Consider the following 57671-nt stretch of genomic DNA (forward strand, 5'->3'; position numbering starts at 1 on the left):
ATGATTTTAAAGAGGTATTGTTTGATTGAGAATTTTCAAATCCCCCCCCCCGTAGAATAATAAGACATTAAAACTCCTTAGAATTTTTTATGATAAAAATAAATCGGAATTGTATTGAAATTTACTTTATAGAAAGTTTAAATAATAAATGAAAATAAATTTTTAATTAATAATTTCACTTAAAAGCTATGAAAGTTTCAAAATTAACCCATTTAAATACACTTTCTACTTTAGAAAATCCAGCTTTTTTAAGCATGGTTATGTTTTCATTTTGAGTATAAGGTATGAGGATATTTTCTAAAGCTTCTCTTTTACTTGCAATTTCTAGCTTGCTATAACCTTGTTCTAACTTATACTGTTCATAAATTTGTATCATTTTTTTAGCTATTTTCACATCTTCATATAGAATTTTTTCACTAAATACAAACATACCATTTTCATTTAGGTTTTGATAGATTTTATCAACCAACTCTTGCCTTTTAGGTGGGCGGATAAACTGCAAAGTATAAGTAGCTATAAAAACATCATTTTTAAAAAACTCAAAATCATCTAAATTTTTTTGATAAAATTCCACCCTAGCTCCAAAGGCTTGACATTTGTTTTTGGCGATCTCTAACATAGCATTAGCTTCATCAACCCCGCTTAAAAGAAAATCTTTTCTTTTTTCATAAAGTGCAAGTAATAAACTAGCCGTAGAACAACCTAGATCACAAATTTTCGCATTTTGTGGCGCAAAATGATCGATAAGTTCAACTATGAGTTTTAAATTTTGCGTATAAAAAGGCACGGATCTTGACACCATATCATCAAAAACGCTTGCTACGCTTTTATCAAATTCAAATTGTTTTTCTAAAGGTTTTTTAAAAATTTCATCTTTCATTTAATTTTCCTAAAATTTCTTTTGCTTTGTTAATATCTTTGCTAATTTGTGCTTTTAATAGAACCAAATCATTAAATTTCTCATTAGCTCTTATATACTCAATGAAACTTAACTCCACTAACTTTGCATTTGTGTTTGTAAAATTTTCATCTAAAATATGTGTCTCTAAAGCAAAATTTTTATCAGTAGATCTTATACCTATAAAACTTACACTATGATAACTTTTATTTTCAATCTTTACTAAAGTCGCATATACGCCATCTTTAGGTAAAAAGAAATCTTTTGTGTATAAATTTAAAGTCGCAAAAAGCTCTTTAGCACCTATACCTTGTCCTTTGATAATATTTGCTTGTATAGTATAAAACCTACCTAGAAAATTTTTAGCTTCTTTAACTTTAGCTTCTTTAAGTAAGGTTTTAATCATACTTGTATGCACACTTTTATTTTGAATTTTAAACTCATCCACAATGATGGTGTTTATACCACAAAGGCTTTGTATATCTTTGGCACTGCATTTTCTTTCTTTACCAAATTTAAAATCATAACCTACGATAATCTTTTCTAGCTTGGGAAATTCTTGCTTTAAAAGCTTTAAAAAATCCTCGCCTTTGTAATTTTTGATTTTTTCAAAATCACAAAAAATCATAGGAAAATCAACTAAATTTACTCTAAAATCCTTAGGCGTTAGGGCTTCTTTTTCTTCTTTTGTGATGATAAGTAAAGCTCCGTTTTCATCTAAATGCTTAAAAAGCTCAAAATGCCCCAAATGCATACCATCAAAACGTCCTATGGCTAAATTTGTGATTTTAGTTTTTTCTATAGGCGTAGAAAAACTCAACATTACCTTCTTTTCCTTTTAAGTGCGACTCTTGACTTACTTGTAAGATCCAGCCAAGCTTTGCGCAAGCTTTTTCAAAGCTTTCTTTAGCAGCTTTAATAGCTTTAGTATCTTTTACTACTCCATTTTTATCGCGCTTAACGTTTTTACCTACTTCAAATTGAGGTTTAAAAAGCAAGATGATAAGATCTTTAGCAAGTTTATCTATATGAAAAATCAAATGCGTTAAAGAGATAAAACTCACATCACAAGTAATAACATCATATAAAATTTCACTTTTAAACTCACGCAAATCGGTATTTTCGCAAATTTGGATATTTTCTAATTTTCTTAAGCTTTCATGAAGTTGATTAGAGCCTACATCTAAAGCTGTAATATGCTTTGCATTATTTTGATGTAAAATTTGCACAAAACCTCCAGTCGATGAGCCTATATCTAAACAAATTTTATCTTTTATAGTAAATGCATGCTCTTGTAAAAAATGCTTGAGCTTAAAAGCAGCCCTGCTTACAAAAAGCTCTTCTAAAAGTATGAGTTTTAAACTCTCATCTTCTAAAGGATTTTGGCAAGTGATTTTAAAAGAGGTTTTTCTAAACTCGCCATTGAGTAAAATTTGCTTATTTTCTATAAGCTCACAAGCTTTATTGCGAGAAATGTTTAACTTTGTACTTACAAAAACATCAAACCTCATCATCACCGCCTAAAAGAGCATTAAACTCGGTTTCATTGATACACTTAACCCCCAAGCTTTGAGCCTTTTCAAGCTTTGAGCCTGCTTCACTTCCATATAATACAAAATCAGTTTTCTTAGACACACTAGAGCTTACTTTTGCTCCAAAGCTTTCGATTAGCTCTTTAAAATAATCACGTGATTTGCTTAAAGTTCCTGTGATAACAAAGGTTTTATTAGAAATATTTTCATTTATAATAAGCTCTTTTTTCTCATCTTCTAAATGCAAAATTTCATAAAAATGTTTAATACGATTTGCATTGACATGGGTAAATTCTTCTAAGCTTTTAGCCATTTGCTCACCAAAGCCTTCTAAATTTGCATAAGCTTCATAGCTTTGCATAAACCATTCAAAGCCAAAAGATTGCGCTAGCTTTTTAGCTGCCACTTCTCCGATATGCTCTATACCCAAAGCAGTAATAAACCTTGATAAAGGGCATTTTTTTGCATTTTCAATGGCGCTTAGAAGATTATTGATTTTTTTCTCTTTAAAGCCTTCCAAGCCTTCAAAATCACTGTATTTTAAGAAAAATATACTTTCTATATTAGTGATTTTTCCTTCTTTAAATAAAAGCTCGACGATATTTTCTCCAAGGCCGTCTATATTTAAACACTTTTTAGATACAAAATGTATAATGGAATTTACAAGTCTTGCTTTGCAGTCTAAGTTTTGGCATTTTAAAAAAGCACCCTCATCTAAAAGCTCACTAAAACACTCAGGACAAAGAGTTGGTTTAGTAATCTTACTTTCTAAACCATCACGTCTTTGGGTGAAAACTTTGGTGATTTTTGGTATCACATCGCCACTTCTTATCACACTTACACTATCGCCTATCATCACTCCAAGTCTAGCTATCTCATCAAAATTATGCAAGGTTGCAGACTTTACTACAACCCCATCTAAATTTACAGGTTCTAGTACTGCCACAGGGGTAATCACTCCGCTTCTTCCAACTTGTAAATTAACCCCAAGCAAGGTTGTAGTTTTTTCCAAAGCAGGAAATTTAAATGCGGCCATAAATTTTGGAAATTTCACGGTATAACCCAAAAGCTTACAATGAGCTAAATCATCAACTCTTACAACCATACCATCCATCATCATAGGTTTTTGATCTCTTTTTTCTAAAAGCTCATGATATTTTTCTAAAACCTCATCTAAAGTTTTCACACAAAAAACAAAATCATCTTTTAAAAAACCAAGACTTCTTATAAATTCCATCACTTCAGAGTGCTTGCTAAATTTTAAAGAATTCTCCCCCACTCCCCAAGGATAAAATTTTAAATTTCTTTCTTTTGTAATGCTTGTATCAAGCTGTCTTAAAGAGCCGCTTGCTGCGTTGCGTGGATTTGCAAATAAACTTAAGCCATCTTTAGCTCTTTTTTCATTGATTTTTTCAAAATCTTCTTTTAAAATCACTACTTCACCACGAATTTCTATCTTGTCTTTATAAGGAATTTTTTGAGGTATGTTAGATATTTCTTTTACATTTAAAGTAATATCCTCACCTACTTCTCCATCGCCCCTTGTAGCACCGCTGATTAAAATACCATTTTCATAAGTAAGATTTAAACTTGCTCCATCAAATTTAGGTTCTATGAAAAAATTAAACTCACATTTAGCTCTTTTTGCCCAAGCTCTAAGTTCAGCTTCATCGAAAACATCTTCCATAGACCACATTTTTGCACTATGTGCAAGTTTATGAAACTCACTTTGTATAGTCGGGGCAATATTTTGCGTAGGAGAATCTTTAGAAATCTTTTCTTGATGAAGCGTTTCAAATGCTTTTAACTCTCTTATAAGTTTATCGTATTCTTCATCACTCGCTAAAGGCTCATCATCTTCATAATAAGCCCTCATCCATTCTTTTGCTAATTTTACCTTTTCTAAATACTCTTGATAAGTCATCACTACTCCAAAGAAAGTTCATCCATAGCTTTTGCAAGTTCAAACATTTGTTTATGCTCATACACATCATGCACTCTTATAATGCTTGCACCATTTTTGAAAGCCTCCAAATGCAAATAAAGCGTACCAGCTAGTCTTTGCTCAACACTTGAGTTAAAATAAGCATTAATCACACTTTTTCTACTAGCTCCGATTAAAAGCTCTTTTTCAAAGCGTAAAAAATGCTCTAAGTGTTTGATTAACATCATATTATGCCAAGGACTTTTACCAAAACCAATGCCAACATCTAAAATCACATCTTCTAAACCAAGCTCACTTAATCTTTCTAGTTTTTGAGCAAAAAAATCATCAAGCTCAGCGAGTACATCTTCATAATGTGGGTTATCTTGCATATTTTGTGGGGTATCTTGTATATGCATGAGTGTGTAAGTAGCTTTGTATTTTAAAGCTAGTTTGGCTAAATTTTCATTTTTAAACCCAGTAATATCATTAATAAGCTTAAAGCCTTTATTTAAAGCATATTCTAAACAATACTCATCAAAGCTATCTAAACTAAAAATACATTTTTCATAAAGTTTTTCTCTATAAATTAGATCTAGGGTATTTTTTAAACGCTTAAACTCTTCTTCTTTTCCACAATACACACTACCAGGTCTTGAAGAAACCGCACCTATATCTATATAATCAGCCCCTTGAGAAATTATAAGTTCTATTTTTTCTAAAACTTCATTTTCTTTAACCCTACTTTGAGCATTAAAACTATCATCATTGATATTAATCACACCCATAATTTTTGCATATTTTGGTTTAGTGAAGTTAGATTTTAAAAATAGTGCTAAATTTTTAAGCTTAAAATCTTGTAATTTTTCTTTTTCTATAAGCTTTTTAGCTTGATCTTGCGTTACCATAAGCAAGGCATTAGTATGCTCTTTACCTAGTATAACTTCTTTATGTGTTACAAGCTCAGCTCCAACTCTTAGTGCATCTTGCTTGAGTATATTTGCAGCAGGCGCTCTTAACTCTTTAATAAGAAAAAAATGAATTTGAGTTTTTTCACTCATAATTTTCTCACCTGCTTTGTGTGGTTTTATATATTTAGAAATTTGTTCAAAGTCTGTGTTAGGATTGATTTTAATAATTTTCATTTTTTCTCTCGTGTAAAATTAAAGCTATGGTGCTTAGTAAAATAGTTGGCTTTGTATTTAATTTAGCTAGCTCATAAGCTTTGTAAAAAAATTCAATTTCTTCATCGTTTAATTTTATATCTTGTTTAAAACACTCATGGCTTAAAGCACTAATTAACTCTAAACACTCATGTTTGTCTATATTTTCATATTGTTTTAACAATGAAGCAATTTGAGCTAGATCTATTTTTTTAAGATCTAAATTTAAAGACATTTTTTCTTTTTGAATTTTATGCTTTTCTACGATAAATCTTGAAAGTATAGTAGGCAAAAAAACATTTTTTGAAGGAGCTACGATGATAAAATATACATTTTTTGGTGGCTCTTCAAAAAGCTTTAGTAAAAAATTTTGTGCTTCTTCACGAAAAGATCTAGCTAGTATAACAATGATTTTAGCTTGTGCTTCAGCTACATAGCTTTCTTTCATAATAGCTTTTGCGGTTGCTTGAGCGTTTTTATCATAAGTTAAATCATTTAGTCTTAATTCTAAGTCAGGATTTTTAGGTATGAAAAATTTAAGATTTTTTGCTCCATATTCTTCTGTGAGTTTTTCTTGCATTAGCTCAAAATCATTATGAATAATGATTTTATTTCTTAGATTCAAATTTCTACCTTAGAAAAAAGTACAGCCTCTAAGCTTTGTTCAAATACTTTATATAAAGAAATAAGTTTATAGTCTAATTCCTTATCACGTGAAGAAAGATAAAAGCTATTTTGCAACTGCTCATCAAAAAGCCAAAGCATACTTTCTTCTTTAGAATTAGCAATTTTAAATTTAAAACCTGTGTTAGTTCCTATATAAAAAAAAGCATAACCGTTAGGAAAAGAAATACTCAAAAGATCATTAAGCAAATCTATATCTTCTTGGGTATTACAAGCTTTATTATAAATTCCTTTTAAAGACACAAAAGGCACTAAAGGTCTTGTGGAACTGGCATTAATTTGGCTTAAAAAATACTCTTCAAACCACGTTCTTTGATCATCAGTAATCACAATAAAAGTATAACCTTGCAAAAGCAAAGCTAACTTAGAAGCAATCAAAGGCGACCATTCAAGACGCCTTTCTTCTAACCAACTTGTATAAGTACCATTTTCTCGAATTTGTTCTAGGGTAAATTTTAAAAAACTATTGCTCATTTATACATCTAATTTATAAACTTCATGCAATACTCTTACAGCCAATTCGCCGTATTTTTCATGCACGATAACTGAAATTTTAATTTCACTTGTAGAAATCATTTGTATGTTGATATTTTCATTTGCCAATGCTTTAAAAGCTGCTGAAGCTACTCCAGAATGTGATTTCATACCCACACCCACAACTGAAACTTTTACCACAGCATTATCTGTTTCTATATTAGCATTAGCACCTAAAACTTTTTTCATAGCATTAGTTGCTAAATCAAGCTCGTTTTCAGGCACAGTAAAGCCTAAATTTGTAGCTCCATCTACTCCGACATTTTGGATAATCATATCCACATTGATATTTTCATTTGCTAAAGTTCCAAAAATTTCAGCAGCAATACCTGGTTTATCATCAATATTTCTTAAAGTAACCCTTGCCTGGTTTTTATCTAGTGCTATACCACTAACCAAAGCCTGTTCCATATTTTCCTCCTTAGTAATAATCGTCCCTTCATTTTCATTAAAGCTACTTCTAGTAACTAATTTCACATTTAATTTTTTAGCAAGCTCTACAGAGCGATTTTGCAAAACTTTAGCTCCTAAACTTGCAAGCTCTAGCATTTCTTCATAAGAAATTTTATCTAGCTTTTTAGCCTTTGGTTCAATTCTAGGATCTGTAGTATATACTCCATCTACATCAGTATAAATTTCACATAAATCAGCATTTAAAGCTCCTGCTAACGCAACTGCACTTAAGTCACTTCCACCACGACCCAAAGTAGTAACATTACCCATTTTGTCAATACCTTGAAAGCCAGCAACCACTACGATATATCCTTCATCTAAAGCTTTGTTAATATTTGTAGTATCAATGTGTTCAATTCTTGCTTTAGTATAAACATCATCTGTAATAATCCCTGCATTGCGTCCGGAAAATGCAGTGGCTTTTAAACCCATTTCATTTAATGCAATAGCAAGCAAAGATGAAGTTACACGCTCACCACTACTTAAAAGCATATCCATCTCACGGCCTGAAGGGTTTTTACTGAAATGGTGTGCAAAATCGATAAGCTCGTTAGTCACTCCACTCATCGCAGAAACTACTACAACTAACTTATCGCAAGTTTTTTTACTTTTTGCTACTCTTTTAGCAACTTCATCAATACGCTCAAGCGTTCCTACGCTTGTTCCTCCATATTTTTGTACGATCAGCATTAAATATACCCCCTTTCTTTAAAATATTTTAAAACCTTAATATATATAGGTTTTTTAAAATGGTTAATCATATCATAAACATCTTCTAATGAAGCAAACTTATATGCATCAAATTCAGGATTTTTAGTATTTAAATTTACAACAGCTTTATTTTTCAATCTAACTAAAAAATATTTTTGATTTTGACCATCATAAGGATACATTTTTTTAGCAACTTTGGCTGGAAAATCATAACTAATCCACTCAGGATGTTCGGCTAAAATTTCAACCTCATCTGTACCTATTTCTTCTTTTAATTCTCTAAACAATGCACTTTTAGCATCTTCCCCCTCATCTATACCACCTTGAGGAAATTGCCATATATCTTCCATATCATTACGTTTAGCAAGTAAAATTTTACATTCAAAAGGATAAGCTGATGATAATATTATAGCAGCTACATTTGGCCTATATTTTTTTTCTTTTTCCATGATTTTCTTATCCTTGACTTTTAAATAATATAATTCTAACAAAAAAATACGAATTTATAATCACATTTTAAAGAAGTTTTATGCATTTATATATACATATACCATTTTGCGAAAGTAAGTGTTTTTATTGCTCTTTTACCTCGCTTAAAAAAAAGGATTTTGAGAAAGATTATTTAAATGCCTTAATGCAAGATATAAAATATCAACTAGATTTTTTCAAGCTTGATAAAAATTCCATAAAGACTGTTTTTGTAGGTGGTGGTACGCCTAGTTTAATGGAGGCTAATTTTTATGAAAAAATATTTATCTTTTTGCAAAGCTATTTACAAAAAGATAGTGAACTAAGTATAGAAGCTAACCCCAACTCAAGTAATTTTACATGGCTTAAAGAAATAAAAAATTTAGGTTTTAATCGTATTTCTTTTGGAGTGCAAAGTTTTCATGAAAAAAAATTACAATTTCTTGGGCGTATACATGATCAAAAAGCTATTTTCACTAGTATAGAAAACGCAAAAAAAGCAGGATTTGACAATATCAACTTAGACTTAATTTATGATACAAAACTTGATGATAAAAAAATGCTTGATTATGAAATTTCCAAACTTACTTTGCTCGATATTAGCCATGTAAGTGCTTATAATCTAACCATAGAAGAAAAGACAAGATTTGCTAAAAAATTTCATTTTAAAAAAAATGCACCACGCCTTGCAAAGTATTTTATAAAAGCGATTGAAAATCTTGGTTATAAGCAATATGAAATCAGCAATTTTGGACAAATTTGTAAACACAACCTTGCTTACTGGCAAGGAAAAGACTATATAGGCTGTGGTTTAAGTGCAGTAGGATTTTTAAAAAATCAAAGATTTTATACTAAAAAAAGTTTAAAAGATTATATAGCAAATCCTTGTTTTAGAGAGCTTGAAAATTTAAATTCAAAAGATTTGCGTTTAGAACATATTTTTCTAGGACTTAGAAGTATTATAGGAATAGATGAAAAAAAATTAGAGCCTTTAGAGAAAGACAAAACTATTTTTCTTAGCAAAAAAGGGAAATTGATTTATAAAAATGGGTTTTTTTACAATACTAACTACCTTTTAAGTGACGAACTAGCTTTGTATATTAGTACTTAGATTTTTATCTTAATGATGAGAATATTTTTATTTTATTAAAAATATAAAATTATCATATATTATTTTGATATTAAATTAAAAAGAGGTAATATAATGAATTTCAACACTATTATAGAACATATGAATTTACATCATCAGTCCAATCTTATAGATTTGTGTAAAAAATTTTCAAACTCCAAAATCATTGAAAAAGCTTTACTTAAAAGTGTTGATTTTGAAGGATTAGATATTATCTATAACAATAATCAAACATTACGTGTTAATTTTCCAACAAAAGCTGATGAAAATTCTATTAAAGATGTAATCATAGAACTTTGTTTAGGCACAAAAAGCGATAACACAGAAAATATCCATCAAGAAATTAATGAATTTATTGCTCAATATAACTCTATCATTTTAGCAACACTAACAGAAAATGGAGAGACTACTTGCTCTTATGCTCCATTTTTTAGATTTCAATCTGAAAATTATATTTACATTAGTCAAATCAGCGAGCACTTTAACAATATCAAAGCAAATCCAAAAAATATTGAAGTGATGTTTTTAGAAGATGAATGCAAAGCAAGCTCAGTAACATTAAGAAAAAGATTGCGCTATAAAGCAAGTGCAACCATACTAGAAAGAAACAATGATTTTGATAAAAAATATGACGAATTTGAAAAACAAGTAAAAGATGATAAAGCAGTAAAGATGATCAGAACAATGCTTGATTTTCATTTGATTAAACTTGACTTTCATAATGGACGCTTTGTGAAAGGATTTGGGCAAGCTTATGATATACAAGATGGTAAAATTATTCATATTAAAGGTAAGCATCCCCATAAATTTTCTCATAAAAAATAACACCACTAATTTTTAGTAGTGTTATCAATATTTAAACTTCAAAGCCCATTTAACAAGTAAAATCAAAACAGGCACTTCAATCAATGGACCTATAATAGCAGCAAATGATTGTAATGAGTTTATACCAAAAGACGCAATGGATATGGCTATGGCAAGTTCAAAATTATTACCACTAGCGCTAAAACTAATAGCTGTGTTTTTTTCATAGTTTAAACCTAGTTTTTTACTTATAAACCAAGAACTATAAAACATTATCACAAAATATAAAAACAAAGGAATGCAAATTTTAAATACATCCAAAGGTAAACTAAAAATATCACTTGATCTATAAGAACACATAATAATGATAGTAAAAAGCAAAGTAATAAGTGTAATAGGACTAATTTTAGGTAAGAATTTTTGCTCAAACCATTCTTTACCTTTTAAACCAATAAAAATAACCCTACTTAAAATTCCTAGTAAAAAAGGCAAACCAAGGTAAATTGCCACATTTTTCAAAATTTCATCCATTCTTATTTCTAGGTTATTTTGAAAACTCAAGCCCAAAAGAGAAGGAAAAAACTCTAAAAACAAGTACACATAAAAAGCAAAACACAAAATTTGAAAAATAGTGTTAATACCCACTAAGGCAGCAGTGTACTCTTTATCAGCCCTAGCTAAATCACTCCAAACTACCACCATAGCTACACAACGAGCTAAACCTATGATGATAATACCTTGCATATAATCAAGATCATTTTTTAAAAACACCCAAGCTAATATAAACATCAAAATAGGACCAAAAATCCAATTTAAAAATAAAGAAAGTATTAAAGCTTTAAAAGAATGAAAAATTTTAAATATCTTTTTATACTCAACCTTAGCCAAAGGTGGATACATCATTAAAACCAAACATACCATAAGTAAAACATTATTTTGATTATAATTAAAACTCTCCCAAAAATTTGTAATATTAGGAAATATAAATCCTAAAAATAATCCAAAAGCCATGGCTATAAAAATCCATAGGGTTAAAAATCTATCTATAAAACCAAGCATTAAAGCTCTCCTTGTATGATTTTTTCTAAAAGCTCTTTAAGTTTTAATTCTAAACTTTCTACCACCTTAACAAATTCCTCATCTTCAAAATCACTAGGATCTTCCAAACCAAAATCAAAATGAAACTTTGCCACAATATTTGGACAAGCTACTCCACAACCCATTCCTACAACAATATCTAAATCCTTAGGTAAACTATCAAAACTCTTTACCTTATAAGAACTTATATCAAGGGCGTATTTTTGCTTTAAAATCTTTATAGCCTTAGGATTAATTCCTTTAGAAATATCACTTCCTGCCGAATAAACATCTAAATCCAATCCAACCTCTTTACATATTTTCTTACACAAAGCTTCAGCCATTTGAGATCTGCAACTATTATGAATGCAAATAAAAGCTATTTTCATTATTATTCCTTAGGGCATTCGCAAGAAAATCTTTTAAGCTCGGGAAGCTTTATAGAAAGCTCATTGATGTTTTTTAACACATCATTGCAAAAATTATTTAAATTTTCTTTTACTCCATAATAGGCCCAAACGCCTTGTCTATCTACTTCTAAAAAATTAACTTCTTTTAAAATTTTTAAGTGCCTTGAAAGCCTTGATTGACTCATATTTAACGAGCTTTGTAGATCGCACACACAAAGCTTTCCATGTTTTTGTAAAAAAGCTAGAATTAAAATTCTGCTTTCATCATTAATCGCACTTGTTATTTTTAAAAACTCTTGCATAAAAATCCTTATATAAAAAATATTAAAAGCCCAAAGCTAATTGCTATAAAAACAATCATACTTGCAAATAAAATTAAAAAGCTTGTTTTAAAAATTCTTTTAAGTAAAATAAGCTCAGGCAAAGAACACCCTGCTCCTGCTATTAGAAAACTCATCATTATACCAAGAGGAATTCCGCTAGTAGTTAAAGCTAGTGCTACAGGTATCATAGCAGTACAATTCATATAAAGTAAAACCCCTATAAAAGCAGCTATAAAGACACCCAGCACTCCATAATCTTTCATATAATTTTGAAAAAAATCTTGTGGGAAAAAGCCGTGTATAAAAGCTCCAATACCCATACCTATAATAATATAAGGTAATATTTTTTTATATTCTTTAAAGCTTTGTATAAATAACATTTTGATTTTATAGTCTTTTATCTTAGCCTTAAATTTCAAAACTTTACCGCTAATTTTAGAATTTTTAACAAAAATAGAACTGGGTTTTTGACAACATGAGCTTTGAAAAGTATTATTAGAACAACATGACTTTTGCTCTAAATCATTTTTTAAAAAGTCTTCATTAAAAAATTTTCGAGTGTTTATTTTAGAAACACAAAAAGCAAGAAATAAAATCACGCAAAATAAAAATCCCACGTATAATAAGGATATTTTTAAACCAAAACTTACTGCAAACATCACTACTATAATAGGATTTATTAAAGGCGAGGTGCTAAGATAAGCTATACATACACCTAAAGGAACGCCTGCTCTTAAAAAAGCATTTAAAAGTGGTATACTTGAACACGAACAAAAAGGTGTTAAAGCACCTAAAAATATAGCTTTGATATAGCTTCCAAATCCATCACTTTTTAGGTGAGTCTCAAAAAATTTAGAATACTTTTCATTCACAAAAGCAACAAGCATACTTACCAAAATAAACAAAATTGAAATTTCGCTAAAAAGAAACAGAAATTCTTGTAAAATAGTTAAAATTTTATCCAACATATTTATCCTTTCGGTATTTTTTTTGTGATTATAACTGAAATAAATTAATATATCAATATATCTTTATATATTAATATAATAAAAGTAATAATATTTTTAAGTATTTTTATGTAAAATGTAAACCATATATTCAAGCGAAAGAAGATAAAATAATGAGTTTTGGTGAAATTTTAGTTATTTTAGTTGTAGCTATTTTAGTGCTTGGGCCTGAAAAATTACCTTCAACTATAGTTGAAATTGCAAAAATTTTAAAAGCCATTAAAAGCAATATTGATGAGGCAAAAGCAAGTATTAATAAAGAACTAAAAATAGCAGAATTAAAAGATGAAGCACAAAAATACAAAGATGAATTTTCACAAACTAATGAAAATATCAGAAAAAAACTAAGTTTTGAAGAATTTGATCAACTCAAAGAAGATATTTTAAATAACACCAAAGAATTAAAAAGTGAAATTAATGATTTAGAAAAAGATATACAAGAACTTTCTAATCTCGAAGAAAAAATTCAAAAAGATGAAAAAAATACTCAGAAAATGGAAAGCTAAGAATGTTTGAAGAATTAAAACCGCATTTAGTAGAACTTAGAAAAAGATTATTTATAAGTGTTGCTTGTGTTGTTGTGATGTTTTTTGTATGTTTTAGTTTTAATAACTATATCATAGACATACTAAAAGCACCTGTTGAAGCAGCCTTACCTGAAATTTCAAGACAAATGACCTTCGTTGAATTGCAAGAACCTTTATTTACCGCGATGAAGGTTTCGTTTTTTACGGCTTTTTTGATTTCTTTACCGATTATTTTTTGGCAGTTTTGGAAGTTTGTAGCACCTGGACTTTATGATAATGAAAAAAGACTAGTAGTGCCTTTTGTAAGCTTTGCTAGTATTATGTTTACACTTGGTGCTTTGTTTTGTTATTATATAGTTATACCTTTGGCTTTTAAATTTTTGATTGATTTTGGGGTGCAAACCCAAGATTTTAAACCTTTAATTAGCATAGGTTTGTATGTAGGTTTTTTCACTAAATTAATAATTGCTTTTGGTTTGGCTTTTGAAATGCCTGTAATAACCTTTTTCTTTGCCAAACTTGGACTTGTTGATGATGCATTTTTAAAAAAACACTTTAGAGTTTCAGTTTTAGTGATTTTTGTTTTTTCAGCTATGATGACACCGCCTGATGTTATATCGCAATTTTTAATGGCTGTGCCTTTGTGTGGACTTTATGGGATTTCTATTTATATAGCTAAAAAAGTTAATCCTAGTCAAAAAGAAGATGATGAAAATGATTGATAAAGATCTTTTGCTTTCTAGTTATGATTATAACTTACCAAATGAACTTATAGCAAATTTTCCTATTTTACCCAAAGAAAATGCCAAGCTTTTGGTATATGAAAGATGTAAAGATCAAATTTCACATTTACATTTTAAAGACTTAGCTAGAATTTTACCACCTTGCGAAATCATCTTTAATGACACCAAAGTCATCAAAGCAAGAATTTATGGAAACAAAGAAAGTGGTAGCAAAATAGAACTTTTTATCAACCATTCTTTAAAAAATAATGATTTTTTAGTGCAAATTCGAGGTAAGATTAAAGAAGGACAAATTTTATATTTTGAAAATTCTTTAAAAGCTAAAATCAAAAAATTACATGATGATGGCACAAGAGAAGTAGAGTTTTTTAATGATGAAAAAGAGCTTAATCATCATGAAGTTTTTGAAATTTTAGAAAAAATAGGCCATGTGCCTTTACCACCTTATATTAAAAGAGCAGATGAAGCACAAGATAGCATTAACTATCAAAGTATTTTTGCCAAAAATCAAGGCGCAGTTGCTGCACCTACTGCAAGCTTGCACTTTGATGAAGCAATGATCAATGAGCTTAAAAAAAATCATAATATCCATACTATTACACTACACGTTGGTGCAGGAACTTTTAAAGGTGTAGAATGCGAAGATATACGCAAACATAAAATGCATTCAGAATTTTTTCATATTGATGATGAAACTTGTGCTTTGATTGATTCTTCTAAGAAAATACTAGGCGTTGGTACCACTGTTACTCGTTGTATAGAATATTATCATAGAAAAAAAATAAAAGAAGGTTTTTGTGATTTGTTTTTACACCCACAAAATATCCCGCAAAGACTTGATTATTTACTTACTAATTTTCACTTGCCAAAATCAACTTTAATTATGCTTGTAGCAGCATTTATAGGTAGAGAAAAAACCTTAGAACTTTACCATGAAGCCATAGAAAATAACTATCGTTTTTACTCATATGGCGATGGAATGCTAATTATTTAGTCTTTTTCTTGATATATTTTTTATCAATATAACCCAAATCTATAAGTTTTTGATAAATTTTAGCCAGTATAGGCCCCCCTGTACTACTACCACTTTTCCCATGTTCGATTAAAACTACCACTACATATTGTGGTTTTTCATAAGGCGCATAAGAAGTAATCCAAGCATGAGATCTTAAAAAATACTCCAAATCCTCTTCTTTAATACGTTTTTTTTCGCTTTGAGAAATTCCAACTACTTGTGCTGTTCCTGTCTTGGCTGCTATAGTAATAGGCGAATTTCTTAAAAATCTTGCTGTAGTCCCACCATCAACATTGGCAACTTCATACATGGCACGCCTTAAAAGTGGAAGTTTTGATAGTTCAAAAGTCGTAAAAACACTCTCATTATTGTCAAAATTTATCTTAGTAATATTATCATCAACGCTATGTAAAAAATGTGGTGTGATATTTTTCGCTGTAGCAATCATAGCTGTAAATTTAGCCACTTGCATAGGAGTAGCAAGAAAATCTCCTTGCCCTATGCTTGTATTTAAAGTTTCACCTTGATACCATGGTTGGTTGTATTTTTCTTTTTTCCATATTCTATTAGGAACTGTTCCTATGAATTCATTAGGTAAATCAACTCCTGTTTTTGTACCAAAACCTATCCTTTCAAAAACAGAACTAATAGTATCAATACCAACTTCTAAAGCACCTTTATAAAAATATACATCACAGCTTTCTCTAATAGCATCATTCATATCTACATAACCATGACCTATAGCCTTCCAACATCTAAATTTTCTACCACCAAGTTCAAAGTTAGAATCACACAAATATTTGTGATTTTCACTTACTTTTCCACTATCTAAAAAAGCCAAAGCTGTACCCATTTTTACAACTGAACCTGGAGGATAAAGTCCATTAATAAGTTTATTAGTAAAAGGATGGTTTAAATCATTAGACAAACGATCCCATTCCTCTTGGGTGATGCCTGTTACAAAAGGATTGAGATTGTACTCAGGAAAACTTCCCGCTGCTAAAATAGCCCCACTTTTTACATCCATTATTATAGCTGCACCTGCTAAATTTTCAAAAATACTAGCTAAGTATTCTTGCAAATCAAGATCAATGCTTAGAGTAATATTACTTGATATAGGTTTTTTGTAAGAAAGTTCTTCTATTTCTTTATTTAATGCATTTACCTTGCTAACCTTTTCACCCTTTTGGCCTTGTAAAATTTCATTATAAGAACGCTCTATACCACTACGCCCTACATAACTAGTCAATCTTGCAATTTCATTTTCATTCATATCATTTAGATTTGCTTTTCCAACATAACCTATAACATGACTAGCTAAAGCATCGTAAGGATAAAATCTTTGAGTGGTAGATTTAACTTGCATATTTTCACGCAAATTTAGCTTAGTAAAATGCTTAACCATCGCATCATATTCTATAAATGGAACCACTTCTATATAATCTTGATTATAATAAGAATCGGCTTTCATATAAACTCTTTTGAGTTTAGTGACATTTAAATCAGGAAAAGCTCCTACTATAGCTTGTAATTCTTGCTCTAAAAGATTTCTATTTTTCTTTTTTATATACAAATATGGTTTTATAGAGATCGAAAAACCTAATTTATTTACTGCTAAAGGTCTACCCTTTATATCTAAAATTTGTCCTCTTACGGGTGCTAAAAACTGCGTTTTAATAGCATTTTGTTTGGCTATTTCTTCATAATAAACATTAGATTTTATACTTATATAATATACTCTAGCTAGTAAAAGCATAAAAAAGCAAGCTATAAAGCCCATTACTAAACGCATACGCATAATTAGATTTTTCCTTTAAAAATAATAAAAGAAATCAAAGCTTCAACAGCAAAAAACCATAAATACTCAATACCAAATTTTAAAATTTCATTATTATCTAAATATGCTAAAAACACATCAAAAAGATAGATGAAAATATAAACACATAAAGTGAATATAACGAGCAAATAATGCCCTAGTTTTAATTTACTTTTAAACCAATCCACAAAAAAATGATAAAAAATAAAAAAAGCTATCCATGAGCTAAAAAGATAAAATCCATGAATAACATCAATCAACAAAAGATAAAACAAAGAAAAATACCATCTAAAGTCAAGTTTATTAAGGGTTCTTTCTTTTTCTTTTAAAAGCACTATCATATAACAAAAAAATACCCCAAACAAAGGAGGCATCCAGTAATACACAGAGCTTAATACTTGATAAAAAATCAAAGATAGATAAAAAAATAAATAAGAAAAATCGAATCTATTTTTTACTAAATTTCTACTCCTCATTAAAACCCAAGCTCTCTAAAATGATTTTTTGTTCTAACTTATCAACACCACTTTTTTTCAAATTTGACACTAAAATGGCATTTTTATTTGCATTTAAAATTTTTGCTTTTTGACTTTGATTGAGCTTATCTACCTTTGTAAAAACTGTTATTTTTTTTTGATCTGCTCTAATAAAAGAATCTAAATACAAATCTAAATTTGTATCAATATCTAAATTATCATGTCTTGAATCTATCAGATGGATAAAAAGCTTGATAGAACTGCGCTCTTTTAAAAACTCATCTAAATTTTTATTCCAAATAGCCTTAGTTTTTTTGCTCACTTTAGCATAACCAAAACCAGGCAAATCAATAAATACTAGTTTAAATTTATCTTCATCTTTTTTACAATCAACTTCAAAAAAATTAATGAGTTGTGTTTTGCCTGGAGTTGAAGAGCTTTTTGCTAAATTTTTATTCTTACAAAGAGTATTAATCAAAGAACTTTTACCCACATTAGAGCGTCCTAAAAAAGCGATTTCAGTGTATATAGGTTGCGGGGCTTCATCTATTTTAGAAGCAGAGATTAAAAATTTAGCATTTAGTATCATTCTTTTACTTCAAATATAAATTTAGCGGGTTTTTTATCTTTACTCACTACTCTATAAGTCATATTTTTTCTATCTACTATGATTTTATCCCCTATGAGTTCTTTTTTTGTTTGCATTTCTGTAATTTTTGCATTGCCATTAATCTCATATGTATCCTTAGCTACATTATAAATAAACTCATCACCGCTTCCATGATAAGTTTTATCTTTCATCATGATTTTAAATTTAGCATCTTTAGTGGCTATATATTTAACAGGCTGTTTATTCTTCATATAAATAACCAATTTTTGTGAATTTAAAACATCTTTGCCTTTTTTAACTTCCACATCACCTGTTAATACACTTGTTTCATTTTTTTCATCTAAGTAAAAATCTTTAGCATAAACTTCTATTTTTTGCGCACTAAATGCAAATAAATTTAACAAACACAAAAAAATTATTGCTCTAAAAACCATGCTTTTATTCCTTGAATTTTTAATTCTTTTTGATTTACATCATATAAAAAATTATCCCCAAAAACTTCATTTAAACCTATATATGCTTTAAAATTATCATTAGAAAATAAAATTTTATTTTTCATATCATAAGTTGCTTTTTGAGTAAAAATAGAAGTTTGATTATGATCAAAATAGCTTACATTGCCTTCTAAAATGGATTTTTCTTCATTTCTTACTAATAAATTTGAACTTAAGTTATAATCAAGCGCTTGTACTTTAAAATCATCAAAAATATCTTTATCTTGGTATTTTACCCATCGACTTGCCTGATATGTAGCCTTAATTACACTAGTATTTAACTCATAATCAAGCACATCAAAAGCTTGCATATTTGCCACATCTACCTTTTGTGGTTTTATAGCGAATAAATAAGGATCTTGAGTACTTAAAATCACCATAATAAAGGCAAATAAACTCATTAATATAGCAAAAATTTTTATCGCCAAAGTTTATCCCATTGAGCCTGCATATTATTATGTTCAATCAAAATTTCAATCATCTCACTCACCGCTCCATTACCACCTTTTCTATTTAAAACTTTATCAGTTTTCAAAGCCTTGTGTGCATCTTTTGGTTTGAAGCTATATCCAACTGCTTCAAGCAAACTCATATCATTATAATAATCCCCAATAGCAGCGCATTGAGAAAAATCTAAATTTAATTTTTCTAAAATTTCTTTAGCACAAGCTAGTTTATCACTAATACCTTGATAGACTAAATCAATTTTTAAATCCCTAGCTCTAAAATATACACACTCGCTAGTCCTACCTGTAATGATAGCAACTTTTTTACCAAGCTTTTGCCAAGCTTCAATCGCCGCGCCATCTTTTACATTAAATTCTTTAATCTCACCATAATTTTGTGTGTAGATGATTTTACCATCTGTTAAACAACCATCTACATCTAAAAAAATAAGTTCTATCATGATTTTACTCTCTTACTATAAACGCACCTGGGAAAGATCCACTATCAACAAAATCTCTTGCTTCTTGCTCACTTCTAAAACCTTTTAAAAATACTCTATGTAAGCCATCTTTAGCACTTGTTTGTATTGTTGAAGTATAAGAATTATAGTTTTTATACCTACTTGCTATTAGCTCTGCGCCACTTTTATTTCTAAATGCTCCAATTTGCACCATAAAAGATCCACCTTGGAAAATATGACCACTATCAGCAATCTCTCCACTGCTGCCTAAATTAGAATTAGTATGCACCGAACCCGAACTTGCACTTGTTCCAAAGCCAATCACTTCAAGTCTTACAGGAGCTATCCCTGCTTGAATCATATCTATATCTCTTGCAGCCATATTAGATAAATCAATAATCCTACCTGCTACAAAAGGTCCTCTATCGTTAATCCTAACAGTAGTTTGACGATGATTTTTTAAATTAGTTACTTTTACTATGGTATTCATAGGTAAAGTTTTATGAGCTGCGGTATATGCGTGTTGATCATAAGTTTCGCCATTGGAAGTTTTTTTACCATGAAAACCTGGTCCATACCAACTAGCTATACCATCAGCAGTCTCACCTACTTCTACTACTGTTGGATAATAAGTTTTACCATTAATAGTATAAGGTTTCATAGTGCCTTTTAAGCTTGTATTATTATGCTTTATACTTTTAAAATCTCTTTCTGGGTAATACACGGTAGGCGTGCTAATAGGTACCATACTACAAGCACTAAACAAAACCCCTACACAACTAACGACTAACGACTTTTGTATGAGAGTTTTTTGATATTTTTTGAGTTGTTTTAATTTTTGCATTATTATTCTCCTTAATTTTTAACACAAGTTTTTGATTAATATTGATTAAATTCCCTTTGATTTTATTATATTCTTTAATGCTTTCAACGCTAATTTTGTGTTTTCTTGCAATAGTATAAAGGCTATCACCCTCTTTTACTATATAAATTTTTGTATGCGGAATGGTTGTATCCACCTTAGCTAATTTTACATTCTCTAATGCCTTTTCTACCGCCACGCTTTTACTTAAAGGAATATACATGTAATAATCTTTTTTATCAGGTGGAGTAAAGTCATAATTAAAATGTGGATTATAACGTTTAAATTCATTATAAGACATTTTAGCTACTTTAGCAAGCTCTCTTAAAGAAACACTTGGGGGAACTGAGATTTTTTTAACTTCACTTGATAGAGCATAATTAAGCAAGGCACTATCTTGAGAAATTAAAAAATCATTATTATTAGCCAAAAAAGCCATAGTAAGAATTTTTCTAATAAAAATCCTAGTTTCTAATGGTAAGTATTTTTTATCAGGATCAAGTAAAACCCTTAAATCATCACTTTTTGCTTTTTTTATAGCTTGACGTAATTTACCATCACCACAATTATAAGCCAAAATAGCCAAATACCATTTTCCAAACTGCTCTTTTAATTGTTTTAAATAAGCAATAGCCGCATAAGTTGATTTTACCAAATCTTTTCTCTCATCTACATAAGGATCTATCCTTAAACCCAAAGTTTGTGCCGTTGGTTTCATAAATTGCCAAACACCTACTGCTTTAGTTCTTGAAATACTATGAATTTTTAAACCAGATTCTACAATCGCTAAATATAAAAATTCTTGAGGAATATTTTCTTTTTCTAATATTTTACGGATAATCGGGGTGATTTTATAAAATTCCCTCATCGTATCTACTAAAGTTTTAGAATGCATATCCATAGAAGATTCTTTAAATTCTAAAAAAATCATATCACTAAGATAACTTGCCTCTATATCTAAATTTCTTAAAATTTGTGCCTGCTGCGTGTAATGTTCTGGAGTAAATTGCAAGGCCTTAACATTTAAACATAATAATACTAAAATAAAAAACAAAAAGCTTTTTTTCATTATAAACCTTGGAAAAACAAACGATTAGCGTTAAAATTAGTAAGTTTTATTATTTCATTTTTTGATAAATTTAAAAGTTCGGCCATTTTTTGTGCCACAAAATGTGTCAAAATAGGATCATTTACCTTGCCACGATATGGCTCTGGAGTTAAATAAGGTCCATCTGTTTCCAAAACAAGTTTATCTTTTGGAATTTTAGGCAAAACTTCTACTAGTTTTTTTGCATTTTTAAAAGTTAAAACCCCACCTATACCAAAATAAAAACCATTATCTGCTAACTGAAGTAAAAGCTCACTAGCATTAAAACAATGCAAAACACCACCTTGTAAATCCTTTGCATATGTTTTTAAAATATTAAAACTATCTTCATTAGCTTCACGCACATGCACAATCAAAGGCTTTTTATATTCAACAGCTAGTTGAATTTGAGCTATAAAAGCTTCTTTTTGTTTTACTTTTATTTCATCTTCATCAGCATTTAAACGATAATAATCAAGCCCGCACTCACCCACTGCAACGCATTTTTTATCATTTATAAATTCTTTTAAAATATCCAAATCAAAATCATCTATATCATAAGGATGTACCCCACAAGAAAAATACACATTTTTATAATTATGCGCAATCTCTCTTGCTCTTGGCAAATCTTTTATATCTGCACCAGGTATGATGATTTTATCTACTCCATTAGCAAAGGCATGATTTAACATCTCATCCAAATATCCAAAATAAGCTTGACTATCTAGGTGACAATGCGTATCTATGATTTTTTCATTAAAATCATAATCTAAAAACATACCTCTACCCTATTTTTACCATTAGCCTTAGCTAAATCTAGTGCCTTTTGAGCATTATTAAGCAAATCTTGCATTTGACTTGTTTTAATTCCAAAAGCAACCCCCACAGAAACACTATAATCTACTTCATCTAGAGCTATTAAAACACTTTCTTTAGCAATATTTACTCTTATATTTGAAAAAGCTTTCAATGCTTCTTTATTATCTGTATTTTTTAAAAGTACGTAAAATTTACCATCTTCAATTCTAGTTGCTAAATCCATACCACGAATTTGATCTTTGATTTTTTTAGCTGTGTGTTTTATCACTCCATCACCGCAATCATAGCTTAACTCATAATTGATTGTTGCAAGATTATCAATATCAATTAATGCCAAAGCCATTTCTTCATTTTCTTGCATATCTTCTAAATAATCTAAAAATCTTTTTTCAAAATTTGCATAATCATCAAGACCTGTTAGCAAATCTTTACCCAAACTATATTCATCAAGTAAAACACATTTTTGCATATAATCTAAACAATTATTCACTCTACAATTAAGTGATTCTTTTTGGAAAGGTCTAATCACATAATCATTCACGCCTTTCCTAAAAGCTCTTGCCTCTAACGCATCATCTTTATCTCCAACCATAATCACACCAAGTTCTATTTTAGAGTATTTTGAGCGAATTTCTACAAGCAAATCTTCCCCATTAATTACAGGCATAGTTGCATCGCAAATTACTAATTTTGTATCAGGATTATCACTTAGATAATTTAGCGCCTCTTCTCCATGTGCTGCTGCTAAAACATTAAAAAGCTGATTATTAAGATTTTTTTTCATTTCCGCACGTAAAGTTACATTAGCAATTGCTAAAATAATTTTAGTTTTATTATTTTTTTGAAGCATTCTAATGGAGCTTAGCATTTCATCAATACAACTTTCGCTATCTTTTTGAATGTAACCTATAATATCTTTTTCCATAAATTTTTTACGTGTTTGACCATCACTGCTTCCAGTAAGCACTATAGCAGGAATATTTTTTTCTAAAACCACATCCACCACTTCTCCATTAGGAGCATCTGGTAAACAAAGATCCACAAAAGCCATAAAATAATCATTTTTTACTAATTCTTTAGCACTATTCATGTCAAAAGCAACATCCACTTTTAGACCTAAAGTATTCTCTACTTTTTTTGCTAAAAGCTTTGTAAGCATTTTATTATCATCAATAATTAAAATTTTTTCTTCCATAACCAACTCTCTTTGTAATTTAAAACTATTATTATATCATATAGAAAATTTACTTTTTGTTTTTAAAGTAAAGTTCTAGTAAATTCTAAAGCCTCTTGTGTGATATTTTCCCCGCTTACCATTCTAGCGAGCTCTCTCACTCTTTCTTCTTTTTCTATTTTTCTTACCCTACTTTCATTTTCTATTTTTTCTACTAAAAAATGGTTACTTGCTTTTGATGAAAGTTGCGGTAGATGCGAAATTGCAAAAATTTGATAAAACTTAGCAAGCTCTTTTAAAACTTCGGCTATACTCATTGCTTCTTTGCCGCTCAAATTTGCATCGATTTCATCTAAAAATATTATCCCACTAGCTTTATTGGTAACATTACATTCAGTTGCAATAAAAGAAAGTCTTAAACGATTTATCTCGCCTGAGCTTAAATTTTTCAAACTAGCTTCATTGATATTTAAACTCACTTCATCTTTACCTAAAATACTTAAAGCGCAATCTTTAAGTTCTAATTTAACTTCTTTCATATAAAGTTTTTCAAGATAAAAATTAAGTAATTTTTCAAGCTCTTTTAATCTTTTTTTACGCAAAGTACTTAATTTTTGGCTTTTCTCATCTAAAAGCATTTTAGCATTTTGCACTTTTTTTTCTAACTCCTTTTTTTCAAAACTTAAATTTTCATAATGAGCTAATTCTGCTTTTTTCTTCTCTAAAGCTTCTAAAGCTTCCTCTATGCTTCCATATTTTGAAATCAAAGAAGAAAGTTTTTCTATCCTATTAAGCACTTCTTCTATATCAAAATCAAAATCATCAAAACTTTGATTTTCCCACACTGCTCTTAATTCATTTAAACACTCTGAAAAAAATGAACTGTCAACATCACTAATTTGCAAAGCTTCAACCACTGCCGATTCTAACTCAAAAATTCTACTTGCCCTATTCCAAGCTGCGTCGATTTTGTCTTTTTTAGAAAGTCTTTTTTTAAAACTCATTAATTCATCAAATTCACCAATTTTTGGATTAATGCTTTGGATTTTTTGTATTTCAAAGCTCGCAAATTCTTTTAATTCTTCTACCTTTTTTTCTTCTTCTTGAATTTTTTCTAATTTAGCTTTATTTTCCATATATTCTTTATAAATATTTTTATATTCATTTAAAAAATCTTGAAATTTCTTATCTTCTTTTGATTGCATAAAATCAAGTAAGTTTAAAAATCTTTCATTTGAGAACTCATTATTTTCCTTAGCTGAAAGATATTTTACAAATTTCTTAGAAAGCAAGGCTAAATTCTTTTTTGAAATAAGTTGATTATTGATAAAATAACGCGAGCTTTTATCTTTTAAAAGTTTAAATACATTTAATTCTTCATTTTCAATACCAAACTCATCTAATTCAAGCTCATCGTTTAATAAAACTTCCACCATCTTTGCTTCACTCTCACTTAGAGCAAATGCTGCTAAAATAGCCTTAAAAAGTACAGACTTTCCAGCACCACTTAAGCCAGTAAAGACAGTAAGTCCAGCTTCTAAGTCTAATTTTGCTTGTTTAAAACCTAAATTTTCTTTAATCAAAATACTTTCTATCATCACTTACCCCAATTTAACTTTTCTTTTAAAACTTGGAAATAATCTCTATCTTTTTTATGTATAAAACTAAGTTCTTTTTTACTAAGCCCTATAAGAATTTTATCATATTCTTTAGGATCAATCACTTCTTGTCCATCTAAATACAGTAAACAATGCTCAACTTTTAATTCAAGCTCAAATCCATAAGGCAAAACTATAGGTCTTTGGGTTAAAGAATGAGAACAAACTGGCGTTAAAACAAAAATTTCACTCCAAGGATGCACTATAGGCCCACCTGCGCTAATATTATAAGCAGTTGAACCACTTGAACTAGCTATAATCAAACCATCTCCATAATAAGCATTAAAAAGTTTATTTTCAAAGAAAACTTCCACATTTGCCATCAAAGCATTATCACGCGAAAAAACCGCGTCATTAAAAGCAAATTTTTTAATGATTTTATTTTTTTTACAAAGCGTTATTTGAAGCATTTTGGCTTTTTCTATTTTAAAATCACTTTTAAAAAAATCTTTAAAAAAACTTTCTACCTCATTAAAAGAAAGAGCTGTTAAAAAACCTAAGTTTCCTGCATTTATACCCAAAATAGGCTTTTTAGCTTGATAAACTTGTCTGCATAAAGATAAAAGCGTACCATCTCCACCTAGAGAAATCAAAAAATCCAATTCTTGTAAAGCTTTTATATTAATTTTTTCTTGCTCTAGCAACACAAGCTCTATATTTTTTTGCAAAAAAATTGCTCTTAAAAAATCAATTTGCTCATTTAAATTTGTGTTTAACCTACAAAACAAACCTATTTTTTGAATTTTTTCTATATTTATACATTTTTTCATAAAAAAATTATAACAAAACTTAGCTAAGCAAAAGAATAAAATACTATAATAACAAAATTGAACAAAATTAAGCTAAGGAAAAATTTTGAGAACTCATTATAATACAGAGCTTAACATACAAAATGTTGGCGCGGAAGTAACATTATGTGGTTGGGTAAATTCTTACCGCGATCATGGAGGTGTAATTTTTATCGATCTTAGAGATCGTAGCGGACTTATACAATTAGTATGCGATCCTGCAGATAATCAAGAAGCACATAATATAGCTTCATCAGTAAGAAACGAATACGTTTTAATAGCACAAGGAAAAATTCGCCCGCGCGGTGAAGGACTTGTAAATCCTAAATTAAAAACCGGAGAAATAGAAGTAGTTATAAACAAACTTACTATTGAAAATGAAAGCGCTGTAGTACCTTTTGCTATAGGCGATGAAAGCGTAAATGAAGAATTAAGATTAAAATATAGATTTTTAGATTTAAGGAGTAAAAAACTTTATGATAATTTTGCTCTAAGATCAACTGCTTGTATAGCAGCAAGAAATTCTTTATCAAGCATGGGATTTTTAGAAGTTGAAACCCCTATTTTAACTAAAGCCACTCCAGAAGGTGCAAGAGATTATTTGGTACCATCACGCGTACATCAAGGTGAATTTTATGCCCTACCTCAAAGTCCTCAACTTTTCAAACAACTTTTAATGTGTTCAGGATTTGATAGATATTTTCAAATTGCAAAATGTTTTAGAGATGAGGATTTAAGAGCAGATCGCCAACCTGAATTTACTCAAATAGACATAGAGATGAGTTTTTGTGAACAAAAAGATATCATAGCTATGGCAGAAAATTTACTCAAAGATATTTTCAAAGCTTGCGGAAAAGAAATTAGCATACCTTTTAGACAAATGAGTTATAAAGAAGCTATGGAAAATTATGGCTCTGATAAGCCTGATTTAAGATTTGATATGAATTTTATTGATGTGATTGATATTTTTGCAAAATCAAATAACGAAATTTTTGCAAATATTGCAAAAGATACAAAGAAAAATCGCATTAAAGCTTTAAGAGTTCCAAAAGGAGATACGATTTTTTCTAAACGCCAAATGCAAAGATTTGAAGAATTTGTGCGTAAATTCGGTGCAGCAGGACTTGCATTTATACAAATGAAAGAAGATGGTCCTAAGGGTCCACTTTGCAAATTCTTTAGTGAAGAAGATTTAAATGCTTTAATCCAAAGATGCGAATTAGAAGTTGGAGATGTAGTATTTTTTGGTGCAGGAGCTAAGAAAACTGTGCTTGATTATATGGGTAGATTTAGATTATTCCTTGCTGAAGAAATGAAAATCATTGATGAGGATAAGTTAGAATTCTTATGGGTTATTGATTTTCCTATGTTTGAGCAAAATGATGATGGAAGCTATTCTGCAATGCACCATCCATTTACTATGCCAAAAAATATTGATGAGCAAGACTTAGAAGAGATTAATTCTATTGCACATGATGTGGTGTTAAATGGTGTAGAACTAGGCGGTGGTAGTATAAGAATTCATAAAAGCCCTATCCAACAAAAAGTCTTTAAACTTTTAAATATTGATGAAGAAGAACAAAGAAAGAAATTTGGCTTCTTGCTTGATGCATTAAGCTTTGGAGCACCACCACATGGTGGTATAGCAATAGGTCTTGATAGACTTATCATGCTTTTAACAAAATCTTCAAGCATTAGAGAAGTTATAGCATTTCCTAAAACACAAAGAGCGCAATGTCTTATGACTCAAGCTCCAAGCGAAGTAAGCAATGAACAAATGAGAGAATTAGGTATAAGATTAAGGGAGAATACTAAATGAAACAATTATTTTTAATCATAGGTGCACCAGGTAGTGGTAAAACAACCGATGCAAGTATCATAGCTAAAGATGATACAAGCATTACTCATTATTCTACAGGTGATTTACTAAGAGCAGAGGTTGCTAGTGGTAGTGAGCTTGGAAAGACTATTGATAGTTTTATTTCTAAGGGAAATTTAGTTCCTTTAGAAGTAGTAGTTAATACTATCATCACTGCTTTAAAAAATGCACCAACCAACACGATACTTATCGATGGCTATCCAAGAAGTGTTGAGCAAATGCTTGAGTTTGATAAGGTATTAAAAAATCAAAGCGAAGTAAATTTAAAAGGTGTTATAGAAGTTAAAGTTAGCGAAGAAGTTGCTAGAGAAAGAGTTTTAGGGCGTGCTAGAGGTGCTGATGATAACGAAGAAGTTTTCAATAATAGAATGAAAGTTTATTTGGAACCTTTAGAAGAAATAATAAATTTTTATACCAAAGAAAATATCCACCATGTAATCAATGGTGAAAGAAGTATTGAAGCTATCGTAGCTGATATGAAAAATTTAATTAATGATTTATTAAAATAAAGGATAAAAAATGGATATTAGCAAAATCAAAGTTGGAGAAGTACCAAACAAACTTAATGCGGTTATTGAAATTCCTTATGGTTCAAACATTAAATACGAACTTGACAAAGAAAGCGGAGCTATCATGGTTGATCGTGTAATGTATTCAGCTATGTTTTATCCAGCAAACTATGGTTTTATACCAAACACCCTTGCAGATGATGGCGATCCTATTGATGTTTTAGTTTTAAATGAATACCCTATTCAAGCAGGAGCTGTGATTCCTTGTCGTTTAATAGGAGTGTTATTAATGGAAGATGAAAGCGGTATGGATGAAAAATTACTAGCTGTTCCTGTAAGTAAAATTGACCCAAGATATGATAGTATTAAAAGTTTAGATGATTTACCAAAAGCAAGCTTAGATAAAATCAAAAATTTCTTTGAGACATATAAAATGCTTGAGCCAAACAAATGGGTAAAAGTAAAAGAATTTGCAGGTATTGAAAAAGCAAGTGAAATTTTAGAAAATTCTATTAAAAATTATAAATAATCAAAAGTCCTTTTAAGGACTTCACAAAGGATAAAAAATGAAAAGTATTATTGCTTTTAGTATAGCTTTTGTGGTGCTAATAGGCGCTAGTATTGGTTTTTATATGTGGTATTTTGAAGATGATTCAAATACTTATGTATATGATTATAAAAAAAGTAGTTCTTATCAAAGCTACACTCCACCAAGCACTCAATACAATCAAGAAAGAAATAATATAAGTGATAATACTTATCAATCACAACAAACAGTTCAAGAGTCTTTAAAAGAAGAAAATCCAGTACAAAATAATCCTATCATAGATGAAAATACAAGCACTCAAGAAGTCGTGCCAACAACCCAAACAAATATAGCTGAAGTTTCTAAAAATGAAACTATCGCACCTAAAGTAGCCCAAGAAGAAAAAAAAGTTCCAGTTGAAAATAACAAACAAACAAACGTAAAAAAAGAAAAAACAACAAAATATAAAAATACTATGCAAGAATACATTGCAAAAGGCAAAACTAGCAGATACGAGCCAAGATTGAGTGATGATTTTGTTAAAGTTTATGTATTAGATGGAAAAAGTTTAAGTGATTATAGAGTTGATATGTTAAAAGAAATGATTAATCCTGTTAAAGCTAATTCTCAAGATTATAATTTAACGATTTTTATCGATATGCTTTCAAATGACAATATGAAATTAAGTATATATAATAAAGATATTGTTTTTGCTAAAAATAAGAAAAAATACAATTATGTAGATGTTAAAATTTCTGATTTGAAATTTTTATTTGAAAGAAATGGATATAGCGAATACAGCAATGAAAATTTACTTGAAAAAATCAATCAAAACCTAGCAAGAGAAGATATAATCAAAAGAATCAAAATTCAAGGTTATGCAGACGATAGAGGTAGTACTTTTGCCAACTATATGATAGGACTAAATAGAGCAATGAATGTGGCTAAACATTTCTTTAGCTTTACCGAAGTTATAGAAATAGAATCTTTAGGAAAAGATACCTACCCTACTAAAGATAAATCTGATTCTCAAAGACAAAATAACCGTAAAGTAGAAATTAGTTTTTTATAACTAATTTCTAAATTTCAAAACTTCTTTAACAATTTTAAGCTAACATAACAATTTATTTTCATTCTCAAGGTAGCAATTATGTATGATAAATCACTAGAAAAAGAATATTATAAAATTTGCGAAGAACGCGGATATTTTGAAATCAATGGCAATGAAAAAATTCAAGAAAAAGGCAAAAACTTTTGTATTATGATGCCACCACCCAATGTAACAGGTGTTTTACATATAGGCCATGCACTAACTTGTACTTTACAAGATATCACAACGCGTTATAAAAGAATGGATGGCTATAAAACCCTTTATCAACCGGGGCTTGATCATGCAGGCATTGCAACACAAAATGTTGTAGAAAAACAACTTTTAGCTCAAGGTGTTAAAAAAGAAGATTTAGGCAGAGAAGAATTTATAAAAAAAGTATGGGAATGGAAAGAACAAAGCGGTGGCACTATAGTTAAGCAAATGCGAATTTTAGGTATCACTCCTGCTTGGAGTCGTTTACGTTTTACCATGGATGAGGGTTTGGTAAATGCAGTAAAAAAAGCCTTTGTAGATCTTTATGATAAAAAACTTATTGTGCGTGGAAATTACATGGTAAATTGGTGTACTCATGATGGAGCATTAAGTGATATAGAAGTTGAACATAAAGAAAATAAAGGAAAATTATATTATTTAAAATATTTTTTAGAAAATTCTCAAGAATACATCATAGTAGCCACCACAAGACCAGAAACTTATTTTGGCGATAGTGCTGTGATGGTTAATCCAAACGATGAAAGATTTAAACACTTAATAGGTAAAAATGTCATTTTACCTTTAATAGATAGAAAAATTCCTATTATTGCTGATGAGCATGTGGATATGGAATTTGGTACAGGCTTTGTGAAAGTAACCCCAGCACATGATCATAATGACTATGAAGTAGGCTTAAGACATAAACTTGAATTTATCACCATCTTTGATGAAAAAGGTATTTTAAATGAACATTGCTTGCATTTTAAAGGCTTAGAAAGATTAGAAGCAAGAGATGTTATTATAAAAGAATTGCAAGAAAAAGGTTTTGTTGAAAAAATAGAAGATTATACTAATCAAGTAGGATATTGCTATCGTTGTAAAAATGTGGTTGAGCCATATATTTCTAAACAATGGTTTGTAAAAAATGAAATCGCAAAAGAAAGCATAGAAAAAGTTAATCTTGGTGGAAGTAAATTTTACCCTGCACATTGGATTAATAGTTTTAATGCTTGGATGAGAGATTTAAAAGATTGGTGTATTTCAAGACAACTTTGGTGGGGTCATCAAATTCCTGTATATTATTGCGAATGCTCCCATGAATGGGCAAGCGAAGAAACTCCAAGTAAATGCCCAAAGTGCCAAAACACTAATTTCAAACAAGACCCTGATGTTTTAGATACTTGGTTTTCTTCAGGTCTTTGGGCTATGAGTACTTTAGGTTGGGGCAATAAAGACTGGGGTAAAAACACACTTTGGCATGAAGATGATTTAAAAGATTTTTATCCAAATTCTTTATTAGTCACTGGCTTTGATATTTTATTTTTCTGGGTTGCTAGAATGATGTTTCAAAGCACTAATGCCTTAGGTGAGCTTCCTTTTAAAGATATATATTTACATGCTTTGGTTAAAGATGAGCAAGGTAGAAAAATGAGTAAGTCTTTAGGCAATGTCATTGATCCTGTGCAAAGTGTGGATGAATACAGTGCTGATATCTTGCGTTTTACTCTTGCTCTTTTAGCTATCCAAGGTAGAGATATAAAATTAAGTAATGACAAACTCATACAAGTTAGAAATTTTACTAACAAACTTTATAATGCAAGCAAATTTTTACTTTTAAATGAAGAAAAATTTGAAGATTTAGATAAAAGTAAAATTCAAACCAACTTGGCAAAATACATGCTGTCTCGTTTTGAAGTATGCGTAAAAGAAACAAGAGAAAATTTAGACAATTACCGCTTTAATGATGCGGCAAACACTTTGTATAGATTTTTTTGGGATGAATTTTGTGACTGGGGGATCGAGCTTAGCAAGGCTGAAAAATCAAGTATAAAAGAACTTGGAAGTATTTTTAAAGAAGCATTAAAGCTTTTAAATCCTTTTATGCCATTTATTAGTGAGCATTTATACCATGAGTTAAGTAAAACTTCTATCCAAACTCATGAATCTATAATGATTTCAAAATATCCTAAATTTAATTCTAGAGATGAAAAAATCGAAAAATTATTTAATATCATTATAGAAAGCATAGTAAGTTTACGCCGTGCAAAAACCTTAGTAGAACTTGCAAATGCAAAAATTCAAAAAGCTTGTATAAAATTAAACGATGGGAGTTTAACGGCTGAGTTAAAAAATTACACTAATTTCATCTCAACACTTGCAAAATGTGAAAATATCGAGCTTATTAGTACAAATTTAGAAAAATCCATCAGAGATGTAAGTAAGAATTTAGAAGTATTTATACCAACTCAAGATCTTGATTTAAGTGGTATTTTAAATAGGCTTAATAGTCAAAAAACAAAACTCGAAAAAGAATTTAACAAGTTAGATGCTATGATGAAAAATGAAAAATTTATCTCTAATGCACCGGCTGCAGTCGTTGAGCAAAATAAAACTCAACTTGAAAGTATTAAAGCTCAACTTGAAAAAATCAATGATGAAATTTCTAATTTAGAAGGCTAATAAGTGATAAAAATACAAAATCTTAAAAAATATTATGGCAAAGAATTAGTTATAAATGATGTTTCTTTAGAAGTTAAAGAAGGAGAAATTTATGCTCTTGTTGGACACAGCGGGGCAGGAAAATCAACTTTGCTAAGATGTATTAATGGTCTGGAAAATTATCAAAGTGGTAGCGTAGAGGTTTTTGGTAAAGAAATAGCTACCTTAAAAGAAAAAGAGTTAAGAATATTTAGAAAAGATATAGGAATGATTTTTCAGCATTTTGCACTTATGAGTAGAAAAAATGTATTTGAAAATGTAGCTATGCCTTTAGAAATTCATAATTTTGACAAAAGCACAATTCAAAAAAGAGTTAATGAACTTTTAGATCTTGTGGGGCTTTTAGCTAAAAGCAAGGCTTATCCAAATGAACTAAGTGGTGGGCAAAAACAAAGGGTAGCCATAGCTAGAGCCCTTGCTTTAAATCCTAAAATCTTACTAAGCGATGAAGCTACTTCTGCACTTGATCCAAATACTACAAACAATATTTTAGAGCTTATTGCCAAAATCAATCAAGAATTTAATATCAGTGTAGTATTAGTAACCCATGAAATGGAAGCAGTAAAACAAATAGCACAAAAGGCTGTATTATTAGAGCATGGGCAAATCATAGGTCAAGGAAAAATTGAAGATTTATTCTTAAAGCCAAGTGAAAAAATGCGTGAATTCTTAGGAGAGAGTGATTTTTTACCACAAAATGGAGTTAATATACGCTTATATTTTTGCAAAGAAAAAGCAAATCAAAGCATAATCACTCATATGGCTAGAAGTTTAAATATTGATTTTAATATAGTTTGGGGTAAGATAGAAAAACTAAACAACAATGCTTTAGGAAATTTGGTAATCAACATAGAAGCTAAAGATCAAGAAAAAGTTTTAAAATATTTACAAGAAAATGGCGTTATTTGGGAGCTTGTGTAATGAATTTAGAAGCAATTTTAAGAAATTTTGAAAATATACTTTATCCGGCATTATTAGAAACTCTTTATATGAGTTTTACAGCCACTTTTTTAGCTTTTTTAATCGCACTTATCCCTGCAATTGTGCTTACTGTTACTGATAAAGGTGGCTTGTGGGAAAATAAAAGTATTTATGGCGTGCTTGATTTTATCATTAATATTTTAAGATCCTTTCCATTTTTAGTACTCATTGTAGTTTTAAGTCCTTTTACAAAATATCTCATTGGTATTAGTATAGGAACAACTGCCACCATAGTACCACTTACCATAGGAATTGCGCCTTATTTAGCTAAAATGATTGAAAGTGCTTTTAAAGAAATTGATCCTGCTATCATTGAAGCGGCAAGATCTTATGGAGCTAGCAAAGCACAAATTATCTTTAAAGTTATGTTTAGTGAGGCTTTACCAAGCATTATTAATGGTATTACTTTGATTTTAATCATCGTAATAGGATTTTCTGCTATGGCAGGAACTGTTGGTGGTGGTGGTTTAGGTGATGTGGCTATTCGCTATGGTTATGAGCGTTTTAGAACTGATATTATGATTCAAACCGTTGTGATTTTAATTGTTTTGGTTCAAATCATACAATTTATAGGAAATATTCTTTATAAAATCACCAAAAGATAAACAATGAAACATAAACTTGGTATTTTGCTAGCAGCGACTAAAAATTCAAGCTTTACCATAGGAACCTTACTTATTAACATCATGGATGTTATGGGTGAGAAGGTAAATGTATTTTATATTTTACATGATGGTTTTAGCTTAAATGATCAAAATATCATGCAAAAAATTGTTAAAAATAAAACAATTAAATTTATTCCTTTTAGTCAAGAAGATTTTTTAGCTACTCTTGGTAAAAATCAAAACGATATTAATAATTTATTTTTCTTAAAAAGATGGACACATATGGCTTTTGCAAGATTTGAAGCTTTTAAGTTTTTAGATGAATGTGAAAGTATTATTTATCTTGATTTTGATGTTTTACTTTTAAAAAGCATAGATGAACTTATCAAATTAAGAGCTAGAAAATATCATTTTGGTGCAAGATTGGGTAAAACTTTGCTTCAAACAGCTCTGCCTTTGGAAAAAAATCACAGCAATAAACGAGTATATCAAACAGGGATTTTAGTATTTAACGATCTTATACCAAATCCTTTACAGTGTTATCAATTTATCTATAATTATCTTTCACAAAATACTAAAAACTGGCAGGATCAAGGAGTTTTTTCCTTGATGATTTATGAAAATCACTTTAAAGTCAAAGATTTAAAAGACAAATACACAGGAAGTACTCATTATCTTACAAATCTTACGCAAAATGCTTCTATAGTTCATGCTTGTGGAACTAATAGTCGTTTTTGGAATAGTAAATTTTGCAATCAAACATGGCCTAAATGGCAAGAATATTATGAAAAATGGCTAGAGCTTGGAGGAAGTAAATATACAGGATCTTTTTATAAAGATAATAAACAATCTATTCAACGTACAAGATATCATTTATCATATAAGCTAGGTTATGCTTTTATAGAATGCACTAAAAATAAGAAAAAAATTCCTTTTTTACCTTTTACTTTGTTAAAGATTTACTATAAACACACAAAACTTGCCAAGCAATATCAAAAAGATTTAAAAACAAAACCTTATCTTAAGCTTCCCCCTTTATCAAGTTATGATGATTATAAAAGCGAGGGTATTAAAAATCAAAATACTTATTCTTACAAAATCGGACAAGCTCTCATTAAGGCTCAAAAAAATTGGCACAAAGGTGGTTATATAAAATTTATAAAAGAACTTAAACATTTTGCCAAAGAATACAAAAACAAACAAAAATAAAATTTATCTTATCTTATTAATATTTTTACAATATAATCAAGCATTTAAAAACTATAAAAAGGAGTTGAAATGAAATTGTTAAAATTGCTCACTGTAAGCACAATTTTAGGTGCAAGTTTATTTGCTAATGAAGTTATTACTGTAGGTGCAACACCTATTCCCCATGCTGAAATTTTAGAACAAACTAAAGATTTGCTAAAAAAAGAAGGTTACACATTAGAAATTAAAGAATTTAACGACTATGTTTTACCAAATCTTAGTACAGATAGTAAAGAACTTGATGCGAATTTCTTCCAACATCAGCCTTATTTAGATGAGTTTAATGCTAATAAAGGCACAAAATTAATTAGCGTTGCAAAAATTCACATCGAACCAATGGCTATTTATTCTAAAAAATATAAAAATATCCAAGATCTTCCACAAAATGCTACTATAGCTGTGCCAAACGATCCGACAAATGAAAGCAGAGCTTTAGATATTATCGCTAGTACTAAACTAGTTAGTTTTGAAAATAGCGCATTAAAAACTCCACTTGATATTAAAGATAATCCAAAAAATATCAAATTTAAAGAGTTAAAAGCGGCACAACTTCCAAGAGCTTTAGATGATGTTGATTTTGCAGTGATTAATTCAAACTATGCTTTATCAGCAAATTTAAATCCTGTAAAAGATTCTATTTTAATAGAAAGCAAAGAAAGTCCTTATGCAAATATCTTAGTAACCACTCAAGATAATAAAGATAACCCTAAAATCAAAGCTTTAGCAAAGGCTTTGCAAAGTCAAAAAGTAAAAGATTTTATCAATGAAAAATATCAAGGTGCAGTAGTTCCTGCATTTTAAAACAAACCTTGAGTTTTAAAACTCAAGGTTATTTATTTTTAATAAGCTCTGTGGTAATTTTAGCTATTTCTAATTCTTCTTCTGTTGGAACAATTAAAATTTTAATTTTAGAGTCTTTTTTACTAATCTTACCATTTCTAAGTTGTGCATTCTTATCTAAATCTATATCAAATCCCAAATGTGCTAGTTTTTGACAAACTTTTGCTCTAACAATATTGTCATTTTCACCTATACCAGCAGTAAAAATCAACGCATCGACTCTAGGTAAAATCGCAAAATATGAGCCAATATATTTACTCAAACGATAACAAAACATATCAAGAGCAAGTCTTGCTTTTTCGTTATTTTCTTCAATTTGCGCTTCAATATCTCTAAAGTCATTAAACCCACAAATTCCATAAACACCACTTTTTTTATTCATTATAGTATCTAAATCGGATGGATTTAAATTTAATTCTTTTGCTAAAAATGGTAATACAGCAGGATCAATATCACCACATCTAGTTCCCATAATCAAACCTTCTAGCGGTGTAAAGCCCATAGAAGTATCTACACATTTTCCATTTTCTATAGCACAAACACTCGCACCATTTCCAAGATGAGCGCTAATTGCATTAAATTCATTAATATTTTTACCAAGTATATGTGCAGCTTGCTTGCTTACATAAGAATGTGATGTACCGTGAAAGCCGTATTTTCTAACTTGATGTTTTTCATAAAACTCATAAGGCAAAGCATACATATAAGCATAATCAGGCATGCTTTGATGAAAAGCTGTGTCAAAAACTGTCACATTAGGAACTTTTGGAGCGGCTTTTATCATAGTTTTAATGCCTATTAAATGCGCAGGATTGTGTAAAGGTGCTATGTGAGCAACTCTATCAATTTCTTTTAAAATTTCATCATCTACTAAACAATGTTTGGTTAAATTTGGACCTCCATGAACTATCCTATGTCCACACCCATCAAGCTCATTTAAATCATGTAAAATTCCACTTTGAGCAAATAATTCATTTACTAATTCAATACCTTGTTCATGATCTTTAATCGCTAATTCTTTTTGATATTTTTGACCATTTTTTAGATCTTTTAATTCTATTTTAGAGCTTTGCTCGCCTATTTTTTCCACTAAACCAGATGCTAGGGCTTCATCTTTTTCAAAAAGCTTAAATTTAATTGAAGATGAACCTGAATTTAAAACTAATATTTTCATTTTTCTCCTTATTCTTGTGCTTGAATAGCACTTAAAATCACAGTATTAACAATATCTTCTACCAAACAACCTCTACTTAAATCATTAATTGGTTTTTTAAGACCTTGTAAAATCGGGCCAATAGCTAAAGAATTTGCTGTTCTTTGCACTGCTTTATAGCAAATATTTGCCGCATTTAAATCAGGAAACACATATACATTTGCCTTTCCTGCTACTTTAGAATTTGGCATTTTACTTTTTGCTGTTAGCATATCATATGCTGCATCAAATTGTATAGGACCTTCTAGCTCAAGTTGAGGATATTTTTCTTTAGCTATTTTAGTAGCTTCTTTAATTGCATCTACACTAGCCCCACTTCCGCTATCTCCACTAGAATATGAAAGCAAAGCCGCTTTAGGATCAAGTCCAAAAGCTTTAGCACTATTTGCACTCACATAAGCAATTTCAGCAAGTTGTTCAGGGGTTGGATTTGGCATAACAGCACAATCAGCAAAAACCAAAACCTTATCTTCTAAAGACATAAAAAACATACCAGAAACTAAGCTCACATCAGGTTTTGTTTTGATAATTTGCAAAGCAGGACGAATAGTTTCAGCAGTAGTTGTGCTTGCTCCACTTACCATAGCATGCGCTTTTTGAGTATGTACAAGCAAGGTCGCAAAATATGTTTTATCTTGTACTAACTTTTTAGCTTCTTCTTTACTCATACCTTTACTTTTTCTAGCTTCATACAAAAGCTCTTCAAATTCTTCATTATATTGAGAATTTTTAGGATTTATAATGCGCACACCATCGATATTAATATTTAAACTATTAGCTTTGGCACAAATTTCATTGCTATCGCCTAGTAAAATCAAATCAACAATCTCATTTTGCATTAAAAACTCACTAGCTTTTAATACTCTTTCATCAAAACTTTCAGGTAAAACCACTATTTTTTTATCTGCTTTTGCTTTTTCAAAAAGCTCATAAGAAAATCTTGCCTGAGTTTTATAAGTATATTCTTGTAATAAATCTTGAGTAAAATCTTCATTTTCTTTTAACAAAACAAAGTCGCTAAGCTTTTGGCTTAGTAAGAAATTTAACATAGTATGATTTTCATCTTGACTTTTTGCATATAAAGGAGTGTTTAACTCTTTAGCTAAGGCTATATTTAAATTCAAATCACCCATCAAGCCAAAATCATCTACTCCAACCACTACAACAAAATCATTTTCTTTTTTTAATTTTTCATAATCTTGAATTATTTTTTTAAAAAAATCATTTGAATTTTGAGTAAATTTGCCTTGATAATTATTTTTTTCAAAACTACTAAAAAAATCTAACTTGAAATTGGTTTTTGAGCATATTAAAGCAATTTTTTCTTTATTTTTCTCACAAAAAATAGGAAAATAAAAAACTATTTTACCTTGAACTTTTTCTAAAGACTGTGTTAAAAATTTCTCATCAACACAATTTAATAAAAACATGGATTTCATTTTTTCCTCTTTTTTAACAAAATAATTGTTTTTTTGTAATATAATAATTTTAAAATTCATCACAATAATATAAGGTTATAAAGCTATGAAATTTAAAAATGTTAATTTTTACTTGTTACCTTTTGTAATGTTTGGTTGTAGTGCTACAGTCGATCCACATATTAATATGAAACCTCCAACATATGTAGAAGAATTAGCTCCAAAACAAAATCATAACACCCAAAGTAATCCTGGATCGCTGTTTGGCAAAGGAGATAATCCTTTGTTTTCTGATAAAAAAGCAATGAATGTAAATGATTTAGTTACTGTAGTCATTAGAGAAAATGCTACACAAAACTCGCAAGGCTCTAAAGCTACAAGTAAAAACAATAATGTTAATTTAGGTGGAGGACAAATAACCACCGGTGCCGGACTTAGCAAAGCTAGAGATTTTATCAATGATTATACAAATATAGGCTATACCACAGCAAGTACTTCACAATATCAAGGTACAGGAAGCCAAACTAGAAGTGAAAATTTCCAAACTACTATTTCTGCTAGAGTGATTAAAGTTTTATCTAATGGAAATTATTTTATAGAGGGAAGCCGTGAGCTTTTAATTAACGGCGAAAAACAAATCATTCAGCTAAGCGGGGTTATAAGGCCTTACGATATTTCTCAAGATAATATGATAGATAGTAAATATATAGCAGATGCAAAAATTCTTTATAAAACTGAAGGTGATATAGATAAATCAACGCGTAAGCCTTGGGGTACAAAATTTATGGAAACCATTTGGCCTTTTTAAGCTAAATGGTTTTACATAAAACTTGGTGCATCATTAGAAAATAAAATCAAATCTCCATTTTGAGTTAATTTTGATAAAGCTTGCACAAGTTGAGATTTTTCTTTTAATACATAAAAATCTAATGTAATATGTTTTTGTAAAATCACACTATTAGCTTCTGAAGTAATAATTACAAAATCAAAACATTCATTGATTATCTTACATAATTTTATATTTTCTTCTTCATTAACTTCAACTATACCAGGAGTTACTAAAACTTTTCTTCCTTGATAACTTTTGCAAAGCTCATAGCTTTGACTCATACCTTTAAAATTTCCATTAAAACCATCATCTATGATAAATTTAGGTTCTTTAGAAATCACTTGCAAGCGATGCTCTACTGCTTTTAAATTTGATACACTTTTTATAATATTTTCTATTTTTATTCCTAAATAATGAGCAAGCAAAATACATACACTAATATTATAAGCATTAAAAGCACCTAATAAATTTGCATGAAAATCATAAATATCATCATCTAATCTTATTTTAAAATCTAAACCTTCTAAACTTGCCCTAACATCACTTAAATAATCATCATAAAATTCATTTTCATATAAGGTACTTGAGTGTAAAAAGTATTTTTCTAAACGCTTTGATTTTAAAGCTTGTAACTTAGCACTGCGGATATTATCTTGAGTTTTAAAATACTCCAAATGCGCTAAACCAATCTCACCAACTATGCAAATTTGAGGATTTAAAAACTCTGTAATTTCTAAAATATCATTTTGTTCTCTTGCACCAGCTTCTACGATATAAATTTCAGTATTATTTTCTAAATTTTCATTGATATCTTTTACTATACCCATAAAAGTATTAACGCTTCTTGGAGTTTTATAACACTTAAACTCATCTTTTAAAAGTTCGTATAAAAAATTTTTTATACTTGTTTTTCCAAAACTTGCAGTTATTAGAATGATTTTTAAATTTGGATTATCACAAATCTTTTTATTTGCCTTTTTTATAAATGTATTTTGGCTTATTTTTTCTACCAAAAAGCTTAATAAAAATGCGACTACTAAAGCTTCTAAACCTATCCAAAAAAATGACATAAATACTAAAGTAAAAAGCGACAAAAATAAAAAATAACGCTTAATTCTAGTAGTAAAAACTAGCTTTTTATCTAAATTTTTATATAAATACCCACCATATAACAAAGACAAAGCAAAAACTATAAAATATAAATAAAAATTTCCACTATATAAAGAAAACACAAAAGCAAAATAAGGAATTACTAAAAAATATAAATGCCATAAAGGTTTAGCAAAATGTAAAATTATGCGTGAAAATTTATAAGAATACCATTGCAAGGCTAAAATCAGGTAAAATCCGAGTAAAAAATTCAAACTTAAAAAAGCTATCATACTAATCATTTTTTAAAAATTCCTCATGTATTTTTTCATTTATAAAATCAGCATGTTTTAAAAAGAAAAAATGATCTCCATCTAATGCAAAAAAATTTCCTTTTTGTGCCAAAGAGTGGATAATCGCTCCACTTTTTAAAGGCGTAGCCTTATCTTCATTACCCCAAAAAATTAAAATAGGGTTTTTAAGCTTTTGAAATTCATTTTCTAAATTTTCATTAACAACCTTCTTAAAGGTTTCATACATCACTTCGCTCATACCTTGAGCGTCTTTGCTAATAAAAAATTTCCTCCAAAAATCCCCATAAGGAAGATTTTTTAAAATTTTAAACAAGGCTATTTTAAACCTCACTTTAAAGCTTTTTGGCAAAACCACACCTGCACTAGAAAGTAAAATCAAACCTTGAAAATTAGCATTATGACACATAATAGTCGCAACTTTTCCGCCAAAAGAATGCCCCATTAAATAATCTGCCTTTTGCTCAATTGTAGTTAAAAAGTCTTCTACGACCTTGGCATAAACATAAGAATCCATAGGTGCATCTATGCTTGAATTTCCAAAACCAGGTAAATCTAAATAAATTTGTTTAAAATCATTCAAAGGTTTTTCAAAAGCTTGTTTCATAAGCTCTTTATTAGCACCCCAACCGTGTAAAATAAGAATTGTTTTTTTACATTTTGGATTGATGACTTCATAGCTTAAATTATAAAAATACCCATTAGAATATACTCTAGTTTTTGCCATTTCTAGCCTTTTTTATCTTTATAAATTTTTTCTAAAAGCATTACAGCTTCATTTAAACGCTCATATTCTTCAAAACTTAAAAGCACGGCTTCAAATTTATTATTTTTTACTATCACCACCCTGCTATTTTCACTTTTTTTTGTTTTTTCAAGCATAGTGCTGAAATTTCTTACTACTTCAGTTGCAGTGTAAATTTCATCTTTGCTAAAAGTAGCCATGATTACAATTTACCTTTTTGTCCATTAATGCTGTGAATAAAAGCATAATCGATCTTGATTTGCTTTTCTAACTCTATATTTTTTGCTAAATTATTAATTATATTAGTAAAATCTTCAAATAAATAATTTGCCAATGATCCTGGATTTGGATTAATCTCATTTAAATAAACCTCATCATCTATCACAAAAAAATCACAGCGAATCAAAGCTCCTTTAAACAAAGGATCATAAATTCTCGTAAAATTATCCTTTAGTTTTTGTTTTAATTCTTCGCTAATATTTGCTTCACTCACTTTAGAACTTTCTGAAAAACCTAAATATTTTTGTTCAAAATCTAAAATTTCATTTTTTCTAGGCTCTTCAATGATAGAAAATTCCATTTTTTCACCTATCATACAACCTGCTAAGTTGTATTCTTTAATATTGCTTACAAATTGTTCTACTACAACATCCTCATCAAATTCAAAAGCAACATCTTTAGCATATTTAAGCTCGCTTTCATCTTTAACTATACTTATACCTATACTACTACCTAATCTTGCAGGCTTTAAAATACAAGGAAAATCTAAAGAAACATTTTGCTCTTTATGTAAATTTAAAACCCTATAATCAAGTGTTTTTACCCCTACACTTTGCGCATAAAGTTTAGTTAAAACCTTATTAAAAGATAAAACACTAGCTTCTATGCGCGGTCCTATGTATTTTATACCATAAAAATCAAGCAAAGCAGCTATTTTGCCATCTTCACCATCTTTTCCATGTACAATATTTATCGCTATATCAATGTCAAGTTTTTTCTCACCTAACATAGTTTTTATAAAAAAACCACCCTGCTTTAATACTAAGGCTTTTTCTTTTTTATAAGCGCCACTACTAAAAGTTTTTGCATTCATTTTTTCTTCATCTATAAGAAAAAATTCCTTATTTTTATCACAAAATATAAATTTTTTTTGCGCTTTGAGTACTTTTTTTAACACTACAGCACTCACAATGCTAATTTCATGCTCATAAGAATTTGCACCAAAAATTACACCATATATCATTATATTTTTCCTTTTATTATGCTAATTTTTTCAAAGCCTCTTTAATAAGCTCACTAGTATTTTTACCCTCACAAGTTCTTAAAACCTTTAAAATATTTTCTTGTTTAAAACCAAGTGAAAGTAAGGCTGCTAAAGCTTGTGCTTGATCTTGATTAGAATTTTCTATATTGATTTTTGCATCACTTAACTCAGCTATAATTCTTTTTGCACTCTTTGGACCAATACCAGGAACCTTTTTAAAAACACTCTCATCGCCATTTTGCAAAGCTGCATAAAAAGTATTAGTATCTAAACTTGAGCAAAGAGCCATAGCAGTAGTTGCTCCTATACCACTAATTTTAATTAATAATTCAAACATCCTTTGCTCGTTAATATCTAAAAATCCATATAATTTATGAGAGTCTTCTTTGATAATTTGTGTGATTAAAAACTCAACCTTTTGATCTTTTTCAAAATTACTTGAACAAAAAAGCGACACATAAACACCATAACTTACCCCACTTGAAGTTTTCAAAATTACAAAAGTAGGATCTTTTTTACTCACTATTCCTTCAATCGCCACTATCATTTAGCTTCTTCCTTATAATTACCAATAGAATGAATTTCATAAACACTTACTCCATCTTCAGCATCTATTTTTTCAAGCTCAAAACACTCAATCATCTCATCATTACGCGGATGATAGCTTAACTCTTTTCTAGGATTTAATAAAACAAATTTAACCTCGTTTAAGTCCATCCATTTTCCACTTTTATTAATAATTTTTGATTTTAAAAGTTCATCTTGAATTTTTTTAAGCTTTTCTATATTTGTTTTTTCTTCCTCTTTTAGAGTTTCTATCTTATTAGCTAAAATATTTAATTTTTCAATCTTTTGATTAAAATCTTTAATAGTAATCTTATAAGCTTGCGGTATAGCTCTTTTTGCATTCATTAATTCTTTTGCCTTTTGCTGTAAAATTCTCACAGAATCTTTACTCACATGGATAGTATGCTTGGTCTCTTCAATTTCTTTGACTAAATTTTCTTGCTCTTTTTTTAACTCTTCAATATGCAAGAGTATTTCTTCTCCACTTTTTTCTCTATCAAAAGCTTTGAAATCTTGAATTATAAGTTTATTACCACTTCCTTGAATTTTTTCAACGCGGATTAAACTTTTAGCACTGCATAAACAATTACCACCAAGCTCTTGTATGTAAATTTCATCTGCGATAATCTCCCCACCCACAGCTTTTTTAATATTTACTTTTTTAGCCTTAATAGAGCCATTTTCTAAAGTTTCAGCAAAAATTTCCTCAGCCTCACAATATCCTCTTAAGATATTAACCTCAACCTTTTGCCCTATAATAGTACTTTTATGGTGCATATTGCCTTTAAGAATTACTTTTTTACCTCTTAAAACAGAATCTTGAGCCATATTGCCCACAACCTCTAACTCTTGTGCTTCAACGGTAATTCTAGGGCCTATTGCATCCTCTAAACTATTTGTATTTTTAATCACGATAATAACTTGCTTATCAAAACCCGCCCAAATAGAACCCGTGCTTTTAAAATCAACCTTGTTAAATTCTAAATAATTTTCTATCTCATAAATAGATTTTTTTTGGATAATAAATCCATCTTTTTTGGCAATATATTTTATACTTTCATCATCTTCTTTAACTTCAAAATTATCAGAACAAATAACTTTTTCTTTGTTTGTTTTTGGCGGGAGGGCTTTTAAAATTTTAAATCTTAAATCTTTACCATCACTACCCTCTTTTGGTTTAATCCTCTCAATAGCCACCTCATCTTTTCCTATAGGTGCTACATAGTTTCTATTCATCACATCATTGTGTTTTTTTAAATTTTCTAGATAATGATATTGAATTTCTTCATTTGTAGGCTCTTGTGGATTAACTCCCTTACATACTTCAAATTCAACTTCAAAATCAAATTTTTGCTTTTCTTTAACTTTAGTATTAAAATCAATAATTTGCTTTTTAAAGTCAAAAATTCTAAATCCAAGCAAATATTTTTCTTTTATCATCGCTTTATAAATAGCTTCTAAGAGCTCCAGTGCTAATTTATCATGAAAAGCAATAGCTTCACTAGCTCTAACACTAGCTTTTAATAAAGTGCAAAGTTCATTAACATGTAAACTAATCTCAAAAGCTGGAGAGCGTGTAAATTTTTTAAAATAAATTTCTATTTTATATTCTTGTTCTATATTTAAATCATGAATTAAAAATTTTTCATCTTCTTCAAAAATTTTTAATTCTTTTTCATTAACTTTTATCCATTCTTGATTATCATAAGTATAAGAAGTGCTAAAACTTAACAATCCAAAATCAAGTTCATCGACTTCACATTTATTTTCAGAAGCAAATATCAAAAGCTCTTTATAAGGGTCTTTAGTATATAAAATTTTCTTTTCTTCCATAGCTTAAGCTTCCTTATTGTGTATAAAATTTTGATTTTAGCAAAAATAAAATCAAAATTTAGTTAAAATTATTGCTACTAAAAAATTTTATAATACTCAAACTAATGTTTAAAGAATGAAAATTAATGAAAAAAAATATTGTTTTTAAAAATTTCATCATCAATGCCTTAGGAATTTTATTTTCTAGAATTATGGGTGTTTTAAGAGATATTGTTTTAGCCTTGTACTTAGGGGCCGGAATTTATAGCGATATTTTCTTTGTAGCTTTAAAGATGCCTGCTTTTTTTAGAAGAATTTTCGCTGAAGGAGCCTTTGGACAAGCTTTTTTACCAAGTTTTTTAAAAGCAAGTAAAAAAGGTGCTTTTTGCATAAATGTCTTATTGCAATTTAGTATTATAGTGTTTTTAACCTGTGTTTTAGTAAGTTTTTTTGCTGAATTTTTTACAAAGATTTTTGCCTTTGGTTTTAATAAAGAAACGATTATTCTAGCCGCACCTTTAGTTTCTATTAATTTTTGGTATTTGTTTTTTATTTTTTTAGTAACTTTTTTAGGCTCTTTGTTAAATTATAAACAAAATTTTTTCATTACTTCTTTTTCTGCTTCATTTTTTAATCTTTTTGTTGTGATTGCTGGATTTTTTGTCACTCAAGATAAACCTTTAGAAGCTTTGTATTATTTTTCATATGCGACTGTTTTAAGTGGTCTAGCTCAACTTATATGGCATATTTTTGCTTTAAAAAACACTAGAATTTTAAAAAGTATGTATTTAAGTATAAAACTTAAAAAAACAAAGACTAGTTTAGATAAATTCCACTCTACTTTTACCCATGGACTTTTAGGTTCTTCGGCAAATCAAATTAGTTCATTATTAGATACTACTATAGCTAGTTTTTTAATGGCTGGAAGCATTTCGTATTTGTATTATTCTAATAGGGTTTTTCAGCTTCCTTTAGCTCTTTTTGCAATCGCTCTAAGTCAAGTAAGTTTTCCAAAAATACTAAGGCATTTAAAAGCAAATGAAGAACAAAAAGCCTTAGCTTTTATGCAAAAAGCTTTTGAGTATTTAAGCGTGCTTTTGATTTTAGCTAGTATAGTGGGGATTATCTTAGCTAAAGAAATTGTGGAGTTTTTATTTCAAAGAGGAAATTTTAATCAAGAAGATACAAAAATCACTGCATTTTTATTACAAGCTTATCTTTTGGGGCTTTTGCCTTTTGGTTTACAAAAACTTTTTTCTTTATGGCTTTATGCTAAATTTAAACAAAAAATAGCCGCTATAATAGCCTTTAAAACACTTTTTATATCAGCATTTTTTAGCGTAGTGATTATTTTACTTATCAAAGAAGAAGCTTATAAGAGCTTAGGCATTGCACTAGCCTCATCTATTAGTGCTTTTTATTTATTGTATGCTAATATTAAAGAATTTGGTTTTAAAAATCTTTGGGGTATTTTTAGGGTTAAATTTTGGCTTATTAGCATAGTATTTTTAAGTTTATTTGCTTTAGGCTTATTTGAAATTAAAGATATTTTAATACAATTTTTAATTGAAATTTATCATTTTTTTAAAGGTTTATTTTAATGGTTTTTTTTGATAGTGTTTTAAAGAAAAAATGCGAATTTATCCCACATGAGGCAAAAAAAGCAAATATTTATTTATGCGGGCCTACTGTATATGATGATGCACATTTAGGACATGCAAGAAGTAGTGTATGTTTTGATTTTTTAAGAAGAGTTTTACTAGCAAATGATTATGAAGTAGTTTTTGCTAGAAATTACACTGATATTGATGATAAAATCTTAAAAAAAATGCAAGAGAGTGGCAAAAGTTTAGAAGAAATTACAAATTTTTATATTAAAAGATACGAAGAAGATATGCAAGCACTTAATATCCTAGAGCCTAATTTTAAACCAAAGGCTGCAGCTTATATTGAGCAAATGATTATATATATAGAAAAACTTTTAGAATTAAACCTAGCTTATAAACTTGAAGATGGAATTTATTTTGATACTAGCAAAGATGATAAATACTTTTATATCTCTAAAAGAAATTTAGAAGATAATCAATCACGCCTAGAAGAAAGCGTGGCTAAAAAAAATGATAGTGATTTTGTTTTATGGAAATTTGATGAAAAATTTTATCCTGCAAATTTTGGCAAAGGAAGACCAGGTTGGCACACAGAATGCGTTGTAATGATAGAAAGTATTTTTAAAGATAAACTTGATATTCATGCAGGGGGTATAGATTTGCTTTTTCCTCATCATGAAAACGAAGCTTGTCAGTGTCGTTGTAAAAATAATCATGAGTTGGCTAATTTTTGGTTGCATAATGGCTTTGTACAAATTAATGGTGAAAAAATGAGTAAAAGCTTGGGAAATAGCTTTTTTCTAAAAGATTCTTTAAAACTTTTTAGTGGAGAGGTTTTGAGATTTTATCTTTTAAGTGTGCATTATAGAGCGCATTTTAACTATACTTTAGAAGACTTACAAGCTGCTAAAAAAAGGCTTGATAAATTTTATCGCTTAAAAAAACGCTTAAACATAAATGCTTTTATAGATGAAAAAACTACCATAGAAAGTGAAGTAGCTAAAAATATCTTAGAAGTTTTAAATGATGATCTAAATGCCTCTAAAGCCTTAGCTTTGCTTGATGAGTTTATCAATGAAAGTAATATTTACTTAGATCAAAACCCAAAAGATAAAGCTTATAAAATACAAGTAAAAAAAACCTTAAAAGAACTTGCTTTTATTTTTGGTATAGGTTTTATGGATACTATAAAATATTTTCAATTTGGCATTAGTGAAGAAAAATGTCAAGAAATAGAAGAAAAAATCGCTCTACGCAACAAGGCAAAGCAAGAAAAAAACTATACCCTAGCAGATCAAATTCGTGATGATTTAGCTAAAGAGAATATTCTTTTAATGGATACACCAAATGGTGTAGTATGGGAGAAAAATGGATAAAAATTACAAAGAAATGAAGCTTAAAGAAGTATTTACTCGCTTTAAGCCTTATTATAAAGATTATTGGTTTTATTTTGTTTTAGCTATTATAGGTATGCTTTTAACTAGTGGTGGCACAGCTGCTAGTGCATACATCATAGAGCCTATTTTAAATAAAATTTTTATAGAAAAAAATGTTGATTTGCTTTACTACATGCCTTTACTTGTTGTTTTAATTTATGCTTTAAAAAATCTTGGTGCTTATATGCAAGTTTATTATATATCTTATGTTGGGGCAGATATTTTAAGAAGATTAAGAGAATTAGTTCTTGGCAATCTTTTACGCTTAGATATGAGCTTTTTTCATAAATACAGAAGTGGAGAATTAATCAGCAGGTGCACTTCTGATATTGGAGCCTTACAAAATATAGTTTCTACTATCATACCTGAAATTTTAAGAGAAAGTTTAACTGCAATTGGACTTTTAAGTGTTGTTATTTATCAAAGCCCAAAACTTGCTTTTTTTGCTTTAGTTATTTTACCTTTAGCAATTTACCCTCTTGCTATTTTTGCTAAGAAAATCAAAAAAATAGGACGCAATACCCAAGAAAAAAATTCTGATCTTACTTCAAGATTAAGCGAAATCTTTTCTAATATAGAACTTATCAAAGCTTCTAATGCAAGTAAAAATGAAATGCAAAAATTTAGCCAAACTAATAGTGAAGTTTGCAAGCTTTCCTTAAAAGGCATTAGAATCGAAGCTTTAAGTAGCCCTTTAATGGAATCTATGGGTTCAATTGGCTTTGCTGTGGTAATTATAATAGGCGGTAAAGAAGTAATTGATGGAAGTTTAAGCATAGGTTCTTTTTTTAGCTTTACCACAGCTTTATTTATGGCTTATACTCCTATTAAAAGACTTTCTTCGCTTTACACAAGATTACAAAATGCAGTAGCAGCAAGTGAAAGAACTTTTTATCTAACTGATTTAGAACCACAAATTAAAGGTGGCAATGAAAAACTTACAGAAAATATCCAAAATATCCATTTTAAAAATGTCTCTTTAAGCTATCAAAAAGATAAAATGGTATTAAAAGATGTAAATTTTTCTTTTAACAAAGGAGAAATTCTAGCCTTAGTTGGATCAAGTGGTGGAGGAAAATCTTCTATTATTAATCTTTTAATGTATTTTTTTGAAAAAGATAGTGGTGCAATTTTAATCAATCAAAAAGATATTAGTTCTTTTGATATTGTTAGCTTAAGAGAGAATATCTCTTTGGTAACTCAAAATATTTATATATTTAATGACACTATAGCTCAAAATATTGCTTATGCTAAAGAATACAATGAAGCACGTGTAATAGAGGTTTTAAAAAAAGCTAATGCTTATGATTTTGTTCAAGAACTTGGCGGTATACATACTGAATTAAAAGAGCATGGAAAAAATCTCTCGGGTGGACAAAAACAACGCATTGCTATAGCAAGGGCTTTATATAAAAATCCTCAAATTTTAATTTTTGATGAAGCAACTTCAGCACTTGATAATGAAAGTGAAAAAGCCATAGTAAAAACTATAGAAAGCTTAAAAAAGGATCGTTTAATACTCATCATCGCTCATAGACTTAGCACCATAGAAAATGCCGATAAAATTGCTGTGCTTGATAAAGGAAAAATAGCTTCTATAGGAAATGATGCTTATTTAATGCAACATTGTGAAATTTATCAAAAATTAAAACAAAAAGTACAAAAAACTGATAAAGATAAAGAAAATGAAAACTAAGAATTATCATTTTTTTAGTACAATATGCTATTTTATAAAATAAGGAAAAATATGACCTATGAAAGCTTAAAACCTTTAATATATAAATTAGATCCAGAAAATGCTCATGCCTTGGCTGAATTTAGTATGCGAACACTAGATTGTATATTTCCTGGGGGGCTTAGTTTTTTTGCAAAAGATTGCGTAGTAAATGATGAAATTTTAAATCAAGAAATTTTTAATCTAAATTTTTATAACCCTGTGGGCTTAGCAGGTGGCTTTGATAAAAATGCCACAATGATAAGACCACTAAGTGCTTTAGGTTTTGGCTTTTTAGAATATGGAACTTTCACCCCAAAACCTCAAAATGGTAATGAAAAACCTAGACTTTTTAGACTTGTTGAGCAAGAAAGTATTCAAAATGCTATGGGTTTTAATAATAAAGGTAAAGATGCTATCGCAAAAGAAGTAAAAAAAGTCTATCCATTTAGCATACCTTTAGTAGCAAATATAGGCAAAAATAAAATCACTCCAAATGAAGAAGCTATTAATGATTATATTATTTTATTAAAAGAGTTTAAAGATTTGTGTGATTTATTTGTGATTAATATATCCTCTCCAAATACCAAAAATTTAAGAGATTTACAAAGTGAAGAATTTGTAAGTACTTTATTTAACCAAGCAAAAGAAATCACAAATAAACCTGTGATTTTAAAAATTGCCCCAGATATGAATATAGACAGCGCAATTTCACTTTGCAAAAGTGCTATTAGTGCAAAAGCTGATGGTATTATCATGGCAAACACTAGTATAGATTATTCTTTGATTGATAATACAAGAACTTTTGGTGGAATTAGTGGTAGATTAATCACTCAAAAAAGTGCGACATTTTTTAAAGAAGTGGCTAAAGAAATTTATCAAGATACTATTTTAATAGCAAGTGGAGGCATAGATAGTGCACAGCTTGCTTATGAGCGCATTAAAAATGGGGCTAGCTTGGTTCAAATTTATACAGCTATGATTTTTAAAGGACCAAGCATTGTTAAAAATATCAATCAAGGTTTAATTGAGCTTTTAAAACAAGATGGTTTTAATCATATTAGTCAAGCTATAGGAGTTAATTTTAAATGATTAATTATAAAAAAATTACCCTTGAAAATGAACTTGAAATTTATACTTTACCTGTAAATAAAAAAAGCGGGGTTATAAGTGTAGATATTTTTTATAAAGTTGGCTCAAGAAATGAAAAAATGGGAAAAAGTGGCATAGCCCATATGCTTGAACATTTAAATTTTAAAAGTACAAAAAATTTAAAAGCAGGTGAATTTGATGAAATAGTCAAAGGTTTTGGTGGAGTGGATAATGCAAGCACGGGCTTTGACTATACGCATTATTTTATAAAATGCTCTAGTGAAAATTTAGATAAGTCTTTATGGCTTTTTGCTGAATTAATGCGTAATTTAAATTTAAAAGATGATGAGTTTCAGCCTGAAAGAAATGTAGTTTTAGAAGAAAGGCGTTGGAGAACCGATAACAATCCTTTGGGATATTTGTATTTTAGATTATACAACCATGCCTTTTTACACCATCCATATCACTGGACCCCGATAGGCTTTTTTAAAGATATACAAAATTGGAAAATAGAAGATATACAAGATTTTCATCAAACTTTTTATCAACCCAAAAATGCTATTTTGCTTGTGAGTGGTGATATTGATGAAGATGAAGTATTTACTTTAGCTAAAAAACATTTTCAAGATATAAAAAATACCAAAGAAATCCCTATAGTTCATGAAAAAGAACCTGAGCAAGATGGTGCTAAACGTGTGATCTTACATAAAGAAAGCGATACACAATTATTAGCACTTGCATATAAAATTCCTGCATTTAATCACAAAGATATGCCAAAACTTTGCGCATTAAGTGAACTTTTGGGAAACGGAAAAAGTTCTTTAATAAGTGAAATTTTAATTGATAAATTAGAATTAATCAATGAATTTTATGCTTATGCAAGTGAAAATATAGATGAGAATTTATTTATATTTATTTGTGTTTGCAATGAAGGCATAAAAGCAGAAGATGTTGAAAAAGAGCTTTTAAAAATTCTTGAAGATGTAAAAAATGCTAAATTTGATGATACTATCATGGAAAAAATCAAAAATACTGTAAAAAGTGATTTTATCTTTTCACTAAGCAATGCAAGTAGCGTTGCAAATATTTATGGATCTTATCTTGCAAAAGGTGATTTAAAACCTTTGCTTGATTATGAAAAAAATATAGAAAATTTAAGTAAAGATGATTTAATTCATTGTGCTAAAAAATACTTCAATGAAAACAAATCTACTACAATAATCTTAAAAAGGGGTGAAAATGGACAATAAAATCATCATAGGAGCAATGACGGCTTTAATAACTCCATTTAAAAATGGAAAATTAGATGAACAAACTTACCACAAACTCATCAAAAGACAAATAGTAAATGGAATTGATGTAGTGGTACCTGTTGGAACAACCGGAGAAAGTGCCACCCTAACCCATGAAGAACATAGAATTTGTATAGAAATAGCATTAGATGCTTGCAAGGGAAGTTCTTGTAAAGTTTTAGCAGGAGCAGGAAGCAATGCTACACACGAGGCTGTAAGTTTAGCTAAATTTGCACAAGAGCATGGAGCTGATGGCATTTTAAGTGTTACTCCTTACTATAACAAACCCACACAAGAAGGTTTGTATTTACATTATAAAGAAATAGCAAAAAGCATAGACATACCTGTGCTTTTATATAATGTCCCAGGAAGAACAGGTTGTGAACTTCAAACAGAAACCATTATAAGATTGTTTAGAGATTGTGAAAATATTTATGGAGTTAAAGAAGCTAGTGGGAACATTGATAAATGCGTTGATTTACTAGCACATGAACCTAGAATGATACTTTTAAGCGGAGAAGATGCGATTAATTATCCTATACTTTCAAATGGCGGTAAAGGTGTGATTTCAGTTACTTCAAATTTACTTCCTGATATGATTTCAAAATTAACTCATCTAGCTTTAGAAGAAAAATATATTGAAGCTAAAAAAATCAATGATGAGTTGTATAATATCAATAAAATTTTATTTTGCGAAAGCAATCCTATACCTATTAAAGCGGCAATGTATATAGCAGGTTTAACCCCTACTTTAGAGTATCGTTTGCCACTTTGTAAACCTAGTGATTGCAATTTAGCAAAAATAGAAGCGATTATGAAAAACTATAATATCAAAGGATTTTAATGGATACTTTTTTTCAAAATAAAACTTTAGTAATTAGTGGTGGAACAAGAGGGATTGGTAAGGCTATTGTATATGAGTTTGCAAAAGCAGGAGCTAATGTAGCTTTTACTTATAATTCTAATGCGGATTTAGCTCAAGAAATTGTAAAAGATTTAGAAAATAATTATAAAATCAAAGCAAAGGCTTATGAGTTTAACATACTTGAACCAGAAACTTATAAAGAGTTATTTGAAAAAATCGATCAAGATTTTGACAGAATAGATTTTTTCATCTCTAATGCTATTATCTCAGGTCGTGCCGTTGTAGGTGGATATACCAAATTTATGAAATTAAAACCTCGTGGAATAAATAATATTTTCACAGCAACCGTAAATGCATTTGTAGTTGGAGCACAAGAAGCAGCAAAAAGAATGGAAAAAGTTGGAGGAGGTAGTATATTATCTATTTCTTCAACAGGAAATTTGGTACATATTGAAAACTATGCAGGACACGGTACAGCTAAAGCAGCGGTAGAAGCTATGGCAAGATATGCTGCAACTGAACTTGGTTCTAAAAACATCCGTGTAAATGTAGTAAGTGGTGGACCAATTGACACTGACGCACTTAAAGCATTTACAAATTATGAAGAAGTTAAAAATGCAACTATCAATCTTAGTCCACTAAACCGTATTGGACAGCCTCAAGATTTAGCAGGAGCATGTTTATTTTTATGTTCTGATAAAGCAAATTGGATCACAGGACACACCTTAATCGTAGATGGTGGTACAACTTTTAAATGATTCATTACCCCATTTTGGGGTATTTTCTTTAAACACAAGGATTAATAAACAATGAATTTGCCTAATATCTTAGCATTTATAAGGATATTATTAGCTCCACTTTTGTTTTTTTTGCTTATTAATGATTTTGAAAATATTCATCCTAGTTGGGTAAATTATTTTGCTTGTGTTGTTTTTGGCATAGCTGCCTTGACTGATTTTTTTGATGGTTATATTGCAAGAACTTGGAATCAAACTACAAAACTTGGAGCCATTATAGATCCACTAGCAGATAAAATGCTTGTTTTGGCTGCTTTTTTAGGATTATTACTCACCCAAAAAGCCGATCCTTGGATGATTTATATTATTTTAGTAAGAGAATTTTTTATAACCGGTTTTCGAGTAGTTATGGTGAGTGAAAAATTTGATGTAAGTGCTTCTTTTGCGGGTAAAATAAAAACAACCTTTCAAATGATAGCCATTATATTTTTAATCATGCAGTGGCCTTTTGCTAATACATTGTTATTTATTGCCTTAGTACTTACACTTTATTCAGCTTTTGAATACATACTAGCTTATATAAAACATTTAAAAAAGGTATAATTTGAAATCATATTTATTTTTATTTATTATCTTAGCTATTGGCTTTAAATTTTATTCTTTTAGCTTTTTAATAACACTTTTGGTTATATCTTTTTTAATTTTTTTTCATGAGCTAGGACATTTTTTAGCCGCAAAACATATGAAAGTCGATGTAGAAATTTTTAGTATAGGCTTTGGAAAAGCTGTTTTTAAAAAAACTTACAAAAACACAGAATATCGCTTGTCTGCTCTACCTTTTGGTGGTTATGTTAAACTTAAAGGACAAGATGATTTAAATCCTAGTGAAAAAAATTACGAACCAAATAGCTATAATACTCTAAGTCCTCTAGCTAGAATTTACATACTTTTTGCAGGACCGTTTTTTAATTTCTTTTTAGCATTTTTGCTTTATATAGCCATAGGTTTTTTAGGTGTGCAAAAACTTGCACCTGTTATTGGTAATATAGCACCAAACTCAGCTGCACAAAAAGCAAATTTACAAATTGGAGATAAAATTCTAGCTATAGATGGAATTAAGATTCAAAGCTTTGAAGAAATTGGCAAACTTGTACATATAAAACCAACCTTACTTAGTATAGAACGCGATGGTAAACTCATCAACATCACCCTAACCCCGCAAATTGATCAAGGTTATAATGAGTTTTATCAAAAAGTTCAAAAACCATTAATTGGTATAGCACCTAAGAGTGAGTTTGTCACTATTTATCATCCAGGAATTAGTAGTTTAAAATACGCTTATGAAGAAAGCATAGAGGCTTCTTTGCTCATTTTTAAAGGACTTGCTAAAATCATCAGCGGGGAATTAGATGCTAAAAATATGGGTGGAATCATCACTATGGTAGATATAACCTCCAAAGCAGCAAATACTAGCATAGTAGTTTTATTTTTAATCACAGCTTTAATTTCTATCAATCTTGGAGTATTAAATTTACTTCCTATCCCAGCGCTAGATGGAGGACATATACTTTTTAACCTTTATGAGTTAATCTTTAAAAAAGAAGTACCAAAAGTATGTTTTGAATATCTTAGTTATTTTGGCATGGCTTTGCTTTTAAGTTTAATGGTGTTTGTAACTTATAATGATATTACCCGTTTTATGAGTAATTAATAAGTCCTAGTAGCAAAATCATAACGGTTAAATTCGCCTATATTATTTTTACGGTAAAAGCTATTATAAAATTGCTTACTTAAACTTTGCTCATAATTTAGTCTAAATCTTACCCACATTGCTGTTTGATCTTTGGCGCTAGTTTTTTCATCTTGATAATTAAGCGATAAATCTAAAATAGAAATTGGAGAATAAGTAATGTTATATTGGTTTTGCAATTCTTTTATATTAGAATTAACATTTAAAACATTTAAATACGGCAAATCAAATATCACTCCAAGTTCTGTGCTATCATCACTATCGTTTTCTTTGATTTTATAATGATTAGCATATGCTTTAAAATAGTGACTAAATTGTAATTCAGCACCAAAGCTATTTTTAGTGTAAGCTTCTTTATATTGATCATTAAAATAGTTAAAACCGAAATTAAACTCATCAAATTCATAACGATTAATAAGTCCTAAAGAATAAGCTTGTTCTAATTGCCCTATTCTTGCTTGTTTTTCTAAAAGCAAACTAGCATTATCATAATCTAGTATAGAATTAATATTTTTAATATTTACATTTAAAGCATTATAATCCAAACTTGCTTCTGTTTTATCTTTAGAACTTAAATTTAAAACCCGCCCTAAAGTTTTACTAGCAAAAGAACCAAGATCGGTACTTTGAGCTTGATACTCTTGTGGTTTTTGAAAAAATATCTGCTTAGAAACCGTATTTGTCTTTTGCCCTTTGGTAATATTTACCTCACCCTCGCCTAAGCTTTCTTCTAAATTTAAAGCAAACATGTTTATACATAAGCAACTAAAAAAAATGTATTTTTTCACTCAACCTCTAATATATTATTTTATAAAAGATACAAAATTTCACGTTTATCATAAAATATCGCTAACTCTATATTTATAATAGCATTATATTTTTACAATACAGCTAATAGCATTTCAAACAAAAAACTACTTATTATAAAATTTTCCCTTTTTTAACATTCTAATTAAAAATCTTGCAGGATGAGTGGCATGTAAAAAATCTTTTTCTATTTTTGGTTCATCAAAGATTAATGCACTAAGCATTCTAGCTCCAATAATAGCACTAGCAAAAGCTCTAGATCCATGAGCAATAGAAAAATATAAAGGAATGAAATCATTTGGCGCTACTTGACTTTTATTTTTATGCCATAAAAGCGCCTTATAATTTTGCATATAAAAATTTTCATCATAGGCTTGACCTATTATGGCAAATCTATCACTAGAATATGATCTAAATCCTACTTTACCACCCATAATTTCTAAATTTTCACCTTGTAAAAATTCTTTTATATTTTCAATATTTTGCAAATCATCATTTTTTAAAAGCGTTGTGTCTTGATTAAGTCTATCATAACTTGCACCAATAAGTTGCAAATTTAATTCTTCATTGATAGGACAAATATAGCCTTTTGAAGATAAAGCATAAGAATTTTTTAAAAATGGTTTTAAATGAGTGCATT

58 protein-coding genes and 1 pseudogene (1 of these 59 running past the window's edge) are annotated in these 57671 nt (G+C 29.2%); 24 read left to right on the forward strand and 35 right to left on the reverse strand.

What is annotated here, in order from left to right; genetic code table 11:
- Positions 1 to 175: 175 nt before the first annotated feature.
- Genes cmoA through ACOTVC_RS05810 form a run of 9 tightly spaced genes read right to left on the reverse strand, consistent with a single transcriptional unit; the run spans position 176 to position 8348 of the window.
- Positions 176 to 880, reverse strand: a complete 705-nt coding sequence (gene cmoA, locus ACOTVC_RS05770) for a carboxy-S-adenosyl-L-methionine synthase CmoA (protein ID WP_421627948.1) — start codon at positions 878 to 880, stop codon at positions 176 to 178.
- Positions 870 to 1721 (reverse strand): bifunctional riboflavin kinase/FAD synthetase, encoded by an 852-nt coding sequence (locus ACOTVC_RS05775; RefSeq protein ID WP_421627949.1) that lies wholly within the window; start codon positions 1719 to 1721, stop codon positions 870 to 872. The genes cmoA and ACOTVC_RS05775 overlap by 11 nt, the downstream gene beginning before the upstream one ends.
- A complete protein-coding gene (tlyA, locus tag ACOTVC_RS05780; RefSeq protein WP_039641307.1) occupies positions 1687 to 2409 on the reverse strand; it encodes a 23S rRNA (cytidine-2'-O)-methyltransferase TlyA in 723 nt (240 codons plus the stop codon). The genes ACOTVC_RS05775 and tlyA overlap by 35 nt, the downstream gene beginning before the upstream one ends.
- Entirely contained in the window at positions 2399 to 4354 is a 1956-nt protein-coding gene (gene ligA, locus ACOTVC_RS05785; RefSeq protein ID WP_421627951.1) for an NAD-dependent DNA ligase LigA, read from the reverse strand. The genes tlyA and ligA overlap by 11 nt, the downstream gene beginning before the upstream one ends.
- A gap of 2 nt (positions 4355 to 4356) precedes the next feature.
- Positions 4357 to 5499 carry a dihydropteroate synthase gene (gene folP, locus ACOTVC_RS05790; protein ID WP_421627952.1) on the reverse strand — a complete coding sequence of 381 codons (1143 nt, stop codon included), beginning with the start codon at positions 5497 to 5499 and terminating at the stop codon, positions 4357 to 4359.
- On the reverse strand, positions 5486 to 6097 hold the full coding sequence (locus ACOTVC_RS05795) for a DNA polymerase III subunit delta' (RefSeq protein ID WP_257935707.1): 612 nt from the start codon (positions 6095 to 6097) through the stop codon (positions 5486 to 5488). The genes folP and ACOTVC_RS05795 overlap by 14 nt, the downstream gene beginning before the upstream one ends.
- A 41-nt stretch (positions 6098 to 6138) precedes the next feature.
- A complete protein-coding gene (locus ACOTVC_RS05800; RefSeq protein WP_039641299.1) occupies positions 6139 to 6675 on the reverse strand; it encodes a HobA family DNA replication regulator in 537 nt (178 codons plus the stop codon).
- The gene (locus ACOTVC_RS05805; protein ID WP_039641297.1) at positions 6676 to 7878 is read right to left on the reverse strand and encodes an aspartate kinase; all 1203 of its coding nucleotides are present in this window, start codon (positions 7876 to 7878) and stop codon (positions 6676 to 6678) included.
- Positions 7878 to 8348, reverse strand: a complete 471-nt coding sequence (locus ACOTVC_RS05810) for an RNA pyrophosphohydrolase (protein ID WP_039641294.1) — start codon at positions 8346 to 8348, stop codon at positions 7878 to 7880. Before ACOTVC_RS05810 ends, ACOTVC_RS05805 begins: the two co-directional genes overlap by 1 nt.
- Before the next feature lie 80 nt (positions 8349 to 8428).
- Between ACOTVC_RS05810 and hemW the strand changes: the two genes are divergently transcribed.
- Together hemW and ACOTVC_RS05820 are read left to right on the forward strand one after the other, a co-directional pair.
- Positions 8429 to 9478 carry a radical SAM family heme chaperone HemW gene (gene hemW, locus ACOTVC_RS05815; RefSeq protein WP_087685629.1) on the forward strand — a complete coding sequence of 350 codons (1050 nt, stop codon included), beginning with the start codon at positions 8429 to 8431 and terminating at the stop codon, positions 9476 to 9478.
- 93 nt (positions 9479 to 9571) lie between these two features.
- Positions 9572 to 10321 carry a HugZ family heme oxygenase gene (locus tag ACOTVC_RS05820; RefSeq protein WP_039641290.1) on the forward strand — a complete coding sequence of 250 codons (750 nt, stop codon included), beginning with the start codon at positions 9572 to 9574 and terminating at the stop codon, positions 10319 to 10321.
- Positions 10322 to 10345: 24 nt separating this feature from the next.
- Here the strand turns inward: ACOTVC_RS05820 and arsB are convergent, their stop codons facing one another.
- Genes arsB through ACOTVC_RS05840 form a run of 4 tightly spaced genes read right to left on the reverse strand, consistent with a single transcriptional unit; the run spans position 10346 to position 13078 of the window.
- Positions 10346 to 11359: an ACR3 family arsenite efflux transporter gene (arsB, locus tag ACOTVC_RS05825; RefSeq protein WP_214099513.1), complete on the reverse strand. Its 1014-nt coding sequence runs from the start codon at positions 11357 to 11359 to the stop codon at positions 10346 to 10348.
- Entirely contained in the window at positions 11359 to 11766 is a 408-nt protein-coding gene (locus ACOTVC_RS05830) for a low molecular weight phosphatase family protein (protein ID WP_087689808.1), read from the reverse strand. Before ACOTVC_RS05830 ends, arsB begins: the two co-directional genes overlap by 1 nt.
- A 2-nt stretch (positions 11767 to 11768) precedes the next feature.
- Positions 11769 to 12089, reverse strand: a complete 321-nt coding sequence (locus tag ACOTVC_RS05835) for an ArsR/SmtB family transcription factor (RefSeq protein ID WP_421627955.1) — start codon at positions 12087 to 12089, stop codon at positions 11769 to 11771.
- A gap of 8 nt (positions 12090 to 12097) precedes the next feature.
- A complete protein-coding gene (locus ACOTVC_RS05840; RefSeq protein WP_421627956.1) occupies positions 12098 to 13078 on the reverse strand; it encodes a permease in 981 nt (326 codons plus the stop codon).
- Between the two features lie 152 nt (positions 13079 to 13230).
- On the opposite strand from ACOTVC_RS05840, the gene tatB reads away from it, so the two are divergent.
- Genes tatB through queA form a run of 3 tightly spaced genes read left to right on the forward strand, consistent with a single transcriptional unit; the run spans position 13231 to position 15381 of the window.
- Entirely contained in the window at positions 13231 to 13623 is a 393-nt protein-coding gene (tatB, locus tag ACOTVC_RS05845) for a Sec-independent protein translocase protein TatB (RefSeq protein WP_039618091.1), read from the forward strand.
- A gap of 2 nt (positions 13624 to 13625) precedes the next feature.
- On the forward strand, positions 13626 to 14366 hold the full coding sequence (tatC, locus tag ACOTVC_RS05850) for a twin-arginine translocase subunit TatC (protein WP_421627958.1): 741 nt from the start codon (positions 13626 to 13628) through the stop codon (positions 14364 to 14366).
- Positions 14353 to 15381 carry a tRNA preQ1(34) S-adenosylmethionine ribosyltransferase-isomerase QueA gene (gene queA / locus ACOTVC_RS05855; RefSeq protein WP_214115470.1) on the forward strand — a complete coding sequence of 343 codons (1029 nt, stop codon included), beginning with the start codon at positions 14353 to 14355 and terminating at the stop codon, positions 15379 to 15381. The genes tatC and queA overlap by 14 nt, the downstream gene beginning before the upstream one ends.
- Here queA and mrdA read toward each other — a convergent pair.
- The 12 genes from mrdA to ACOTVC_RS05915 form a co-directional block, all read right to left on the reverse strand.
- Complete coding sequence (gene mrdA / locus ACOTVC_RS05860) at positions 15374 to 17200, reverse strand: penicillin-binding protein 2 (protein WP_039641281.1); 1827 nt, start codon at positions 17198 to 17200, stop codon at positions 15374 to 15376. The genes queA and mrdA overlap by 8 nt on opposite strands.
- 2 nt (positions 17201 to 17202) lie before the next feature.
- Complete coding sequence (locus tag ACOTVC_RS05865) at positions 17203 to 17559, reverse strand: hypothetical protein (RefSeq protein ID WP_250323657.1); 357 nt, start codon at positions 17557 to 17559, stop codon at positions 17203 to 17205.
- 124 nt (positions 17560 to 17683) lie between these two features.
- Positions 17684 to 18283 carry a ribosome biogenesis GTP-binding protein YihA/YsxC gene (yihA, locus tag ACOTVC_RS05870; RefSeq protein ID WP_214099509.1) on the reverse strand — a complete coding sequence of 200 codons (600 nt, stop codon included), beginning with the start codon at positions 18281 to 18283 and terminating at the stop codon, positions 17684 to 17686.
- Positions 18280 to 18738, reverse strand: coding sequence for a lipopolysaccharide transport periplasmic protein LptA (gene lptA / locus ACOTVC_RS05875; RefSeq protein WP_039641275.1), 459 nt, complete (start codon positions 18736 to 18738; stop codon positions 18280 to 18282). The genes yihA and lptA overlap by 4 nt, the downstream gene beginning before the upstream one ends.
- Positions 18720 to 19226, reverse strand: a complete 507-nt coding sequence (locus ACOTVC_RS05880) for a hypothetical protein (protein WP_214099508.1) — start codon at positions 19224 to 19226, stop codon at positions 18720 to 18722. Before ACOTVC_RS05880 ends, lptA begins: the two co-directional genes overlap by 19 nt.
- Positions 19217 to 19705, reverse strand: a complete 489-nt coding sequence (locus tag ACOTVC_RS05885; RefSeq protein WP_039618077.1) for a 3-deoxy-D-manno-octulosonate 8-phosphate phosphatase, YrbI family — start codon at positions 19703 to 19705, stop codon at positions 19217 to 19219. Before ACOTVC_RS05885 ends, ACOTVC_RS05880 begins: the two co-directional genes overlap by 10 nt.
- 4 nt (positions 19706 to 19709) lie before the next feature.
- Entirely contained in the window at positions 19710 to 20549 is an 840-nt protein-coding gene (locus ACOTVC_RS05890; RefSeq protein ID WP_421627962.1) for a septal ring lytic transglycosylase RlpA family protein, read from the reverse strand.
- Positions 20485 to 21636 carry a lytic transglycosylase domain-containing protein gene (locus tag ACOTVC_RS05895; RefSeq protein WP_214116497.1) on the reverse strand — a complete coding sequence of 384 codons (1152 nt, stop codon included), beginning with the start codon at positions 21634 to 21636 and terminating at the stop codon, positions 20485 to 20487. The genes ACOTVC_RS05890 and ACOTVC_RS05895 overlap by 65 nt, the downstream gene beginning before the upstream one ends.
- A complete protein-coding gene (locus ACOTVC_RS05900) occupies positions 21636 to 22433 on the reverse strand; it encodes a TatD family hydrolase (RefSeq protein WP_214116495.1) in 798 nt (265 codons plus the stop codon). Before ACOTVC_RS05900 ends, ACOTVC_RS05895 begins: the two co-directional genes overlap by 1 nt.
- A complete protein-coding gene (locus ACOTVC_RS05905) occupies positions 22424 to 23668 on the reverse strand; it encodes a GGDEF domain-containing response regulator (protein WP_047208207.1) in 1245 nt (414 codons plus the stop codon). The genes ACOTVC_RS05900 and ACOTVC_RS05905 overlap by 10 nt, the downstream gene beginning before the upstream one ends.
- 62 nt (positions 23669 to 23730) lie before the next feature.
- On the reverse strand, positions 23731 to 25245 hold the full coding sequence (locus ACOTVC_RS05910) for an AAA family ATPase (RefSeq protein ID WP_421627965.1): 1515 nt from the start codon (positions 25243 to 25245) through the stop codon (positions 23731 to 23733).
- Complete coding sequence (locus ACOTVC_RS05915) at positions 25245 to 26075, reverse strand: NAD(+)/NADH kinase (RefSeq protein ID WP_421627966.1); 831 nt, start codon at positions 26073 to 26075, stop codon at positions 25245 to 25247. Before ACOTVC_RS05915 ends, ACOTVC_RS05910 begins: the two co-directional genes overlap by 1 nt.
- An 85-nt stretch (positions 26076 to 26160) precedes the next feature.
- On the opposite strand from ACOTVC_RS05915, the gene aspS reads away from it, so the two are divergent.
- The 9 genes and pseudogenes from aspS to ACOTVC_RS05960 all read left to right on the forward strand — a co-directional run bounded on the left by aspS (position 26161) and on the right by ACOTVC_RS05960 (position 36444).
- Positions 26161 to 27912: an aspartate--tRNA ligase gene (gene aspS, locus ACOTVC_RS05920; protein ID WP_421627968.1), complete on the forward strand. Its 1752-nt coding sequence runs from the start codon at positions 26161 to 26163 to the stop codon at positions 27910 to 27912.
- A complete protein-coding gene (locus ACOTVC_RS05925) occupies positions 27909 to 28481 on the forward strand; it encodes an adenylate kinase (RefSeq protein ID WP_039618063.1) in 573 nt (190 codons plus the stop codon). Before aspS ends, ACOTVC_RS05925 begins: the two co-directional genes overlap by 4 nt.
- Positions 28482 to 28491: 10 nt before the next feature.
- The gene (ppa, locus tag ACOTVC_RS05930; RefSeq protein ID WP_039618061.1) at positions 28492 to 29010 is read left to right on the forward strand and encodes an inorganic diphosphatase; all 519 of its coding nucleotides are present in this window, start codon (positions 28492 to 28494) and stop codon (positions 29008 to 29010) included.
- A 37-nt stretch (positions 29011 to 29047) separates the two neighbouring features.
- The gene (locus ACOTVC_RS05935) at positions 29048 to 30079 is read left to right on the forward strand and encodes a hypothetical protein (RefSeq protein WP_214099502.1); all 1032 of its coding nucleotides are present in this window, start codon (positions 29048 to 29050) and stop codon (positions 30077 to 30079) included.
- A 78-nt stretch (positions 30080 to 30157) separates the two neighbouring features.
- Positions 30158 to 32770: a valine--tRNA ligase gene (locus ACOTVC_RS05940; protein WP_214099501.1), complete on the forward strand. Its 2613-nt coding sequence runs from the start codon at positions 30158 to 30160 to the stop codon at positions 32768 to 32770.
- Positions 32771 to 32773: 3 nt separating this feature from the next.
- Positions 32774 to 33730 carry a methionine ABC transporter ATP-binding protein gene (locus ACOTVC_RS05945; RefSeq protein ID WP_087685619.1) on the forward strand — a complete coding sequence of 319 codons (957 nt, stop codon included), beginning with the start codon at positions 32774 to 32776 and terminating at the stop codon, positions 33728 to 33730.
- Positions 33731 to 33732: 2 nt separating this feature from the next.
- Positions 33733 to 34389, forward strand: a pseudogene (locus ACOTVC_RS05950) (methionine ABC transporter permease); the annotation flags it as partial.
- Between the two features lie 9 nt (positions 34390 to 34398).
- Positions 34399 to 35604, forward strand: coding sequence for a glycosyltransferase (locus ACOTVC_RS05955; RefSeq protein WP_214099499.1), 1206 nt, complete (start codon positions 34399 to 34401; stop codon positions 35602 to 35604).
- 69 nt (positions 35605 to 35673) lie between these two features.
- Positions 35674 to 36444, forward strand: a complete 771-nt coding sequence (locus tag ACOTVC_RS05960) for a MetQ/NlpA family ABC transporter substrate-binding protein (protein ID WP_039641246.1) — start codon at positions 35674 to 35676, stop codon at positions 36442 to 36444.
- Positions 36445 to 36472: 28 nt separating this feature from the next.
- On the opposite strand, the gene ACOTVC_RS05965 is transcribed toward ACOTVC_RS05960, so the two are convergent.
- Positions 36473 to 37657: an acetate kinase gene (locus ACOTVC_RS05965; RefSeq protein ID WP_214116881.1), complete on the reverse strand. Its 1185-nt coding sequence runs from the start codon at positions 37655 to 37657 to the stop codon at positions 36473 to 36475.
- An 8-nt stretch (positions 37658 to 37665) separates the two neighbouring features.
- Entirely contained in the window at positions 37666 to 39135 is a 1470-nt protein-coding gene (gene pta / locus ACOTVC_RS05970; protein WP_214116879.1) for a phosphate acetyltransferase, read from the reverse strand.
- An 85-nt stretch (positions 39136 to 39220) separates the two neighbouring features.
- On the opposite strand from pta, the gene flgH reads away from it, so the two are divergent.
- Entirely contained in the window at positions 39221 to 39922 is a 702-nt protein-coding gene (flgH, locus tag ACOTVC_RS05975; protein ID WP_039618049.1) for a flagellar basal body L-ring protein FlgH, read from the forward strand.
- Between the two features lie 11 nt (positions 39923 to 39933).
- Here the strand turns inward: flgH and ACOTVC_RS05980 are convergent, their stop codons facing one another.
- The 6 genes from ACOTVC_RS05980 to ACOTVC_RS06005 are packed head-to-tail and all read right to left on the reverse strand — an operon-like array spanning position 39934 to position 45752.
- Positions 39934 to 41334, reverse strand: coding sequence for a Mur ligase family protein (locus ACOTVC_RS05980; protein WP_421627973.1), 1401 nt, complete (start codon positions 41332 to 41334; stop codon positions 39934 to 39936).
- The gene (locus tag ACOTVC_RS05985) at positions 41327 to 42070 is read right to left on the reverse strand and encodes an alpha/beta fold hydrolase (protein WP_421627975.1); all 744 of its coding nucleotides are present in this window, start codon (positions 42068 to 42070) and stop codon (positions 41327 to 41329) included. Before ACOTVC_RS05985 ends, ACOTVC_RS05980 begins: the two co-directional genes overlap by 8 nt.
- A gap of 2 nt (positions 42071 to 42072) precedes the next feature.
- The gene (locus ACOTVC_RS05990; RefSeq protein WP_039618043.1) at positions 42073 to 42288 is read right to left on the reverse strand and encodes a type II toxin-antitoxin system Phd/YefM family antitoxin; all 216 of its coding nucleotides are present in this window, start codon (positions 42286 to 42288) and stop codon (positions 42073 to 42075) included.
- A gap of 2 nt (positions 42289 to 42290) precedes the next feature.
- Entirely contained in the window at positions 42291 to 43331 is a 1041-nt protein-coding gene (locus ACOTVC_RS05995; protein WP_214099493.1) for a D-alanine--D-alanine ligase, read from the reverse strand.
- A gap of 16 nt (positions 43332 to 43347) precedes the next feature.
- On the reverse strand, positions 43348 to 43899 hold the full coding sequence (gene ruvA / locus ACOTVC_RS06000; RefSeq protein WP_214116788.1) for a Holliday junction branch migration protein RuvA: 552 nt from the start codon (positions 43897 to 43899) through the stop codon (positions 43348 to 43350).
- On the reverse strand, positions 43896 to 45752 hold the full coding sequence (locus tag ACOTVC_RS06005; protein WP_214116789.1) for a flagellar assembly protein A: 1857 nt from the start codon (positions 45750 to 45752) through the stop codon (positions 43896 to 43898). The genes ruvA and ACOTVC_RS06005 overlap by 4 nt, the downstream gene beginning before the upstream one ends.
- A gap of 125 nt (positions 45753 to 45877) precedes the next feature.
- On the opposite strand from ACOTVC_RS06005, the gene murJ reads away from it, so the two are divergent.
- The 9 genes from murJ to rseP are packed head-to-tail and all read left to right on the forward strand — an operon-like array spanning position 45878 to position 56185.
- Entirely contained in the window at positions 45878 to 47332 is a 1455-nt protein-coding gene (gene murJ / locus ACOTVC_RS06010) for a murein biosynthesis integral membrane protein MurJ (RefSeq protein WP_214116790.1), read from the forward strand.
- Complete coding sequence (gene cysS / locus ACOTVC_RS06015; protein WP_421627978.1) at positions 47332 to 48714, forward strand: cysteine--tRNA ligase; 1383 nt, start codon at positions 47332 to 47334, stop codon at positions 48712 to 48714. Before murJ ends, cysS begins: the two co-directional genes overlap by 1 nt.
- The gene (locus ACOTVC_RS06020) at positions 48707 to 50470 is read left to right on the forward strand and encodes an ABC transporter ATP-binding protein (protein ID WP_421627979.1); all 1764 of its coding nucleotides are present in this window, start codon (positions 48707 to 48709) and stop codon (positions 50468 to 50470) included. Before cysS ends, ACOTVC_RS06020 begins: the two co-directional genes overlap by 8 nt.
- A gap of 51 nt (positions 50471 to 50521) precedes the next feature.
- Positions 50522 to 51580: a quinone-dependent dihydroorotate dehydrogenase gene (locus ACOTVC_RS06025; protein WP_214099487.1), complete on the forward strand. Its 1059-nt coding sequence runs from the start codon at positions 50522 to 50524 to the stop codon at positions 51578 to 51580.
- Complete coding sequence (locus tag ACOTVC_RS06030) at positions 51577 to 52830, forward strand: M16 family metallopeptidase (protein ID WP_421627980.1); 1254 nt, start codon at positions 51577 to 51579, stop codon at positions 52828 to 52830. The genes ACOTVC_RS06025 and ACOTVC_RS06030 overlap by 4 nt, the downstream gene beginning before the upstream one ends.
- Positions 52820 to 53716, forward strand: a complete 897-nt coding sequence (gene dapA, locus ACOTVC_RS06035) for a 4-hydroxy-tetrahydrodipicolinate synthase (protein ID WP_087689755.1) — start codon at positions 52820 to 52822, stop codon at positions 53714 to 53716. The genes ACOTVC_RS06030 and dapA overlap by 11 nt, the downstream gene beginning before the upstream one ends.
- The gene (locus ACOTVC_RS06040) at positions 53716 to 54495 is read left to right on the forward strand and encodes an enoyl-ACP reductase (RefSeq protein WP_039618024.1); all 780 of its coding nucleotides are present in this window, start codon (positions 53716 to 53718) and stop codon (positions 54493 to 54495) included. The genes dapA and ACOTVC_RS06040 overlap by 1 nt, the downstream gene beginning before the upstream one ends.
- A 51-nt stretch (positions 54496 to 54546) precedes the next feature.
- Complete coding sequence (pgsA, locus tag ACOTVC_RS06045; protein WP_039618023.1) at positions 54547 to 55077, forward strand: CDP-diacylglycerol--glycerol-3-phosphate 3-phosphatidyltransferase; 531 nt, start codon at positions 54547 to 54549, stop codon at positions 55075 to 55077.
- Between the two features lies 1 nt (position 55078).
- Positions 55079 to 56185 carry an RIP metalloprotease RseP gene (gene rseP / locus ACOTVC_RS06050; protein WP_214116712.1) on the forward strand — a complete coding sequence of 369 codons (1107 nt, stop codon included), beginning with the start codon at positions 55079 to 55081 and terminating at the stop codon, positions 56183 to 56185.
- Here the strand turns inward: rseP and ACOTVC_RS06055 are convergent.
- Together ACOTVC_RS06055 and mnmC are read right to left on the reverse strand one after the other, a co-directional pair.
- Positions 56182 to 56973 (reverse strand): inverse autotransporter beta domain-containing protein, encoded by a 792-nt coding sequence (locus ACOTVC_RS06055; protein WP_214116711.1) that lies wholly within the window; start codon positions 56971 to 56973, stop codon positions 56182 to 56184. The genes rseP and ACOTVC_RS06055 overlap by 4 nt on opposite strands.
- A 165-nt stretch (positions 56974 to 57138) precedes the next feature.
- Positions 57139 to 57671: the end of a bifunctional tRNA (5-methylaminomethyl-2-thiouridine)(34)-methyltransferase MnmD/FAD-dependent 5-carboxymethylaminomethyl-2-thiouridine(34) oxidoreductase MnmC gene (gene mnmC / locus ACOTVC_RS06060; protein WP_421627983.1), read on the reverse strand. 1312 nt of this gene lie beyond the right edge of the window; the window shows 533 of its 1845 coding nt (coding positions 1313–1845); the start codon falls outside the window, past its right edge; its stop codon occupies positions 57139 to 57141.

Source organism: Campylobacter sp. GB48, from assembly GCF_049221845.1.
Lineage (GTDB): Bacteria > Campylobacterota > Campylobacteria > Campylobacterales > Campylobacteraceae > Campylobacter_D > Campylobacter_D lari_C.

Bases quoted from the DNA above. Each gene is read 5' to 3' on its own strand.
- yihA (WP_214099509.1), bottom strand. From the start codon at position 18,283: ATGATACTAAATGCTAAATTTTTAATCTCTGCTTCTAAAATAGATGAA.
- ACOTVC_RS06005 (WP_214116789.1), bottom strand. From the start codon at position 45,752: ATGGAAGAAAAGAAAATTTTATATACTAAAGACCCTTATAAAGAGCTT.
- ACOTVC_RS05990 (WP_039618043.1), bottom strand. From the start codon at position 42,288: ATGGCTACTTTTAGCAAAGATGAAATTTACACTGCAACTGAAGTAGTA.
- ligA (WP_421627951.1), bottom strand. From the start codon at position 4,354: ATGACTTATCAAGAGTATTTAGAAAAGGTAAAATTAGCAAAAGAATGG.
- ACOTVC_RS05795 (WP_257935707.1), bottom strand. From the start codon at position 6,097: ATGCAAGAAAAACTCACAGAAGAATATGGAGCAAAAAATCTTAAATTT.
- queA (WP_214115470.1), top strand. From the start codon at position 14,353: ATGAAAATGATTGATAAAGATCTTTTGCTTTCTAGTTATGATTATAAC.
- ACOTVC_RS05775 (WP_421627949.1), bottom strand. From the start codon at position 1,721: ATGTTGAGTTTTTCTACGCCTATAGAAAAAACTAAAATCACAAATTTA.
- mrdA (WP_039641281.1), bottom strand. From the start codon at position 17,200: ATGCGTATGCGTTTAGTAATGGGCTTTATAGCTTGCTTTTTTATGCTT.
- cmoA (WP_421627948.1), bottom strand. From the start codon at position 880: ATGAAAGATGAAATTTTTAAAAAACCTTTAGAAAAACAATTTGAATTT.
- ACOTVC_RS05905 (WP_047208207.1), bottom strand. From the start codon at position 23,668: ATGGAAGAAAAAATTTTAATTATTGATGATAATAAAATGCTTACAAAG.
- pgsA (WP_039618023.1), top strand. From the start codon at position 54,547: ATGAATTTGCCTAATATCTTAGCATTTATAAGGATATTATTAGCTCCA.
- pta (WP_214116879.1), bottom strand. From the start codon at position 39,135: ATGAAATCCATGTTTTTATTAAATTGTGTTGATGAGAAATTTTTAACA.
- ACOTVC_RS05995 (WP_214099493.1), bottom strand. From the start codon at position 43,331: ATGATATATGGTGTAATTTTTGGTGCAAATTCTTATGAGCATGAAATT.
- ACOTVC_RS05910 (WP_421627965.1), bottom strand. From the start codon at position 25,245: ATGATAGAAAGTATTTTGATTAAAGAAAATTTAGGTTTTAAACAAGCA.
- ACOTVC_RS05985 (WP_421627975.1), bottom strand. From the start codon at position 42,070: ATGGCAAAAACTAGAGTATATTCTAATGGGTATTTTTATAATTTAAGC.
- ACOTVC_RS05885 (WP_039618077.1), bottom strand. From the start codon at position 19,705: ATGATAGAACTTATTTTTTTAGATGTAGATGGTTGTTTAACAGATGGT.
- murJ (WP_214116790.1), top strand. From the start codon at position 45,878: ATGAAAAAAAATATTGTTTTTAAAAATTTCATCATCAATGCCTTAGGA.
- dapA (WP_087689755.1), top strand. From the start codon at position 52,820: ATGGACAATAAAATCATCATAGGAGCAATGACGGCTTTAATAACTCCA.
- ACOTVC_RS06020 (WP_421627979.1), top strand. From the start codon at position 48,707: ATGGATAAAAATTACAAAGAAATGAAGCTTAAAGAAGTATTTACTCGC.
- lptA (WP_039641275.1), bottom strand. From the start codon at position 18,738: ATGGTTTTTAGAGCAATAATTTTTTTGTGTTTGTTAAATTTATTTGCA.
- ACOTVC_RS05840 (WP_421627956.1), bottom strand. From the start codon at position 13,078: ATGTTGGATAAAATTTTAACTATTTTACAAGAATTTCTGTTTCTTTTT.
- ACOTVC_RS05960 (WP_039641246.1), top strand. From the start codon at position 35,674: ATGAAATTGTTAAAATTGCTCACTGTAAGCACAATTTTAGGTGCAAGT.
- ACOTVC_RS05940 (WP_214099501.1), top strand. From the start codon at position 30,158: ATGTATGATAAATCACTAGAAAAAGAATATTATAAAATTTGCGAAGAA.
- tlyA (WP_039641307.1), bottom strand. From the start codon at position 2,409: ATGAGGTTTGATGTTTTTGTAAGTACAAAGTTAAACATTTCTCGCAAT.
- ACOTVC_RS05890 (WP_421627962.1), bottom strand. From the start codon at position 20,549: ATGCAAAAATTAAAACAACTCAAAAAATATCAAAAAACTCTCATACAA.
- ACOTVC_RS05895 (WP_214116497.1), bottom strand. From the start codon at position 21,636: ATGAAAAAAAGCTTTTTGTTTTTTATTTTAGTATTATTATGTTTAAAT.
- ACOTVC_RS05965 (WP_214116881.1), bottom strand. From the start codon at position 37,657: ATGAAAATATTAGTTTTAAATTCAGGTTCATCTTCAATTAAATTTAAG.
- tatB (WP_039618091.1), top strand. From the start codon at position 13,231: ATGAGTTTTGGTGAAATTTTAGTTATTTTAGTTGTAGCTATTTTAGTG.
- ACOTVC_RS05935 (WP_214099502.1), top strand. From the start codon at position 29,048: ATGAAAAGTATTATTGCTTTTAGTATAGCTTTTGTGGTGCTAATAGGC.
- hemW (WP_087685629.1), top strand. From the start codon at position 8,429: ATGCATTTATATATACATATACCATTTTGCGAAAGTAAGTGTTTTTAT.
- tatC (WP_421627958.1), top strand. From the start codon at position 13,626: ATGTTTGAAGAATTAAAACCGCATTTAGTAGAACTTAGAAAAAGATTA.
- ACOTVC_RS05805 (WP_039641297.1), bottom strand. From the start codon at position 7,878: ATGCTGATCGTACAAAAATATGGAGGAACAAGCGTAGGAACGCTTGAG.
- ACOTVC_RS05835 (WP_421627955.1), bottom strand. From the start codon at position 12,089: ATGCAAGAGTTTTTAAAAATAACAAGTGCGATTAATGATGAAAGCAGA.
- ACOTVC_RS06040 (WP_039618024.1), top strand. From the start codon at position 53,716: ATGGATACTTTTTTTCAAAATAAAACTTTAGTAATTAGTGGTGGAACA.
- ACOTVC_RS05810 (WP_039641294.1), bottom strand. From the start codon at position 8,348: ATGGAAAAAGAAAAAAAATATAGGCCAAATGTAGCTGCTATAATATTA.
- ACOTVC_RS06025 (WP_214099487.1), top strand. From the start codon at position 50,522: ATGACCTATGAAAGCTTAAAACCTTTAATATATAAATTAGATCCAGAA.
- ACOTVC_RS05865 (WP_250323657.1), bottom strand. From the start codon at position 17,559: ATGATAGTGCTTTTAAAAGAAAAAGAAAGAACCCTTAATAAACTTGAC.
- arsB (WP_214099513.1), bottom strand. From the start codon at position 11,359: ATGCTTGGTTTTATAGATAGATTTTTAACCCTATGGATTTTTATAGCC.
- flgH (WP_039618049.1), top strand. From the start codon at position 39,221: ATGAAATTTAAAAATGTTAATTTTTACTTGTTACCTTTTGTAATGTTT.
- ACOTVC_RS05980 (WP_421627973.1), bottom strand. From the start codon at position 41,334: ATGATTAGTATGATAGCTTTTTTAAGTTTGAATTTTTTACTCGGATTT.
- ACOTVC_RS06055 (WP_214116711.1), bottom strand. From the start codon at position 56,973: ATGTTTGCTTTAAATTTAGAAGAAAGCTTAGGCGAGGGTGAGGTAAAT.
- ruvA (WP_214116788.1), bottom strand. From the start codon at position 43,899: ATGATAGTGGCGATTGAAGGAATAGTGAGTAAAAAAGATCCTACTTTT.
- ACOTVC_RS05800 (WP_039641299.1), bottom strand. From the start codon at position 6,675: ATGAGCAATAGTTTTTTAAAATTTACCCTAGAACAAATTCGAGAAAAT.
- ACOTVC_RS05955 (WP_214099499.1), top strand. From the start codon at position 34,399: ATGAAACATAAACTTGGTATTTTGCTAGCAGCGACTAAAAATTCAAGC.
- ppa (WP_039618061.1), top strand. From the start codon at position 28,492: ATGGATATTAGCAAAATCAAAGTTGGAGAAGTACCAAACAAACTTAAT.
- ACOTVC_RS06030 (WP_421627980.1), top strand. From the start codon at position 51,577: ATGATTAATTATAAAAAAATTACCCTTGAAAATGAACTTGAAATTTAT.
- ACOTVC_RS05925 (WP_039618063.1), top strand. From the start codon at position 27,909: ATGAAACAATTATTTTTAATCATAGGTGCACCAGGTAGTGGTAAAACA.
- ACOTVC_RS05830 (WP_087689808.1), bottom strand. From the start codon at position 11,766: ATGAAAATAGCTTTTATTTGCATTCATAATAGTTGCAGATCTCAAATG.
- folP (WP_421627952.1), bottom strand. From the start codon at position 5,499: ATGAAAATTATTAAAATCAATCCTAACACAGACTTTGAACAAATTTCT.
- ACOTVC_RS05900 (WP_214116495.1), bottom strand. From the start codon at position 22,433: ATGTTTTTAGATTATGATTTTAATGAAAAAATCATAGATACGCATTGT.
- cysS (WP_421627978.1), top strand. From the start codon at position 47,332: ATGGTTTTTTTTGATAGTGTTTTAAAGAAAAAATGCGAATTTATCCCA.
- ACOTVC_RS05820 (WP_039641290.1), top strand. From the start codon at position 9,572: ATGAATTTCAACACTATTATAGAACATATGAATTTACATCATCAGTCC.
- ACOTVC_RS05915 (WP_421627966.1), bottom strand. From the start codon at position 26,075: ATGAAAAAATGTATAAATATAGAAAAAATTCAAAAAATAGGTTTGTTT.